Annotated in this window: 53 protein-coding genes and 2 tRNA genes (2 of these 55 cut by a window edge); 18 read left to right on the top strand and 37 right to left on the bottom strand. The window is 73.5% G+C overall.

Annotated features, from left to right (window positions below):
* On the top strand, positions 1-69 hold the 3' portion of the coding sequence (locus H1D33_RS00605; protein WP_246411769.1) for a helix-turn-helix domain-containing protein. 570 nt of this gene lie to the left of the window's left edge; the window shows 69 of its 639 coding nt (coding positions 571-639); its start codon lies off the left edge, out of view; its stop codon occupies positions 67-69.
* A 24-nt stretch (positions 70-93) separates the two neighbouring features.
* On the opposite strand, the gene clpX is transcribed toward H1D33_RS00605, so the two are convergent.
* The 5 genes from clpX to H1D33_RS00580 form a co-directional block, all read right to left on the bottom strand.
* Positions 94-1,386 carry an ATP-dependent Clp protease ATP-binding subunit ClpX gene (clpX, locus tag H1D33_RS00600; protein WP_089158259.1) on the bottom strand — a complete coding sequence of 431 codons (1,293 nt, stop codon included), beginning with the start codon at positions 1,384-1,386 and terminating at the stop codon, positions 94-96.
* A gap of 226 nt (positions 1,387-1,612) precedes the next feature.
* Entirely contained in the window at positions 1,613-2,275 is a 663-nt protein-coding gene (locus H1D33_RS00595; RefSeq protein WP_091069591.1) for an ATP-dependent Clp protease proteolytic subunit, read from the bottom strand.
* A 14-nt stretch (positions 2,276-2,289) separates the two neighbouring features.
* On the bottom strand, positions 2,290-2,931 hold the full coding sequence (locus H1D33_RS00590; protein ID WP_089158260.1) for an ATP-dependent Clp protease proteolytic subunit: 642 nt from the start codon (positions 2,929-2,931) through the stop codon (positions 2,290-2,292).
* A 174-nt stretch (positions 2,932-3,105) separates the two neighbouring features.
* A complete protein-coding gene (tig, locus tag H1D33_RS00585) occupies positions 3,106-4,452 on the bottom strand; it encodes a trigger factor (RefSeq protein WP_181569876.1) in 1,347 nt (448 codons plus the stop codon).
* Positions 4,453-4,600: 148 nt separating this feature from the next.
* Positions 4,601-4,674, bottom strand: a tRNA-Pro gene (locus H1D33_RS00580).
* A gap of 125 nt (positions 4,675-4,799) precedes the next feature.
* Between H1D33_RS00580 and H1D33_RS00575 the strand changes: the two genes are divergently transcribed.
* Positions 4,800-4,873, top strand: a tRNA-Gly gene (locus H1D33_RS00575).
* 11 nt (positions 4,874-4,884) lie between these two features.
* Here the strand turns inward: H1D33_RS00575 and H1D33_RS00570 are convergent.
* Positions 4,885-5,532: an MOSC domain-containing protein gene (locus tag H1D33_RS00570; RefSeq protein ID WP_181569877.1), complete on the bottom strand. Its 648-nt coding sequence runs from the start codon at positions 5,530-5,532 to the stop codon at positions 4,885-4,887.
* A gap of 123 nt (positions 5,533-5,655) precedes the next feature.
* On the opposite strand from H1D33_RS00570, the gene H1D33_RS00565 reads away from it, so the two are divergent.
* Positions 5,656-8,502 carry an Hsp70 family protein gene (locus H1D33_RS00565; RefSeq protein WP_181569878.1) on the top strand — a complete coding sequence of 949 codons (2,847 nt, stop codon included), beginning with the start codon at positions 5,656-5,658 and terminating at the stop codon, positions 8,500-8,502.
* 103 nt (positions 8,503-8,605) lie between these two features.
* Positions 8,606-10,717 carry a M14 family zinc carboxypeptidase gene (locus H1D33_RS00560; protein WP_181569879.1) on the top strand — a complete coding sequence of 704 codons (2,112 nt, stop codon included), beginning with the start codon at positions 8,606-8,608 and terminating at the stop codon, positions 10,715-10,717.
* A 144-nt stretch (positions 10,718-10,861) separates the two neighbouring features.
* Here the strand turns inward: H1D33_RS00560 and H1D33_RS00555 are convergent, their stop codons facing one another.
* Positions 10,862-11,386 (bottom strand): hypothetical protein, encoded by a 525-nt coding sequence (locus H1D33_RS00555; protein WP_181569880.1) that lies wholly within the window; start codon positions 11,384-11,386, stop codon positions 10,862-10,864.
* Between the two features lie 100 nt (positions 11,387-11,486).
* Between H1D33_RS00555 and H1D33_RS00550 the strand changes: the two genes are divergently transcribed.
* A complete protein-coding gene (locus H1D33_RS00550; RefSeq protein ID WP_307755284.1) occupies positions 11,487-12,707 on the top strand; it encodes a GNAT family N-acetyltransferase in 1,221 nt (406 codons plus the stop codon).
* 172 nt (positions 12,708-12,879) lie between these two features.
* The gene (locus tag H1D33_RS00545; RefSeq protein WP_181569882.1) at positions 12,880-13,278 is read left to right on the top strand and encodes a hypothetical protein; all 399 of its coding nucleotides are present in this window, start codon (positions 12,880-12,882) and stop codon (positions 13,276-13,278) included.
* Positions 13,279-13,657: 379 nt separating this feature from the next.
* Here the strand turns inward: H1D33_RS00545 and H1D33_RS00540 are convergent, their stop codons facing one another.
* The 4 genes from H1D33_RS00540 to H1D33_RS00525 all read right to left on the bottom strand — a co-directional run bounded on the left by H1D33_RS00540 (position 13,658) and on the right by H1D33_RS00525 (position 16,663).
* Entirely contained in the window at positions 13,658-14,128 is a 471-nt protein-coding gene (locus H1D33_RS00540) for a ribose-5-phosphate isomerase (RefSeq protein WP_181569883.1), read from the bottom strand.
* Positions 14,129-14,203: 75 nt separating this feature from the next.
* On the bottom strand, positions 14,204-15,403 hold the full coding sequence (locus H1D33_RS00535) for a DUF1015 family protein (protein WP_181569884.1): 1,200 nt from the start codon (positions 15,401-15,403) through the stop codon (positions 14,204-14,206).
* 127 nt (positions 15,404-15,530) lie between these two features.
* Entirely contained in the window at positions 15,531-15,863 is a 333-nt protein-coding gene (locus H1D33_RS00530) for a hypothetical protein (RefSeq protein WP_181569885.1), read from the bottom strand.
* A 173-nt stretch (positions 15,864-16,036) separates the two neighbouring features.
* On the bottom strand, positions 16,037-16,663 hold the full coding sequence (locus H1D33_RS00525; protein WP_181569886.1) for a mycothiol-dependent nitroreductase Rv2466c family protein: 627 nt from the start codon (positions 16,661-16,663) through the stop codon (positions 16,037-16,039).
* Between the two features lie 231 nt (positions 16,664-16,894).
* Here H1D33_RS00525 and pepN point away from each other — a divergent pair, with 231 nt between their 5' ends.
* Positions 16,895-19,441: an aminopeptidase N gene (pepN, locus tag H1D33_RS00520; protein ID WP_181569887.1), complete on the top strand. Its 2,547-nt coding sequence runs from the start codon at positions 16,895-16,897 to the stop codon at positions 19,439-19,441.
* Between the two features lie 83 nt (positions 19,442-19,524).
* On the top strand, positions 19,525-20,088 hold the full coding sequence (locus tag H1D33_RS00515) for a Uma2 family endonuclease (protein WP_181569888.1): 564 nt from the start codon (positions 19,525-19,527) through the stop codon (positions 20,086-20,088).
* Positions 20,089-20,149: 61 nt separating this feature from the next.
* Here H1D33_RS00515 and H1D33_RS00510 read toward each other — a convergent pair whose 3' ends face one another.
* From H1D33_RS00510 to H1D33_RS00500, 3 genes are all read right to left on the bottom strand, one after another.
* Positions 20,150-20,563 carry a DUF5130 family protein gene (locus H1D33_RS00510; protein WP_181569889.1) on the bottom strand — a complete coding sequence of 138 codons (414 nt, stop codon included), beginning with the start codon at positions 20,561-20,563 and terminating at the stop codon, positions 20,150-20,152.
* Complete coding sequence (ctaJ, locus tag H1D33_RS00505) at positions 20,550-20,831, bottom strand: aa3-type cytochrome oxidase subunit CtaJ (protein ID WP_479686826.1); 282 nt, start codon at positions 20,829-20,831, stop codon at positions 20,550-20,552. Before ctaJ ends, H1D33_RS00510 begins: the two co-directional genes overlap by 14 nt.
* Positions 20,832-20,906: 75 nt before the next feature.
* Positions 20,907-22,370 carry an amidase gene (locus H1D33_RS00500; RefSeq protein WP_181569890.1) on the bottom strand — a complete coding sequence of 488 codons (1,464 nt, stop codon included), beginning with the start codon at positions 22,368-22,370 and terminating at the stop codon, positions 20,907-20,909.
* A gap of 170 nt (positions 22,371-22,540) precedes the next feature.
* On the opposite strand from H1D33_RS00500, the gene H1D33_RS00495 reads away from it, so the two are divergent.
* Positions 22,541-23,482, top strand: coding sequence for a poly(ethylene terephthalate) hydrolase family protein (locus H1D33_RS00495; protein WP_181569891.1), 942 nt, complete (start codon positions 22,541-22,543; stop codon positions 23,480-23,482).
* A gap of 71 nt (positions 23,483-23,553) precedes the next feature.
* Here H1D33_RS00495 and H1D33_RS00490 read toward each other — a convergent pair whose 3' ends face one another.
* Genes H1D33_RS00490 through H1D33_RS00430 form a run of 13 tightly spaced genes read right to left on the bottom strand, consistent with a single transcriptional unit; the run spans position 23,554 to position 34,802 of the window.
* Positions 23,554-23,979 carry a PIN domain-containing protein gene (locus tag H1D33_RS00490; protein ID WP_181569892.1) on the bottom strand — a complete coding sequence of 142 codons (426 nt, stop codon included), beginning with the start codon at positions 23,977-23,979 and terminating at the stop codon, positions 23,554-23,556.
* A complete protein-coding gene (locus H1D33_RS00485; RefSeq protein ID WP_181569893.1) occupies positions 23,976-24,194 on the bottom strand; it encodes a type II toxin-antitoxin system VapB family antitoxin in 219 nt (72 codons plus the stop codon). The genes H1D33_RS00490 and H1D33_RS00485 overlap by 4 nt, the downstream gene beginning before the upstream one ends.
* A 28-nt stretch (positions 24,195-24,222) precedes the next feature.
* On the bottom strand, positions 24,223-25,233 hold the full coding sequence (locus H1D33_RS00480) for an amidohydrolase family protein (protein ID WP_181569894.1): 1,011 nt from the start codon (positions 25,231-25,233) through the stop codon (positions 24,223-24,225).
* Entirely contained in the window at positions 25,233-25,757 is a 525-nt protein-coding gene (locus H1D33_RS00475) for a 3-hydroxyanthranilate 3,4-dioxygenase (protein ID WP_181569895.1), read from the bottom strand. Before H1D33_RS00475 ends, H1D33_RS00480 begins: the two co-directional genes overlap by 1 nt.
* Entirely contained in the window at positions 25,754-26,212 is a 459-nt protein-coding gene (locus tag H1D33_RS00470) for a RidA family protein (protein WP_181569896.1), read from the bottom strand. The genes H1D33_RS00475 and H1D33_RS00470 overlap by 4 nt, the downstream gene beginning before the upstream one ends.
* A 20-nt stretch (positions 26,213-26,232) precedes the next feature.
* A complete protein-coding gene (locus tag H1D33_RS00465; RefSeq protein ID WP_181569897.1) occupies positions 26,233-27,006 on the bottom strand; it encodes a 2-keto-4-pentenoate hydratase in 774 nt (257 codons plus the stop codon).
* Positions 27,003-28,061: a 4-hydroxy-2-oxovalerate aldolase gene (dmpG, locus tag H1D33_RS00460; RefSeq protein WP_181569898.1), complete on the bottom strand. Its 1,059-nt coding sequence runs from the start codon at positions 28,059-28,061 to the stop codon at positions 27,003-27,005. Before dmpG ends, H1D33_RS00465 begins: the two co-directional genes overlap by 4 nt.
* A complete protein-coding gene (locus H1D33_RS00455; RefSeq protein ID WP_181569899.1) occupies positions 28,058-28,987 on the bottom strand; it encodes an acetaldehyde dehydrogenase (acetylating) in 930 nt (309 codons plus the stop codon). Before H1D33_RS00455 ends, dmpG begins: the two co-directional genes overlap by 4 nt.
* Positions 28,984-29,778, bottom strand: coding sequence for a 2-keto-4-pentenoate hydratase (locus tag H1D33_RS00450; protein WP_181569900.1), 795 nt, complete (start codon positions 29,776-29,778; stop codon positions 28,984-28,986). The genes H1D33_RS00455 and H1D33_RS00450 overlap by 4 nt, the downstream gene beginning before the upstream one ends.
* Positions 29,779-29,795: 17 nt before the next feature.
* Positions 29,796-31,277 carry a 2-hydroxymuconic semialdehyde dehydrogenase gene (locus tag H1D33_RS00445; protein ID WP_181572520.1) on the bottom strand — a complete coding sequence of 494 codons (1,482 nt, stop codon included), beginning with the start codon at positions 31,275-31,277 and terminating at the stop codon, positions 29,796-29,798.
* A 20-nt stretch (positions 31,278-31,297) separates the two neighbouring features.
* A complete protein-coding gene (locus H1D33_RS00440) occupies positions 31,298-32,629 on the bottom strand; it encodes an FAD-dependent oxidoreductase (RefSeq protein WP_181569901.1) in 1,332 nt (443 codons plus the stop codon).
* Positions 32,626-33,909, bottom strand: a complete 1,284-nt coding sequence (gene kynU / locus H1D33_RS00435; protein ID WP_181569902.1) for a kynureninase — start codon at positions 33,907-33,909, stop codon at positions 32,626-32,628. The genes H1D33_RS00440 and kynU overlap by 4 nt, the downstream gene beginning before the upstream one ends.
* A gap of 14 nt (positions 33,910-33,923) precedes the next feature.
* Positions 33,924-34,802 (bottom strand): tryptophan 2,3-dioxygenase, encoded by an 879-nt coding sequence (locus tag H1D33_RS00430; RefSeq protein WP_181569903.1) that lies wholly within the window; start codon positions 34,800-34,802, stop codon positions 33,924-33,926.
* A 147-nt stretch (positions 34,803-34,949) separates the two neighbouring features.
* On the opposite strand from H1D33_RS00430, the gene H1D33_RS00425 reads away from it, so the two are divergent.
* From H1D33_RS00425 to H1D33_RS00415, 3 genes are all read left to right on the top strand, one after another.
* Positions 34,950-35,396 (top strand): Lrp/AsnC family transcriptional regulator, encoded by a 447-nt coding sequence (locus tag H1D33_RS00425; RefSeq protein ID WP_181569904.1) that lies wholly within the window; start codon positions 34,950-34,952, stop codon positions 35,394-35,396.
* 109 nt (positions 35,397-35,505) lie between these two features.
* A complete protein-coding gene (locus H1D33_RS00420) occupies positions 35,506-36,018 on the top strand; it encodes a hypothetical protein (protein WP_181569905.1) in 513 nt (170 codons plus the stop codon).
* Between the two features lie 82 nt (positions 36,019-36,100).
* Positions 36,101-36,865 (top strand): class F sortase, encoded by a 765-nt coding sequence (locus H1D33_RS00415; protein ID WP_414685560.1) that lies wholly within the window; start codon positions 36,101-36,103, stop codon positions 36,863-36,865.
* Positions 36,866-36,878: 13 nt separating this feature from the next.
* Here the strand turns inward: H1D33_RS00415 and H1D33_RS00410 are convergent, their stop codons facing one another.
* Complete coding sequence (locus H1D33_RS00410; RefSeq protein ID WP_181569907.1) at positions 36,879-37,418, bottom strand: HNH endonuclease; 540 nt, start codon at positions 37,416-37,418, stop codon at positions 36,879-36,881.
* A gap of 267 nt (positions 37,419-37,685) precedes the next feature.
* Between H1D33_RS00410 and H1D33_RS00405 the strand changes: the two genes are divergently transcribed.
* The 3 genes from H1D33_RS00405 (at position 37,686) to H1D33_RS00395 (ending at position 40,809) form a co-directional block, all read left to right on the top strand.
* A complete protein-coding gene (locus tag H1D33_RS00405) occupies positions 37,686-38,759 on the top strand; it encodes a mechanosensitive ion channel family protein (RefSeq protein ID WP_181569908.1) in 1,074 nt (357 codons plus the stop codon).
* A gap of 232 nt (positions 38,760-38,991) precedes the next feature.
* Positions 38,992-40,359, top strand: coding sequence for an MFS transporter (locus H1D33_RS00400; protein ID WP_181569909.1), 1,368 nt, complete (start codon positions 38,992-38,994; stop codon positions 40,357-40,359).
* A gap of 78 nt (positions 40,360-40,437) precedes the next feature.
* Complete coding sequence (locus tag H1D33_RS00395; RefSeq protein ID WP_181572521.1) at positions 40,438-40,809, top strand: globin; 372 nt, start codon at positions 40,438-40,440, stop codon at positions 40,807-40,809.
* A 15-nt stretch (positions 40,810-40,824) separates the two neighbouring features.
* Here the strand turns inward: H1D33_RS00395 and H1D33_RS00390 are convergent, their stop codons facing one another.
* The 4 genes from H1D33_RS00390 to ettA form a co-directional block, all read right to left on the bottom strand.
* A complete protein-coding gene (locus H1D33_RS00390; RefSeq protein WP_181569910.1) occupies positions 40,825-41,412 on the bottom strand; it encodes a type III secretion system chaperone family protein in 588 nt (195 codons plus the stop codon).
* Between the two features lie 131 nt (positions 41,413-41,543).
* On the bottom strand, positions 41,544-42,212 hold the full coding sequence (locus tag H1D33_RS00385) for a DUF8185 domain-containing protein (RefSeq protein ID WP_181569911.1): 669 nt from the start codon (positions 42,210-42,212) through the stop codon (positions 41,544-41,546).
* Entirely contained in the window at positions 42,209-42,652 is a 444-nt protein-coding gene (locus H1D33_RS00380) for an acyl-CoA thioesterase (protein ID WP_181569912.1), read from the bottom strand. Before H1D33_RS00380 ends, H1D33_RS00385 begins: the two co-directional genes overlap by 4 nt.
* A 13-nt stretch (positions 42,653-42,665) precedes the next feature.
* Positions 42,666-44,342: an energy-dependent translational throttle protein EttA gene (gene ettA, locus H1D33_RS00375; RefSeq protein WP_181569913.1), complete on the bottom strand. Its 1,677-nt coding sequence runs from the start codon at positions 44,340-44,342 to the stop codon at positions 42,666-42,668.
* A 328-nt stretch (positions 44,343-44,670) separates the two neighbouring features.
* On the opposite strand from ettA, the gene H1D33_RS00370 reads away from it, so the two are divergent.
* Both H1D33_RS00370 and otsB read left to right on the top strand, forming a co-directional pair.
* The gene (locus tag H1D33_RS00370) at positions 44,671-46,071 is read left to right on the top strand and encodes an alpha,alpha-trehalose-phosphate synthase (UDP-forming) (RefSeq protein ID WP_091069502.1); all 1,401 of its coding nucleotides are present in this window, start codon (positions 44,671-44,673) and stop codon (positions 46,069-46,071) included.
* On the top strand, positions 46,068-48,668 hold the full coding sequence (gene otsB, locus H1D33_RS00365) for a trehalose-phosphatase (protein WP_181569914.1): 2,601 nt from the start codon (positions 46,068-46,070) through the stop codon (positions 48,666-48,668). Before H1D33_RS00370 ends, otsB begins: the two co-directional genes overlap by 4 nt.
* 155 nt (positions 48,669-48,823) lie before the next feature.
* Here otsB and cobA read toward each other — a convergent pair whose 3' ends face one another.
* The 3 genes from cobA to cobC are packed head-to-tail and all read right to left on the bottom strand — an operon-like array spanning position 48,824 to position 52,271.
* Positions 48,824-50,059: a uroporphyrinogen-III C-methyltransferase gene (gene cobA, locus H1D33_RS00360; protein WP_181569915.1), complete on the bottom strand. Its 1,236-nt coding sequence runs from the start codon at positions 50,057-50,059 to the stop codon at positions 48,824-48,826.
* The gene (locus H1D33_RS00355; protein ID WP_181569916.1) at positions 50,056-51,195 is read right to left on the bottom strand and encodes a nicotinate-nucleotide--dimethylbenzimidazole phosphoribosyltransferase; all 1,140 of its coding nucleotides are present in this window, start codon (positions 51,193-51,195) and stop codon (positions 50,056-50,058) included. The genes cobA and H1D33_RS00355 overlap by 4 nt, the downstream gene beginning before the upstream one ends.
* On the bottom strand, positions 51,195-52,271 hold the full coding sequence (cobC, locus tag H1D33_RS00350; protein ID WP_181569917.1) for an Rv2231c family histidinol phosphate aminotransferase CobC: 1,077 nt from the start codon (positions 52,269-52,271) through the stop codon (positions 51,195-51,197). Before cobC ends, H1D33_RS00355 begins: the two co-directional genes overlap by 1 nt.
* A 123-nt stretch (positions 52,272-52,394) precedes the next feature.
* On the opposite strand from cobC, the gene H1D33_RS00345 reads away from it, so the two are divergent.
* Positions 52,395-54,536, top strand: a complete 2,142-nt coding sequence (locus tag H1D33_RS00345) for a transglycosylase domain-containing protein (RefSeq protein WP_181569918.1) — start codon at positions 52,395-52,397, stop codon at positions 54,534-54,536.
* Between the two features lie 66 nt (positions 54,537-54,602).
* On the opposite strand, the gene H1D33_RS00340 is transcribed toward H1D33_RS00345, so the two are convergent.
* Together H1D33_RS00340 and H1D33_RS00335 are read right to left on the bottom strand one after the other, a co-directional pair.
* Entirely contained in the window at positions 54,603-55,172 is a 570-nt protein-coding gene (locus tag H1D33_RS00340; protein ID WP_181569919.1) for a GNAT family N-acetyltransferase, read from the bottom strand.
* A protein-coding gene (locus H1D33_RS00335) for a cobyrinic acid a,c-diamide synthase CobB (RefSeq protein WP_181569920.1) crosses the window boundary here: on the bottom strand, positions 55,169-56,468 show its 3' portion. It continues 71 nt past the right edge of the window; only the last 1,300 of its 1,371 coding nucleotides appear in the window; the start codon falls outside the window, past its right edge — the gene reads right to left on this strand; its stop codon occupies positions 55,169-55,171. The genes H1D33_RS00340 and H1D33_RS00335 overlap by 4 nt, the downstream gene beginning before the upstream one ends.

Genomic DNA, 56,468 nt, shown 5'->3' with positions numbered 1-56,468 from the left:
ATGGTGACGATCACCCCGTCGGGCGAGTGGGACCGGCGGACCAGGTCACGCGAACCGCGCCCGAGCTGACCCGGGCGCGGTCGCGACGGCGGCTCAGGCCGACTTCTCCTCGCGGTCCCGGCGACGCCGGCCGGTGAACTCGCGGGGCACGATCGTCGGGTTGACGTTCTCCAGGACGACCTCACGGGTGATCAGCACCCGGGCGGCGTCGGGGTTGCTCGGCACCTCGTACATCACGGAGAGGAGCACCTCCTCCATGATGGCCCGCAGGCCACGGGCGCCGGTGCCGCGGAGCATGGCCTGGTCGGCGATGGCCTCCAGCGCCGGCTGCTCGAACTCCAGCTCGACGCCGTCCAGCTCGAACAGGCGCTGGTACTGCCGGACCAGCGCGTTGCGCGGCTCGGTGAGGATCTTCACCAGGGCGCCCCGGTCGAGGCTGCGCACATTGGTGATCACCGGGAGCCGGCCGATGAACTCGGGGATCAGCCCGAACTTCAACATGTCTTCCGGCATGACCTGGCTGAAGATGTCGTCGGTCGACCGCTCCGACACCGACCGGAGCCGGGCGCCGAAGCCGGTGCCGCCGGAACCGGTGCGGGCCTCGATGATCTGGTCGAGGCCGGCGAACGCACCACCGCAGATGAACAGCACGTTCGTGGTGTCGATCTGGATGAACTCCTGGTGCGGGTGCTTCCGGCCGCCCTGCGGCGGCACGTTGGCGACCGTGCCCTCGAGCATCTTCAGCAGCGCCTGCTGCACGCCCTCGCCGGAGACGTCCCGCGTGATCGACGGGTTCTCCGACTTGCGGGCGATCTTGTCGACCTCGTCGATGTAGATGATGCCGGTCTCGGCGCGCTTGATGTCGTAGTCGGCGGCCTGGATCAGCTTGAGGAGGATGTTCTCCACGTCCTCACCGACGTAGCCCGCCTCGGTGAGCGCGGTGGCGTCGGCGATCGCGAACGGGACGTTGAGCATCCGGGCCAGCGTCTGCGCCAGGTGGGTCTTGCCGCACCCGGTCGGGCCGAGCAGCATGATGTTGGACTTGGCCAGCTCGACGCCGTCACTGCCGGAACCCGGCGCGCCGGCGGCCTCCGCCTGGATCCGCTTGTAGTGGTTGTAGACCGCGACGGCGAGCGCCTTCTTGGCCTGCTCCTGACCCACGACGTAGTTGTCGAGGAACTGGCAGATCTCCATCGGCTTGGGAAGCTCTTCCCACTTCACCTCGCCGGACTCGGCAAGTTCCTCCTCGATGATCTCGTTGCAGAGATCGATGCACTCGTCGCAGATGTAGACCCCGGGGCCCGCGATGAGCTTCTTGACCTGCTTCTGTGACTTGCCACAGAACGAGCACTTCAGTAGGTCGCCGCCGTCACCGATCCGTGCCACCTACGTTCTCCCTGCACTCATCGGCCGAAGCGCCGGCCCTGACCTGCGGGCGCGGTGGCGCCCGTCCGTCCCTGTCGTCCTGCTGTGCTGTCGGCTCCACCCGATCCGACCCGGAGCGGTACAGACCCGACGTTACCCGGTGGCCGGGTTTTCTCCGACCCCCAAAACGGGTGTGTCAGAGGTCGGCCGGGAACGAGCCCCGACCGACCTCTGAACCCGCACGTGCTCAGCCCGCGGCGTGAGTCGCCAGCAGACCCTTCTTGCGGCTGGTCAGGATGGTGTCGACCAGCCCGTACTCCTTGGACTCCTCGGCCGTCATGATCTTGTCACGGTCGATGTCCTTACGAACCTGCTCGATCGGCCGGTTGCAGTGGCGGGACAGCATGTCCTCCAACTGCGTCCGCATCCGCAGGATCTCCCGGGCCTGGATCTCGATGTCCGAACCCTGACCGTAGCCGCCCTCGGTGGCCGGCTGGTGGATGATGATCCGGGAGTTCGGCAGCGCCATCCGCTTGCCCGGGGTGCCCGCCGCGAGCAGCACCGCCGCCGCGCTGGCCGCCTGGCCGAGGCAGACGGTCTGGATGTCCGGCCGGACGTACTGCATGGTGTCGTAGATCGCCGTCATCGCGGTGAAGGAACCGCCGGGCGAGTTGATGTACATGATGATGTCGCGGTCCGGGTCGGTGCCCTCCAGCGTCAGCAACTGGGCCATCACGTCGTTGGCCGACGCGTCGTCCACCTGGACGCCGAGGAAGATGATCCGGTCCTCGAAGAGCTTGTTGTACGGGTTGGACTCCTTCATCCCGTACGACGTGCGCTCGACGAACGACGGCAGGACGTAGCGGTTGTGCACGGCCGCGAACTGGGGCGGCAGGCTCAGGTCGGTCATCGTCAGCTCCTCGATCAGCTCAGGGTCCCGGCGCCATCCGGAACCTGGGCGGCCCCGATGATCACCTTGTCGATGAAGCCGTAGTCCATGGCCTCCTGGGCGGTGAACCAGCGGTCGCGGTCCGAGTCCGCCTCGATCTGGGCCTGGGACTGGCCGGTGTGGTGCGCCACCCGCTCCTGGAACATCCGCTTGGTGTAGAGCATCTGCTCGGCCTGGATCGCGATGTCCGACGCGGTGCCGCCGAGACCGCCCGAGGGCTGGTGCATCATGATCCGCGCGTGCGGCAGGGCGTAGCGCTTGCCCTTGGTGCCGGCGCAGAGCAGGAGCTGGCCCATCGAGGCGGCCATGCCCATGGCCACGGTCGACACGTCGTTGTCGATGTACTGCATGGTGTCGTAGATCGCCATGCCGGAGTAGACCGAGCCACCCGGCGAGTTGATCCAGAGGAAGATGTCGCGGTCCGGGTCCTCCGCCGCGAGCAGCAGGAGCTGCGCGCAGATGCGGTTGGCCACCTGGTCGTTCACCTCGCTGCCCAGGAAGATGATCCGTTCCTTGAGCAACCGGTTGTAGACCGAGTCGTCGAGGTTGCCAATGGAGTCGCCACCGCGGGCCTCGATCGCCCGGAGCGACTTCTTGGGGATGTGCATGTCGGTCATGGCAGCCCTTCGCTCTCCGTACCGTCCTGTCCGACACTAACCGCTCGCCGTGCGGGCGCACTCCCGGTCGGGGCACTGTTCGCTCTCAGCGCAGTCACCCGCGCGGCGTACCCCGGAAAGGGTTTCGGCCGCCGCCCGGCGCACAGCGCGGGACGGCGGCCGTCGCCGCAACGATCAGTGCTGGTGGTCGTGCTCGGCCTCGTTCTGGGCCCGCAGCGCGTCGAGGGAGACCTCGTTGCCCGCCGCGTCCTTGATCTTGATCTTCTCCATCACCGCGGCGAGCGCCTTGCCCCGGCGGACGTCGCCGAAGACTGCCGCGGCGGCGCCGGAGCGGGCGAGCTGGTCGTAGTACTGCTGCGGGGCCATGCCGGCGCGCTGCGCCCGGTGCACGATCTCGTGCCCGAACTCGTCGTCGGAGACCTGCACGTCCTCGGCGTCGGCGAGCGTGTCCAGCAGGAGCTGGATCTTGACGCCGTCGGTCGCCGCCTCGGTCAGCTCGGCGTCGATCTGCTCCTCGGTCTTCTCCTCCGCGGCGAGGTATTCCTCCAGGGAGGCGCCGATGCGCTCGAGCTGGTCGACCATCGCGGCCTTGCGGCTCTCGACCTCCTCCTTGACGACGCCCTCCGGCGCCGGCACCTCGGCGGCGGCCACCATCTGCTCGAGGGCCTTGTCGCGGGCGGCGTAGATCTGCTCGACCTGCTTGCCGCGGGTCACCCGCTCGCGCAGGTCGCCGCGCAGCTCCTCGATCGTGTCGAACTCGCTGGCCATCTGCGCGAAGTCGTCGTCCAGCTCGGGCAGCTCCTTCTCCTTGACCGTGCGGACGGTCACCGCCACGTCCGCGTCGCGGCCGGCGTAGTCGCCGCCCACGAGCTGGGTGGTGAAGGTGGTGCTGTCGCCGGCGGCCAGGCCGACCAGCGCCTCGTCCAGACCCGGCAGGAGCTGCTTGCTGCCGACCTCGTGCGAGATGTTGCTCGCCGAGCCGCCGGGGACCTCCTCGCCGTCGACCGTGGCGTTCAGGTCGATCTGGACGAAGTCGCCCTCCTGGGCGGCCCGCTCGACGGTCTTCAGCGTGGCGAACCGCTCGCGGAGGCCGCTGATCTGCTCGTCGATCTCGCTGTCGGCGATCTCGATCTCGTCGACGGTCACCTCGATGGTGGCCGGGTCCGGCAGGGTGATCTCGGGCCGGACGTCGACCTCGGCGGTGAAGTTGAGCGAGTCACCGTCGTTGAACTCGGTGATGTCGACCTCGGGGCGGCCGAGCGTCTTGAGGTCGTGCTCGCGGACCGCGGCGAGGATGTTCTGCGGGATGGCCTCCTGGATCGCCTCGTTGAGGACGGTCCCCCGGCCCACCCGCTGGTCGATCACCGCGCTGGGAACCTTGCCCCGGCGGAAGCCGGGAACCTGGACCTGCTGGCCGATCTCCCGGTACGCCTTCTTGAGGCTCGGCTCGAGCTCGACGAACGGCACCTCGATGGCGAGCCGCACGCGCGTCGGGCTCAGAGTCTCGACGGTGCTCTTCACAGGCGTACTCCTTGACGGATCTGGGTGTCGGTTCTGGGGCGTGATTGCGCGCATCGAGTGTAGGCGAGTCGGCCTGCGGCGTCGGCAGGGCCCGGTCACCGCGCGGAGAAACCGGCGGTTCCCGGGACGATCCGGTCGCGAACGACAGTCGGGGTGGCGGGATTTGAACCCACGGCCCCTCGCTCCCAAAGCGAGTGCGCTACCAAGCTGCGCCACACCCCGTGGCGACGAAGAGTGTATGCCGTCCGGACCCCCGGGTGGGTGACCGGGGCGCGGGTGGGCGCTGCGCGCCCGGTTCCCGGATTGGGTAGGCTGTCGCATGCGCGCCCCGCCGCAGCGGGGTGCTCGCGGGCGTAGCTCAATGGTAGAGCTTCAGTCTTCCAAACTGACTACGCGGGTTCGATTCCCGTCGCCCGCTCCACCACCCGCCGGTCAGGACAGCCGCCGACGGATCCGCTCCCGGTCCTCCGCCGGCAGGGCGTCGGCCACCAGCAGCCGGGGCAGCAGCTCCGGCTCCGAGGTCACCGCGCGAAACAGGAACGCCACCGTCACCTCGTGCCCGGGCCGGTGCACGACCTCCACCGGATCCCCGGCGCGCACCTCGCCCGGCTCCACCACCCGCAGGTAGGCCCCGGGCACGGCGGCGGCGGTGAACCGCCTGATCCAGCCCCGCTCGCCCAGCCAGCCCTGGAACGTGCCGCACGGGATCCGCGCGCAGGAGACCTCCAACACGACGTCCGACCCGATCCGCCACCGCTCGCCGACCAGCGCGCCGCTGACGTCCAGGCCGGCGGTGGTCAGGTTCTCGCCGAAACTGCCGTCGCCCAGCGACCGGCCCAGCTCCGCCTGCCACCGGTCCAGATCCTCCCGGGCGTACGCGTAGACCGCCTGGTCGGCGCCGCCGTGGTGGGCCACGTCGTAGACCCGGTCGCCGGCCAGGCCGACCTCGCCGGTGCCCTTCGGGCCGGGCGCGGTGACCGCGACCGGGCCGTCGACGGGTCGCTTGTCGATGCCGGTCGACCCGATCCCCTTCCAGGGGTTGGGCTGCGGCCGGCCGACGTTCACGGAGAGCACCCTCATGGTCCGCGACGGTAGGCCGGGCGCCGGCGAGCGGCCAGTGAATTCCCGGGCCGGAGTGCGCGGCGGCGCGGGCTGCGTACGATGCGGGCCGGACATGCCCGCGTCGGCCGGAGGTAGCGACGGATGTCAGGCCAGCAGGACGGTTTCGCGCTCGGCGTGGACCTCGGCACCTCCAACACGGTGGCGGTGCTGCGCCGGCCGGACGGGACCACCCGACCGCTGCTCGTGGACGGCCAGCCGATCCTGCCGTCCGGCGTGTACGTCGACGCCGGCGGCCACCTGCACGTCGGGCGGGACGCCCACCGCCTCGCCCAGGCCGACCCGGCCGGCTACGAGCCGAGCCCGAAGCGGCGGGTCGACGAGGAGACCGTCGAGCTGCGCGGTCGCGCGTACCGGCCGGCGGAGCTGCTGGCCGCGACGCTGCGGGCGGTCGCGGACGCGGCGGTGGCCGCGGTCGGGCACCTGCCCCCGGCGGTGGTCACGCACCCGGCGGCCTGGACACCCGAGCGCCGGCGGGTGCTGCACGACGCGGTGGAGCTGGCCGGCTGGCCGGCGGCGGCCGAGCACACGCTCGCCGGGCCGATCGCGCCCGGCACCCGGCTGCTGCGCGAGCCGGTGGCCGCCGCCCGCTACTACACCCAGGTGCTGCGCCGGCCGGTGCCGGTGGGCGGCGCGGTCGCGGTGTTCGACTTCGGCGGCGGGACGCTCGACGTGGCGGTGCTGCGCAACGAGGGCGCCGACCCGTGGGGCGACTCCGGCTTCCAACTCGTCGCCACCGGCGGGCTCGCCGACCTGGGCGGGCTCGACCTGGACGCGGCGCTGCTCGGGCGGCTCGGGGAGCTGGTGCGGCCGACCCACGGTCGGCAGTGGGCCCGGCTCACCGAGCCGGCGACCACCGCCGACCGGCGGGACCGCCAGCAGCTCTGGGACCACGTGCGCGGCGCCAAGGAGATGCTCTCCCGGGCCATGGTCGCGCCGGTGGCGGTGCCGGGGGTGGAGGCGGCCGTCCCGCTGACCCGGGCGGACTTCGAGCGCCTCGCCGCGCCGCTGCTCGCCCGCGCGGTCGCGGAGACCCGGAGCGTCACCGCCGCCGCCGGGCTGCGCCCGGAGCAGCTCGCCGGGCTGTTCCTGGTCGGCGGCTCGACCCGGGTGCCGCTGGTGGCCCGGCTGCTGCACGCCGAGCTGGGCGTCGCGCCGACCGTGCTGGAGCAGCCGGAGCTGCCGGTGGCCGAGGGGGCGCTGACCGACCTGCCGCTGCCCCGGCGGGCCGGCCGGCCCGCCGGACCCGTCCCACCGGCACCCGTGCCGCCGCCGGCCGCACCCCCGCAGGCCGCACCGGCGCAGGTGACGCCGGCGAACGGGCACGCGGACACCGTCCCGGGCGCGGTGGAGCGGGAGACGACGGTCGCGCACGCGACACCGGCCCCGACCCGGGAGGACCGGGCCGGCGGGTACGCGGCTCCCGGCGGCCCGCACGGCACGCTCGTCGCCGACCCGCCCGGGTACGCCCCGGCCGGCAACCGGCAGCCGGCGGGGTACCCGGCTGTCGGCGTACCCCCGGGGTCGCCGGCCGGTCCCGGACCCTGGTCCGGCGCTCCGGCCGGCGGCGCGACGCGCGGCGGCGGCCGGCGGGGCCGCTGGCTCGCCGCGGGCGCCGGCCTGGTGGTCGTGGCGGTGGCCGCCGCGACGTTGCTGTGGGTGTTCCGGGACCGGCACCCGGCGCTCGACTTCCACACCCCGGAGCTGGTCGGGACCGTGACCGTGGGCGACGAACGGCCCGGCGCGATGTTCACCGCGACGCTCGGCGACCGCGCCTACCTGGCCTGGTCGCGGCCGGACGACCGGCTCACCGTGCGGGCGGTGGACGCCGCCACCGGCCGGAAGCTCTGGGAGGAGCCGACCGGGGTGAGCGCCGAGCGGTGGGTCGGCATCCGGGCGCTGCCCGACGGCGTCATGGTGCTCGCCGACGCCTCCGGGTCGAGCACGTCCCGGCCGCTGGCGGTGCTCGACGGCGACTCCGGCAAGCAGCGGTGGACCGTCGAACTGGCCGGGGACGACGAGATCTTCCTCGGCGCCGGCACGCTGGTCCGGTTGGACCGCGCCGGCGACAAGCTGGTCGGGTTACGGCTGGACGACGGCCGGGAGCGGTGGACGCGGGGCAACCCGCGCACCGAGTACGGCGACGCCCGCACGGTGGTGGTGCCGGTCGCCACCGGGGAGGCGCTGGACGGCGCGTCCCGTCCGGACGGCTCGCCGCTCGCGCCGTGGTCGGGCGAGGCCGACCGGCTGGTGCAGGTGGGCGCGGACCGCTCGGTGCGGGTGCTGGCCATGGAGAGCGGGAAGATCCTGCGCGACCGCGGCAACGTGGCCGACCTCGACGACCCGCTGGCCGCCCGCGACGACCGGCTGTACGTGGCGGAGGGCGACCGGGGCCTGCGCCTGCTCTCCTACGACCTGGGCAGCCTCGGCACGCCCGACGTGCTCTACGAGGCCGACGCCCGGGACAGCCGGGCGAAGGCGCTGGTCACCTGCGGCAAGCACCGCGCCTGCCTGCTGGAGGTACCCGGCGCAGGCGCCGACGGCACGCAGGTGGTGGCCGTGACCGAGGGCGAGGGCAGCCGGCACTGGGCGGCCCCGCAGGCGGCGCGGCTGGTCCCGCTCGGCGAGCACCTGCTGGCCGAGCGGACCCTGCCCCGGAACTCGGTGACGGTGTTCGCGCCGGACGGGAAGCCGGTGCTGCGCGAGCGTGACGGGGTCGCGGTCCGGCTGAACGCCGGCAACCTGCTGCTGTTCGACAAGGAGCCGAGCGCCTACGAGGACGACCGCGTGCTGGCCGGGTTCGCGGTGGACGGCAAGCCCGTCGAGATGGGACAGGTGAAGCAGATCCGCAGCGAGTCCTGCTCCTGGAACACCGAGATGCTGGTGTGCGGCGCGGACAAGGAGTTCCGGCTGTACCGGTTCGCCGGCTGAGCGTTCGCGCCGGTTCGCCGGCCAGACCGAAAGTGAGCTTGACAGCGGTCGATGCCTCGACTGGTCTGGACGTCAGTGAGATCGACGTCCGTCAGGAGGCACCTTGTTCGTCCGACGACGGTGGACCGCGCTCGCCACCACCAGCATCCTGATCACCGCCGGCCTGTTCCATCCCGACCCCGGCGTGGCCGCGCCGGCCGCTCCCACCATCACCCTGGCGCCCGCCGAGACCGCCCTGGTCCGGGTGCGACTCGCCGACGAGGCCCAGCTCGCCCGCCTGGTCGCCGGCGGCGCGGACCTGGCCAACCGGCCCCGGTCCCGCGACGGCCACCCGGTCGCCGACCTCGTCCTCACCGGCCGGCAGCTCGCCGACCTCACCCGGCAGGGCGCGACCGCGGTGCAGATCGTGCAACGCGCCGACGACGGCGCCCGGCGGCTCGCCGAGAGCGCCCGCGCCGCGCAGGCCCGCACCCGGGCCGGGCTCCGCGCCGCCGACGGGGCCGACACCCTCCAGTTCCTGCAGGCCTACTGGTGGACCACCGGCGGGAAGACGTTCCTGCAGGCCCAGGTGGCCACCACCGCCACGGACGACCCGGACGTAGAGATCACGGTGAGCTGGCGCACCTCCGACGGGGCCACCGGCTCCTTCCCGCTCTACCGGTTCGAGGACTCGGGCGAGTACCAGTACCACTACGCGCTGCCGCAGCCGGTGCCCGGCCGTCCGTTGCAACTCACCGCCACCTCCAGCCTCGGCGGGACGAGCCGGCCGGTCACCCCCACGCTCTGGCCGAACGCGGCACCGCCGCCGCAGCCGGCCGGCTACCAGAAGGACTTCATCGACGCCTACCTGACGCCCGTCGACATCAAGGCCCGCATCGCCCGGCTCGGCCGCCAGTACCGCGACCTGGTCGACGTCATCGACCTGCCGAACCGCACCCAGGGCTACCGCCGCACCGCCGCCGCGTACCTGGGCGACCCGGCCGTCGCCGCCGTGGTGGTGGAGTCGGTCCGCTTCGGCGACCAGGGCATGAACGGCGTCCAGGCGCGCACCGTCGACCCGGGCCGGCCGAACCGGCCGTTGACCGTGCGCTACCGCGACCGGGTGCTCACCGTGTCGCTGGCCACCGACGGCGCCGGCAAGGTGACCAGCACCACCGACGACGTCGCCGCCGCGATCAACGCCCGGCAGGGCACGCGCCTGCGGGCCACCGTCGAGGACGGCTCGGCCGGGCTGCCCATGCCGGTCGCCGGACCGGTACGCCTCGACGACGGGTTGCAGGGCGCCGAGGTGCCGGCCCGCCCGTGGACCGTGCAGGCGCTGCGCATCGGCAAGCATCGCGACGGCTCCCGGATCGGGGTGCTCGCATACTCCCAGGAGCACGCCCGGGAGTGGGCGACGCCGCTGGTCACGCTGGAGTTCGCGGAGCGGCTGCTGGCCAACGCGCGCACCGACGCGGCGACCCGCGACCTGCTGGAGCAGGTGGACGTGTTCGTGATCCCGACGGTGAACCCGGACGGCGCGAACTACTCGTTCCACGACTACAACTTCCAGCGCAAGAACCTGGTCAACCACTGCGCCGGCACGGCCCGCGACCCGAGGTACCGCACCAGTTGGGGCGTGGACGTCAACCGCAACTACACCGTCGGGTCGCTGTTCGACGGCTACGTGGGCGCCAGCGCCAACTGCCTGTCCGGCAACTACGCCGGCACGGCGGAGCTGTCCGAGGCGGAGAGCCGCAACGTGATCGACCTGGCCAAGGCGCACCCGAACATCAAGTTCGCGATGAACGTGCACTCCTACGGCGGCTACTTCATGTGGCCGCCCGGGGCGTACCGGGCCGACGGGCGGGTGACGCTGCCGCGCCCGTCGATCGACGAGTCGACGCTGTTCCTGGCCAGCGCCCGCCGGATCGTCGGGGCCATCGCCGCCGAGCGCGGCACCGTCACCTGGCCGTCGCAGACCGGCCCGGTCGCCGACGTGCTCTACTCGGCGGCCGGCAACTCGGCCGACCAGCTCTACTACGAGCTGGGCATCTTCGCCTGGGACTTCGAGGTGGGCAACGACAGGTGGAACGAGGCCACCGGGCAGTGGGAGGGCGTCGGCTTCCAACCGCCCTTCGACGAGGCGCACGGCGAGTCCCAGGAGTACGCCGGCGGCCTGATCGAGCTGGTCCGGGTGGCTCGCGACCACGCGGCCGCCTCGACCACGCCCTGACCGCTCATTCCGACGGGCGACGGATGAACCGGACGGGGCCGGGTAATGCCAGCGCCGTCCTGGAGGAGTGACGACCGGCGTCGCGGCGTACCGCGACCGAATGTGCGGGCGGGCGGCGTGGTGCCGCCCGCCCGCGCCGGTCCCTCAGTTGCCGGTGACCCAGTTCCAGGCGGAGACCACCCACTCGGTCTGCTGGAGGTAGGCCACCCCCACCCCGGCCAGGAAGAGCGCGGTCAGCATGTGCGCGCCCCGGGCGCTGCGACGCACCCGGCCGAGCTGCCGCTCCAGGACCAGCCGGCCGACCAGCCGGGTCAGCGCGAACAGGCCGACTGCGGTGAGCAGGCTGAGCACGAACGTGACCAGCGGCGCCACCAGGTTGCCCCGGCCGGAGATCGCCCAGATGCCCCAGCACACGAACGCGAACAGGGCACCGGCCGCGCTCCACTCCCCGCCCCGCCGCGCCTGCGCCAGGTGCCAGCTCATCGACCGGCGCGGCGCCGGCTCACCGGCCCAGTCGCCGTGCTCCACGGTGGGGAACTGCTCGGTGCGGGGCGTGCGGCGCTGGCCGACCGCCGCCACCCCGCGCCGGAACGCGTCCCGCTGCCCGGGCACCTGCTGGGGCGGCACCTCCACGGTGCGCTCCGCCCACGGCTGTGTCTGGTCCGCCATCTTCCGTCCTCCCCCTCGACCGACGTCGGCCTCCGGTTCCGAGGGTAGCCACCCGGCAAATAGGGTGCCGACCCCCAGGGTGATGGGGTACACACGGGCGATGACCGACGCGGTGGTGCCCCGGGCCGAGGACTTCGACGAGATCGCCGCACTGCTGGCGCTGGCCTTCCACGGCGATCCCGATCCCGATGTGCACGAGGTCGAACGCCCGATCTTCGAGCCGGACCGGTCGCTGCTGGTCCGCGACGGCCGGACCGCGGTGGCGCACGCCGCCGCGTTCGGCCGCGACCTGACCGTCCCCGGGGCGCAGGTGCCCGCCGCGCACGTCAGCATGGTGGCGGTGGCGCCCACTCACCGCCGCCGGGGCCTGCTCAGCGGGCTGATGCGCCGGCAGCTACGGGAGATCCACGACGCCCGCCGGGAGCCGGTCGCGGTGCTCTGGGCCAGCGAGGGTCGCATCTACCCGCGGTTCGGCTACGGCTCCGCGGCCCAGCGGCTGGTGCTGTCCGCCGACACCACCGGGCTGCGGCTGCCCGCCCCGACGCCCGCCGAGGGCACGCTGCGCCTGGACCGGCCGGCCGCGCACGCCGGCGAGCTGGCCCGGGTGTACGAGCAGGCGCGCGCCGACCGTCCCGGCTGGTCCCGGCGGGACGAGCGCTGGTGGGCGTACGTGCTGGCGGACGTGAAGAGCCGCCGGGGCGGCGCCACCGAGCGGCGGGTGCTGCTGCACGACGGGCCGGACGGGCTCGACGGGTACGCGCTCTACCGCACCCGGGAGGACTGGCCCGGCGACATCCCCCGGGGCGAGGTGCAGGTCGGCGAGGTGGTGGCGCACACGCCGGAGGCGTACCTGGCGCTGTGGCGGCTGCTGCTCTCGGTCGACCTGACCCGCCGGCTGACCTTCCCGGTCGCCGCGCTCGACGAGCCGCTGCTGCGCCTGGTGGACGAGCCCCGACAGCTCGCCCCGGTGCTCGCCGACGGGCTCTGGGTGCGGGTGGTGGACGTGCCGGCCGCGCTGGCCGCCCGCCGCTACGCCGCCGACGTCGACGTGGTGGTCGAGGTCGCCGACGACCTGCTGCCGGAGAACACCGGCCGGTGGCGGCTGGTCGGCGGCCCGACCGGCGCCGAGTGCACGGCCACCACCGCGCCCGCGGAGCTGGCCTGCGACGTCCGCGCGCTCGGCGAGCTCTACCTGGGCGGCGCCACCCCGGCCGCGCTGGCCGCCACCGGCCGCGTCCGCGAGGTGACCCCCGACACCCTCACCCGCCTGACCCCCGCCCTGACCTGGCACCGCTCCCCCACCCCCATGGAGAACTTCTGACCCCACCCGCCCCGCACGCCCCGCACGCCCCGCCCGCCTCGTCGATCTTGGAGTTGTGGCACCTGCGTTAACGGGATCATTCCGACATCGCAGGCGCCACAACTCCAAGATCGGCGGGACGAACGGCTCCGGAGGGGCGGGTGGGGAGGCGGGTGGGCGGTACGGTCGGGGGGTGGGTGAGGCGGAGCGACGGCGACGGCGACTGCGGCATCACGGCGAGGCGCACGAGCCGGCCGACGCCGCGGAGACGAGCGCGAGCACGGCCGGCGTGCACGACGACGTCGCGCCCCGGCCGTCGCACGGTTCCCGGCGCGCCGAGTCGGATACGCCGGACGACGGCTCCCGGCCGCCACGCGGCAGCCGGCGCGGCGCCCCGTCCGCCGACGAGGGCGAACGCGGTCTGCGGGGCCTCGTCGGCTCCGGGTCCTCGCAGGTGAGCGTGGCCGCCGCGATGCGGGCCCGGGACGCCGCCCGGCCGACCGCCGACGACCTCGCCCAGGCCGAGGAGCGGGTGGTGCTGATCCGCCGCAACTGGGTGCCCCGCGAGGAACTGCCCCGCGCCGGACGCTGACCCCAGGGGGTCACGGGGGGCCGACGGGCTGCGCCGCGCTGCCGAACAGGTTGCGCCGAGGCAGGCCGCCCTGGTCACGCCACGCCAGCCGGGCCGAGCCGAGCCACGCCAGCCGAGCCACGCCAGCCGGGCCGAGCCACGCCAGCCGAGCCACGCCGAGCCGAGCCACGCCAGCCGAGCCACGCCGAGCCGAGCCACGCCAGCCGAGCCACGCCGAGCCGAGCCGAGCCAAGCCGAGCCAAGCCACGCCGGGCCACGCCGGGCCGAGCCACGCCGGGCCGGGCCACGCCGAGCCGGGCCGGGCCACGCCGAGCCGGACCCGACCCCGCCGGGCGGGCGGGGCAGCCGGCCCGGGCGCGGCGGGTCGGCGTCGGACGGGTCAGGCGGGCAGTTCCGGCAGCTTGCGGCTCTGCTCGTAGTCGGCGACCTGGGCGATCCGCCGGCTGTGCCGGGGGTTGCCGGAGAAGGCCGTGGTCAGGAACGCCTCGACCAGGGCGGTGGCCTCGTCCAGCGTGTGCTGCCGGGCGCCGATCGCGACGATGTTGGCGTCGTTGTGCTCCCGGGAGAGCTGCGCGGTGTCGACGTTCCAGGCGAGCGCCGCCCGGACGCCGGCCACCTTGTTCGCGGCGATCTGCTCGCCGTTGCCGGAGCCGCCGATCACCACGCCGAGGCTGCCCGGGTCACCGACCACCCGGTCGCCGGTGTGCAGGCAGAACGCCGGGTAGTCGTCGTCCGGGTCGAAGGCGTGCGGACCCACGTCCACCACCTCGTAGCCCTGCTTGGCCAGGTGGTTGGCCAGGTGCACCTTCAGCTCGAAGCCGGCGTGGTCGGATCCCAGGTAGACGCGCATACCGCGCAGTCTGACAGGCCCGCCTCCGGAATCGGCGCCGGGGCGTCGACCCGGAGGCGGTACGTCACACGCCGGTCAGCGGGGCAGCTCCGCCACCACCAGGCCGGCCCGCGCCTTCGGGGTGAACCAGGTGCTCTTGCGCGGCATCTTCTCCCGGGCCAGGTTGACCGCGACGAAGTCGTCCACGGTCACCGGCGCCACCAGCACGGCCAGCTCGGCCCGGCCGGCGTCGACCTCACCGGTCAGCCAGCTCGCCGGGTAGTCGCCCCCGACGTAGTTGATCCGCTTGTCGCCCGGGTCGAGGCCCAGCACGTCACGCAGCAGCAGCCGCTCGACCAGCGCGTGGTCCAGGTTCTCCAGCCGGCCGGCGCCGACGTGCGGCAGCGTCACCGCGTACCCCCGGCCGGCGAGGTGGAGGTGGACGGTGCCGCCGGTGGTCGGGACGCCGACCGGGCCGGCGGTCTCGGTGACCTCGGCACCGGCGGCGCGGAGCCGGTCGAGCAGCTCGTCCGGCGTGGTGGTCAGCTCGCTGACCAGCCGGTTGTAGGGCTGGATGGCGACCGACGCCGGCGTGGTGATCACCGAGAGGAAGCGCGGGAAGCCGCCGGTCTGCGCGGCCAGGCTGCGGTGGTTGCCGTCCGCGACCACCAGGTCGCCGCCGCCGGCCAGCGCGGTCAGCTCGTCCTGCGCCGGGCCGGGGCCGAGCAGCCAGATCGCGTGCGTCCGGCCGGACTGGTCGACGTCGGTGGCGGCGGGCGCGCCGGCCGACTCGGTGGCCGCCGCGAGCGCGGCGTGCAGCTCGTCGCCGCGCCCGGTCTGGAGCAGGAGTACGGGCGAGAGCAGGTGACCGAGCGCCTCGGCCAGCGCGACGCGCTCGCGCACCTTCGCGATGAACACGTCCTCGTTGCGGATCACCAGGCCGGGCTCGTCGGCGCGGGTGGAGATCTGGTCGGTGTCGACCATGGCCCACAGCCCGTACGCGTTCTCCTCGCCGGGCGCGCTGATCCGGTAGAGCACCACCACCTGCTCGGCGGGGGTGTAGCTGCCGTCCGCCTTGGCCTCGGTGAGACGGGCCACCGCGTCCGGGAGGGAGTCGAGGAACGACTTCCCGACGCTGTCCGGTGCCCGGTGGGGCATCTCGATGCCCAGGGCGCTGTGCGGATTGGCCGCCACGATGGCGGTGATCTCCGCGTCGTCGGCGAACTCGTCGTAGTTCTGCGCGCCGGTGCCGCCAGTGGTGATCCAGGCCCGGGCGATCGGATGCACGACCGTCATGCCCGCTGACGCTACCCGCGCCCGCCCCACCCCCGTCACCGGACTCGCCCCCTTCCACCAGGTGAAAGGAGGGGGCCCCGGTTAACGCTTCCGGTAGAGGCGGGGGCCCCGGTTAACAGCCGGGCGCTCAGGCGACGGGATCGCGGTGGCGACCAGGACCGGCCGGGCGGCGGGGCGGTGCGGACGGGCGGGCGCCGGCGTTGAGGCGTACCGTCGTCGCCCCCGCCGCGGCGCCGCCGGACCGGGTCGGCGGGCGACCGGCGCGGCCCGTCTCGGGCGGGGTCATCCGCGAGGTGGCCACGACCCGGGCCACCCCGACCACGATCGGCGGTGCCACCAGGTCGGCCAGCTCGGCCGGCTCGGCGGGCCAGTCGCCCTCGGCCACCGACCAGTACGTCGCACCGGAGTCCTCGGTCACCGGTGGCGGCGCGTCGTCGGACAGGCGGCGGTGCTTACCCATTGAGAATGCCTCCAGGGAGCTGCCGTGGTGCGGCCGCGCACGGGGCCGCCGGCTGGGACATCCGGTGAAACGAGCCCCGCACCGGCCCGGTGACGGGCGGCGCGGGGCTCGGCGTTGTTAAGCGGGGCCCCCGCCTCTACCAAATGCGTTAAGCGGGGGCCCCTCCTTACACCTCAGTCGAAGATGGGGGGCTGGGTGCGGGTGCGCTTCAGCTCGTAGAAGCCGGGGGTGGCGCTGACCAGCAGCACGCCGTCCCACAGCCGGCCGGCCGCCTCGCCCTTCGGCGCCGGCGTGATCACCGGGCCGAAGAACGCGACCTGGCCGGTCCCGTCCGGGCCGGGCGCGTGGACCACCGGCGTGCCCACCTCGGTGCCGACCGGCCGCATGCCGGCCTCGTGGCTGGCCCGCAGCGCGTCGTCGTACTGGGTGGACTCGGCGGCGTCGGCGAGCCCCGGGTCCAGCCCGACGTCGGTGAGCGCGCCGACCAGCATGTCCCGGCCCAGCTCCTCCTTGCCCAGGTGGATCCGGGTGCCCATCGCGGTGTAGAGCTTCGCCAGCGTCTCGGCGCCGTGCGCCTGCTCGACGGCGATGCACACCCGCACCGGACCCCAGCCCTTGGTCATCAGCTCCCGGTACTCCTCCGGCAGCTCCCGCCCCTCGTTGAGCACGGACAGGCTCATCACGTGGAACCGGATGTCCACGTCCCGGACCTGCTCGACCTCCAGCAGCCAGCGGGAGGTGATCCACGCCCACGGGCACAGCGGGTCGAACCACATGTCCGCGGTGACACGTTCGGTCACGGTGTCGTCCCTTCACGTCTTTCCCCGCGCCGGAACCCCGGCGCCTTCATCCTCAGATCCTCACCCCGCGCACCGTCGACCGGTAGCGGAATGAGAGCGTGACCTCGCCCACCGAAGGCGGTGCGTGCATGGAAGACTCGGTCCTGCGCCGGCCGTCACGAGCGGTCCGGGCCGGAACCGGTGCCGCGGGGCGCGGCGAGACGAGTGGGATGGAGACGAACAGTGCCGGGAGTGCGCAACCTGACCCAGGTCGAGGCGACCGAGCGGGCCCGCCTGCTCGAGGTGACCGGGTACGACATCAGCCTTGACCTGTCGACCGCCGTGCAAGCGACCGGTCGCACGTTCCGCTCGGTGACCGAGGTCCGGTTCCGCTGCACCGAGCCGGGGGCGACCACCTTCATCGAGACGGCCGCCGACTCGGTGCGCTCGGCCACCCTCAACGGCGACCCGGTCGACCTGTCCGACTGGTCCGCCGAGAAGGGCCTCACGCTGACCGGCCTGGCCGCCGAGAACGTGCTCGTGGTCGACGCCGACTTCGCGTACTCGAACAGCGGGCAGGGCCTGCACCGCACCGTCGACCCGGTCGACGGCGAGACCTACCTCTACAGCCAGTTCGAGACGGCCGACGCGCAGAAGGTCTTCGCCTGCTTCGACCAGCCCGACCTGAAGAGCGTCTACACCTGGCACGCCACCGTCCCGGACCACTGGAAGGTCGTGTCGAACATGCCGGTGGCCCGCGAGGAGGCCGCCGGCGAGGGCATGAAGACGCTGCACTTCACCGTGTCCGAGCGGATGAGCACCTACATCACCGCGCTCTGCGCCGGGCCGTACCACGAGGTGCGGCACACCCACGACGGCATCGACATGGGCTACTTCTGCCGGGCCAGCATGGCCCCGCACATGGACGCCGACGACCTGCACCTGATCACCACGCAGGGCTTCGACTTCTTCCAGGAGAAGTTCGGCGTGCGCTACCCGCTGCCCAAGTACGACCAGCTCTGGGTGCCGGACTTCAACGCCGGCGCGATGGAGAACTTCGGCTGCGTCACGCACGCCGAGTCGCACTACATCTTCCGCTCGCAGGTCACCGACTTCGAGTACGAGCAGCGCGCCAACACGATCCTGCACGAGCTGGCGCACATGTGGTTCGGTGACCTGGTCACCATGCGCTGGTGGAACGACCTGTGGCTGAACGAGTCGTTCGCCGAGTGGGCCAGCCACTGGTGCAACACCCACGCCACCCGCTTCACCGACGCCTGGACCACGTTCCTGTCCATCCGGAAGAACTGGGGCTACCGGCAGGACCAGCTCTCCTCCACCCACCCGGTCTACTGCGAGATGCCGGACCTGGAGGCCGTCGAGGTCAACTTCGACGGCATCACGTACGCCAAGGGCGCCAGCGTGCTCAAGCAGCTCGTCGCGTACGTGGGCGAGGAGCCGTTCCTGGCCGGTCTGCGTGCCTACTTCGGCAAGCACGCGTGGGGCAACGCCACCTTCGACGACCTGCTGTCCGAGCTGGAGGCGGCGTCCGGCCGGGAGCTGCGCAAGTTCGCCGCCCAGTGGCTGGAGACCGCGCAGGTCAACACGCTGCGCCCGGAGGTGACCGTCGGGGCCGACGGCACGTACGAGCGGGTGGTGGTCCGGCAGGAGGCGCCGGCCGGGCACCCGACGCTGCGCACGCACCGGATCGGGGTGGGCCTCTACGACCTGGCCGACGGCCGGCTGGCCCGCCGCGAGCTGGTCGAGGTGGACGTGACCGGCGAGCTGACCGAGCTGTCCGCGCTGCACGGCAAGCCGGCCGCCGACGTGCTGCTGCTCAACGACGAGGACCTCACCTACACCAAGCTGCGGCTGGACGAGCGGTCCATGTCGACGGTGGTGCAGCACATCTCCGGGTTCGACTCGTCGCTGGCCCGGGCGCTGTGCTGGACGGCCGCCTGGGACATGACCCGGGACGCCGAGCTGGCCGCCCGCGACTACGTGGCGCTGGTGCTGGCCGGGCTGACCGCCGAGACGGACATCAACCTGGTGACCGCCACGCTGCGTCAGGCGACCACCGCGCTCACCTTCTACGCCGACCCGGCGTGGGCGCCGACCGGCTGGGCGGACCTGGCCCGCACCGCGCGGACCGCGCTCGCCGCGGCGGAGCCGGGCAGCGGTTTCCAGCTCGCCTGGGCCCGCGCGTACGCCTCCTCGGCCCGCTCCAGCGAGGACCTGGCGACGCTGCGCGGCTGGCTGGACGGCAGCGGGGTGCCGGACGGGCTGACCGTCGACACCGAGCTGCGCTGGACCGTGCTCCAGTCGCTGGTCGCGAACGGCGCGGCCGGGACCGCCGAGGTGGACGCCGAGCTGGCCGGCGACCGCACCGCCAGCGGCGAGCGGGAGGCCGCCTACGCGTACGCCCTGGTGCCGACCGAGGCGAACAAGGCGTCGGTGTGGGCGCAGCTCACCGGCCCGGACCCGCTGCCGAACTGGCGCAACCGGGCGCTGCTGCAGGGTCTCACCCACCCGGCGCAGGCGGAGCTGACCGCCCCCTACCGGGAGCGCTACTTCGCCACCGTGGACCAGGTCTGGGCGCAGCGCGACAGCGAGCCGGCGCAGGAGTTCGTGCAGCTCGCCTACCCGTCGTACCTGGTCGACGAGGACACGGTGGCGGCCACCGACGCGTGGCTGGCCCGCGACGGCCAGCCGGCGTCGCTGCGCCGCCTGGTGGCGGAGGGCCGCGACGGCGTGGTCCGCGCGCTGAAGGCCCGCGAGCGGGACACCCGCAGCGCCTGAGCAGGGGCACGACGGCCGGGGCCGGCGTGGGCGCAGCCCGCGCCGGCCCCGGCCGTTTATCGTGTACGGAGGAGGTGGACGTGATGGCACAGCCGACCCACGAGTGGCATCCGCGTCAGCGGCCGTGGCAGGAGGAGGACCTGTCCGACCTCCCGGAAGACGGGAACCGCTACGAGATCATCGACGGGAGCCTGCACGTGACCCCGCCGGCCCTGCCGGAGCACCACGAACTCGCGGACGACATCCGGATGGCCCTGCGCCAAGTCGCCCCAGAGGGGTGGCGGGTGATTCGCGAGATCGGAGTACGAGTGCCCGAGGGCAACTTGATCCCGGACATCACCGTTCTCAAGTCGGATGCACCTCGGAAACAGATGTGGGCAGAACCGGCCAACGTTGCCCTGGTCATCGAGGTGGAGTCGCCCAACAGCCGGCGACATGACCGGTTCACCAAGCCCGCGCTCTATGCCGAGGCCGGCATCCTGCACTACTGGCGGGTCGAGCAGGGGGACTTCGGCCCGGTCGTCTACCGCTATCAATTGGTCAAGGGCGTGCACTACGACCTGGTCGGGACTCTCGGCCCCGACGATCCGGTGCACATCGACGAGCCTTGGCCGATGCGGCTCGACCCCTCCGCCTGGCCCCGCTGACACGACGAGAAAGCCCGGCCCACGCGGTACGCGGGCCGGGCTTCGTCGTGGCTGCGGGCGGTCAGCCCTTGCCGGCGTGGCTGGCGAGCTGGTCGAGGCCCTGGATGACGCCGCCGGCCAGGTCGCCGCCGCCGAAGGAGGCCACCATGGAGAGCGCGGCCAGCTTGGTGTACGTGTCGGGGATGCGCTTGCGCGCGTACTTGCCGGTGACGATCTCCAGCTGACGCTGGTTGGGCGACACCGCGATCAGCACCGAGCGGTCCGGGTCGGCGAGCTGCCGGTGCAGCCGCTCGGCGTGTTCCCGGATCGGCTCGTCGAGGCCGCCGACGTAGACCGAGAAGACCAGGCCGGTCCCCTGGTCGGCGAGGCGCAGCGCCTCGTCGATGCGGAGCAGTTGCCGGGTCGAGAACGGCCCGTCCAGCACGTCGGGCGGGGTGCCCGTCCCGGTCGTGGGCCGCGCTTCACCAACGGTCACTTGCGCCTCCGGTTCCACTGGCCGGTGCCTCCCGGCCGGCCTGCTCCTGCTTGCGGCTGGTCAGCGCCGGCGCCTGCGCCCCGGCGGTCAGCGCGGTGCCGGCCGAGTCGGCCAGCTGCTCCGGACGGCCCAGGAACCAGACCGGAGTGAAGTCGAAGGGCCGCCCCGGCCGGTAGCGCTTGGCGCCGCCACCGCTGCCACGGCTGCCGGCGGCCGCCAGACCGGCGATCACCAGCACCGCGGCGGCCGGGATGCCGACGAAGAACACCAACGTCTCGGTAACAGACAATCCCAACGCCCCCAGGCGGAAAGAGACCAGGAATGTTCCGGGTCGGGTGGACGGTCACGACGGGCCGCGCCCGACCTCGCTTGTGATGTTCACGTTAGCGGAGTCGACGGCCCGCCAGATTGCGGGGTGCTGATCCCATCCGCCACACCAGTGCTCCAGTTGCGCGGCAGTGGCGGTCAATGTCGCGTCGTCGCCGTACCGGCCGGTGAGCAGCACCCCGACCGGCAGGCCCTCGGCGGTCCGGCCGACCGGCAGCGAAACGGACGGATCGCCGGTGACGTTGAAGACCGCGCAGTAGGGCGAGAAGCGCCGCTGCCTGTCGAAGTCCTCCGCCGGGTCGAGCGCGGCGAACGCGCCGACCGGCGCCTGCGGTGCGGACAGCGTGGGGCAGAGCAGCAGGTCACAGCCGGCGGTACGGCGTACGCCGTGGCGTACCTGCACCTGCAGCTCGCCGAGCGCGGCCATCAGCCGGGACGCGCCGACCGCCTCGCCGCGTTCGCGCAGGAACCGGGTCAGCGGCAGCAGCTCGCCCTCCCGGCCGGCCGGCACCGGGGCGAGCGCGAGCGCGTACCAGACGGTCTCGAACATCGGCCAGGCCTCCGGGCCGAGTGGCGCGGGAACCTCGACCACCTCGTGCCCGGCGTCGGCGAGCAGCGCGGCGGCCCGGTCGACGGCGGCCACGCAGTCGGGGTGGACCGGCTCGTCGGCGAGCATCCCGGCGGTGAAGCGGCCGATCCGCAGCCGGCCGGGGTCGGCGGCGCGGGCCGCGCCGAGGTAGCCGCCGGCGGGCGCGGCCGGCGGCAGGTAGGGCTCGCCGGGCACCGGCCGGGCCAGCACGTCGAGCAGCGCGGCCACGTCGGCGACGGTGCGGCCGATCGGCCCGTTGGTGGGCAGCCCGAACGCGCCGAAGCCGAGCGGCCCGCCGGAGACCAGCCCCCGGCTCGGTTTGTGCCCGACCAGGCCGCAGAGCGCGGCCGGGATGCGCAGTGAGCCGCCGCCGTCGGAGCCCTGCGCCACCGGCGCCAGGCCGGCGGCGACCGCGGCGGCCGCGCCGCCGCTGGAGCCACCCGCGGTGTACGCCAGGTCCCACGGGTTGCGGGCCGGCGGCGCGACCCGCCCCTCGGAGTAGAGCGAGCAGCCCAGCTCGGAGGTGGTGGTCTTGCCGAGGCTGACCAGGCCGGCGTCGCCCAGGAAGCGGACCACGTCGGCGTCGACCGGCGGCACGAAGTCGGCGAAGGCGGCCGAGCCGAACGTGGTGCGCACGCCGGCGGTCAGCGTGAGGTCCTTGATCGCGGTGGGCACCCCGTGCAGCGGCCCGCGCGTGTCGGCCGGGGCGGCGTCGGCGGCGCGGGCGGCGGCCCGGGCGCGCTCGGCGGTGACGGTGACGAACGCGCCGACCGTGTCGCCGAGCGCGTCGACCCGGCGCAGGTGGTGCTCGACCAGCTCCACGCTGGACAGCTCGCCCCGGCGGATCGCGGCGGCCTGCTCCAGCGCGGTCAGGTCGTGCGGCTCGGCCATGCCACCATCCTGCCCGTTCGGCGGCGGGACGGCCGGGCGACACGGCCGGGGCCCATACCCGGCTGGCATGACCGGATCGGGATTGCCGGGCCGGGGCGCGGACGCGGACGATGGCCGTATCGATCGACCTAAGTCGATGTCGCCGCAACCACCACCCCAGGGAGCGCGCCGTGCAACCCGTACCCGACCCGCAGAGCACCCCACCCCCGACCCGCCGTCTTCCGCGGATCCTCCGCCCGCTGCTCGCCCTGGCGCTGACCGCCGCCGGTCTCGCCGCCCTGCCCGCGGCACCGGCCGGGGCCCGCGACGGCGCCCCGGCCACGACGCTGGCCGCCAACCCCTACGAGCGGGGCCCCGCGCCCACGACCGCCAGCATCGAGGCCACCCGCGGGCCGTTCGCCATCGCGCAGACCACCGTCGCCGCGTCGAGCGTGAGCGGTTTCCGGGGCGGCACGATCTACTACCCGACCAGCACCGCCGAGGGCACCTTCGGCGCGGTCGCCGTCTCCCCCGGCTTCACCGCCAGCCAGTCCTCCGTCGCCTGGCTCGGACCACGCCTGGCCTCCCAGGGCTTCGTGGTCATCACCATCGACACGCTGTCCGTCTACGACCAGCCGGCCAGCCGCGGCACCCAACTCCTGGCCGCCGTGGACTACCTGGCCACCACCAGCACGGTGCGCGCCCGGGTGGACCGGAACCGGCTCGCCGTGATGGGACACTCGATGGGCGGCGGCGGCAGCCTCTCGGCGGCGAACGCCCGGCCCTCGCTCCAGGCGGCGATCCCGCTGACCGGCTGGCACACCGTGAAGAACTGGTCGTCGGTACGCGTGCCGACGCTCGTCATCGGCGCCGAGAACGACACGGTCGCGCCGGTGTCGTCGCACTCCGAGCCGTTCTACACCAGCCTGCCGGCCACCCTGGACAAGGCGTACCTGGAGTTGAACGCGGCGAGCCACTCCGCGCCGACCTCGCCGAACGTGACGGTCGCGAAGTACAGCATCTCCTGGCTCAAGCGGTTCGTCGACGACGACACCCGCTACGAGCAGTTCCTCTGCCCGGCGCCCCGGGGCAGCGCCATCGAGGAGTACCGGGACACCTGCCCGCACTCCTGACCCGGCCCTACGCATGGTCGGGTGCGTCCGTCGTCGCCCCGGCGACAACGGACGCACCCGGAGCGATGCGTTCAGGAGAGGGTGCCGGGCGGGGCCACCCACTCCGATCGCGGGCCGCCGACGTCGGCCAGCAGATCGAAGTCGCGGTCGTAGTGAAGGACGGTCGCGGAGTGTTCGGCCGCGACCGCCGCGACCGTGAGGTCGACCGGGCTCGCGGCCCGGTGATACCCCCGCGCGGTGAGTGCCAGTTGCAGGTCCCGGGCGCGAGTGGAGACGGCCGTGGTCACCGGAAGCTCGACCATGAGCTGGGCGCGACGGGCGCGGATGGCCATCGCGTCACGAAAGTCCCGCGCGCTGCGACCGTCCTCCAGGTCGAGCGGGAGACATGTCGCCGCCAGTCCTTCCTCCAGGACGGCGCTCACCCTCTTGGCCACGACGGGCAGCCGAAGCCGAGCCCATGCCGAGGTGTCGATGAGATAGAGGCCGGCAGTCGTCACGCCGCGTTCTTCTCGCTGTCGGGCATCTTGTCGTCGTCGACGATGCCCGTCCAGTCGCGGTCGATCGACAGCAGTTCCCGGATCGCCTCCATCCGCTCGCCGCGCTCGGCGACCAGCCGCAACGCCGCGTGGATCGTGTCCTTCTTGCTCTTGGTGCCGAGTTCACGCCGGGCGCGCTCGAGCAGTTCGTCGTCCAGGTCGATGACAGTCTTCACGAAGCGATTGTATACGCCCCGAGGTTCTTTATATATCGACTCGGCCGAGGAAGCGCAGGGCGTTGCCGCCGAGCAGCGCGGCCCGCTGCGCGTCGGTGAGGAAGTCGGAGCGGTGCACCACCTGCCCGACCGGCCGCTCCCCCAGCGGATACGGGTAGTCGCTGCCGAGCAGCACCCGATCGGCGCCCATGGTGTCCACCAGCAGCCGCAAGGCGGCCGGTTCGAACACCACCGAGTCGACGCTGAACCGGTCGACGTAGGAGCTGGGCGGCGCGCCGGACGCACCGCGTACCAGGTCGCCGCGGCGGTGCCAGGCGTTGTCGGCGCGGCCCAGCCAGAACGGGAAGCTGCCGCCACCGTGGGCGAAGCAGATCCGCAGCGTCTCCGGCACCCGGTCGAAGACGCCGCCGAGGATCAGCGCCAGCACCGACAGGTGCGTCTCGGCCGGCATCCCGGTCAGCCAGCGGGCCATCCACCGGTTCAGCCGGGGCCCGCCGGGCATGTCCCACGGGTGCACGAAGACCGGCGCGCCGACCTCGGCGCAGTGGGTCAGGAACGCCACGATGCCGGCGTCGTCGAGGTCCCGGTCGCCGACGTGGTTGCCGATCTCCACCCCGGCGTGCCCGGCGGCGAGGCAGCGGTCCAGCTCGGCGCAGGCCAGGTCGGCGTCCTGCAACGGCACCTGGCAGAACGGCACCAGCCGGTCACCGCCGGCGGCGGTGACCTCCAGGGTCAGGTCGTTGAAGATCCGGGCCACCTTGACCGCCTGGTCGGCCGGGCGGTCGTAGCCGAAGAAGACCGGGGTGGGCGACACCACCTGCACGTCGACGCCGTCGGCGGCCATGTCGGCGAGCCGGGTGGGCGCGTCCCAGCACGGCGCCCCGACCGGCCGGAACTCCGTCTCCCCCACCATGATCATGGCGGCGCGCTCGGAGTCCACCCGCAGCCACGGCCAGCCGGACCCGCCGCAGGCCGCGGCGAGGTCCGGCCACCCCTTCGGTACGACGTGCGTGTGCACGTCCACCACCGGCAGCGGCATCAGCCCTTGCCCGGGTGCAGCGCGCCGCAGTTGTCGCAGGTGCGGGCCTTCTCGTCGGCGTAGAACGCGGCGAAGACCGGGGGCAGGTCGGCGGCGATGTCACGCACCTGCAACTCGACCTCGTGCACCTTGTGGCTGCACTCGGCGCAGTACCACTGGAACTTCTCCAGCGTGCCCTCATCGCGGACCCGCTCGATCACCATGCCGATCGAGCCGGCCTCCGGACGCTGCGGCGAGTGCGGGGTGTTGCGCGGCAGCATCCACATCTGCCCCTCGCGCACGTGCACCGTACGCGGACCCTCGGGCGTCATCAGGTTGACGTGCATGTTGCCCTTGACCTGGTAGAAGAACTCCTCGTACGGGTCGACGTGGAAGTCGGTGCGCTGGTTCGGCCCGCCCACCACCATGACGATGAAGTCGTCGCTGCCGGGCAGCATCTCCTTGTTGCCCACCGGCGGCTTGAGCAGGTGCTGGTTCTCCCCGATCCAGCCGGTGAAGCTGAACGGCTCGGCGATCTCACTCATGACGGACCTCCCGACGGCAGTAGGGCGACGGCCTGCATCTCGATCAGCAGGTGCGGGTGCGGAAGCTGGTGCACGGCCACCGTGGTCCGGGTCGGACCGGTGGCGTCGAAGAACTCCGCCCACACCTCGTTGTAGCCACCGAAGTCGTTCATGTTGACCAGGTAGCTGGTGACCTGCACCAGGTCGGCCAGGTCGGCGCCGACCGAGCGCAGCAGGTCCCGGATGTTCCCGATCACCGCCCGGGTCTGCTCCCGGACGTCCAGGTCGGTGGTGCCGAACTCGTCCACCGACACACCGGCGAACGTGTTGTCCGGCCGGCGTGCCGACGTACCGGAGACGAAGACGAACCCGCCGGCCACCTTGACGTGCGGGAACGCCCCGCGCGGCACGGCCTTCCCGGCGACGACCCGGCCGGTCGCTGGGCCGCTTTTCGTTCGCGACTGCGGGGCTCGCAAAACCGGCTCACTCCTCGCGCTCACGGGATTGCCTTCAGCGAGGCGGAACCCAGCTTCTCCACGGTGGCGCGCACGTGCGCGCCCGGGCGCAGCGGCACCGCGGCGGTGGCCGCGCCGGCCAGGAAGACCCAGCCCCTGCGCAGCCGGACGCCGTGCCGGCCGGCCAGCCGCAGGCCCTCGTCGAGCGCGCGGCGCGGGTCGCCGAGGATCGCCGCGGTCGAGCCGACCTGCGCCACCCGCCCGTCGATCTCCAGCAGCACGCCCAGATTGTCCAACCCGTCCGGCACCGGCGACCAGGGCCCGATCGCGAACGCGGCGGCCGAGGTGTTGTCCGCGACCACGTCCGGCAGGGAGAAGGTGAAGTTCGCGTACCGGGAGTCGATCAGCTCGATCGCCGGGGCGACCGCGCGGACCGCGCGGGTGAACGAGCCGACCGGCTCGCCCGGGTCGGGCAGCCGGTCCAGCAGGAACGCCACCTCCGGCTCGACCCGGGGGTGGATGAAGTCGGCGGTGTCGACCGTCCCGCCGTCGGGCACCCGCATCACGTCGGTGAGCCGGCCCCAGATCACCTCGTCCACGCCGACCTGGGCCATCTTGGCCTTGCTGGTCAGCCCCATCTTCAACCCGACCAGCCGCTCGCCGCGGTCGAGGCGGCGCCGCACCAGCGCCTCCTGCACCGCGTACGCGGTGTCCACGTCGAGGCCGGTCTCGGCGGCGAGCTGCGGAATCGCGGTGGCGGAGTCCGCCGCCGCGCCCAGCTTCTCCGCGATCCCCGCGACGTCCGGACCGATCATGAGGTCTGCTCCTTGCCGGCCAGGTCCAGTGCCACGTCCACGATCATGTCCTCCTGACCACCGACCATCCGGCGGCGGCCCAGCTCGACCAGGATGGAACGGACGTCCACCCCGTACTTCGCCGAGGCCCGCTCGGCGTGGCGCAGGAAGCTGGAGTAGACGCCCGCGTACCCCAGGGAGAGCGTCTCCCGGTCGACCTGCACCGGCCGGTCCTGCAACGGGCGGACCAGGTCGTCGGCGGCGTCCATCAGCGCGAACACGTCGCAGCCGTGCTTCCAGCCGTGCAGCTCGGCGACCGCGACGAAGACCTCCAGCGGGGCGTTGCCGGCGCCCGCGCCCATTCCGGCCAGCGACGCGTCCACCCGCACGGTGCGCCCGGACGGCGAGCCGAGCGGGCCGTCGCCGAGGATCCGGCCGTGCTCGACCGCCAGCACGCTGTTCGCCACACCCAGCGACAGGTTGTGGTGCGCGTGGATGCCGATCTGCGTCTCCGGCGCCAGCACCTGCCGGTACGCGTCGACGCGCTGCGCCACGTCGGACATCAGCAGCCGTCCGCCGGAGTCGGTGACGTAGACGCAGTGCGCGCCGTACGACTCCATCAGCCGGGCCTGGGCGGCCAGCCCGGCCGGGTCGTTGAGGTGCGACATCATCAGGAACCCGGAGACGTCCATGTCGTTCTCCCGGGCCCAGGCGATGTGCTGGGCGGAGATGTCCGCCTCGGTGCAGTGGGTGGCGATCCGCACGCTGGTCACGCCGAGCGCCTTCGCCGCCTTCAGGTCGGCGATCGTGCCGATGCCGGGTAGCAGCAGCGTGGTGAGCCGGGCGTTCGTCAGCACCTCGGCGGCGGCCGAGATCCACTCCGCGTCCGAGGCCGCGCCGTGGCCGTAGTTGACGCTGGAGCCGGCCAGCCCGTCACCGTGCGCCACCTCGATGGCCGCCACCCCGGCCGCGTCCAACGCGGCGGCGACGGTCCGGACCTGGTCGACGGTGTAGCGGTGGGCGATGGCGTGCATGCCGTCGCGCAGCGTCACGTCCTGGATGTAGAGGTCGGTCATCGCGCGGCCACCTCCCGCAGGGCCACCAGCCGCTCGGCGGTGCGCAGCGCGGCCGACGTCATGATGTCCAGGTTCCCGGCGTACGCGGGCAGGTAGTGCCCGGCGCCGGAGACCTCCAGGAAGACCGACACCTGAAGGCCGGTGACGTGCCGGCCGAGCACCGGCGCGTACGTGTCCACCGGGTCGAACTGCACCTCCTGCTTGAGCCGGTAGCCGGGCACGTACTCCTGCACGGCCCGCACCATGTCGGCCACCGAGTCGGCGATCTCCACCCGGTCCGCGTCGGCGTCCGGGCAGAGGCAGTAGACGGTGTCCCGCATGAGCAGCGGCGGGTCGGCCGGGTTCAGCACGATGATGGCCTTGCCGCGTTCGGCGCCGCCGACCACCTCGATGGCCCGCGCGGTGGTCTCGGTGAACTCGTCGATGTTGGCCCGGGTGCCCGGTCCCGCCGACTTCGAGGCGATCGAGGCGACGATCTCCCCGTACGCGACCGGGGTGACCCGGCCGACCGCGTGCACGATCGGCACGGTGGCCTGCCCGCCGCAGGTGACCATGTTGACGTTCGGCTCGTGCAGGTGCTCGTCCAGGTTGACCGGCGGCACCACGTACGGGCCGATCGCGGCCGGGGTCAGGTCGACCACGGTCCGGCCGTGCGCGCGCAGCACCTCGTCGTGGTGGCGGTGCGCGCCGGCCGAGGTGGCGTCGAAGACCAGCTCGACGTCGGCGAACTCGTCCATCGCGACCAGGCCGTCGACGCCCTCGGCGGTGGTGGCCACGCCGAGCCGGCGGGCTCGGGCCAGGCCGTCGGAGGCCGAGTCGATGCCGGCCATCGCCACCATCCGCAGTTCGGTGCTCAGGCGCAGCACCTTGATCATCAGGTCGGTGCCGATGTTGCCCGACCCGAGCACCGCCACCCCGACAGTCATGAGGTCTCCTTCGAGAAGCAGGTCCGCACCGAGCCGAGCCCGGAGATCCGCGCCTCGTACGCGGCGCCCGGCGTGACCGGCACCATCGGGCCGAGCGCGCCGGACAGCACCACGTCACCGGCCTTCAGCGGGTCACCGGCGCGGGCCATGGTGCCGGCCAGCCAGCGCAGCGCGTGCAGCGGGTTGCCGAGGCAGGCCGCGCCCGCGCCCACCGAGACCGGCTCCCCGGCGTGCTCCAGCACCATCCCGCACAGCCGCAGGTCCACGTCGGCGAGCCGGCGCGGCGCGGTGCCGAGCACGAACAACCCGCTGGACGCGTTGTCCGCCACGGTGTCCACGATGGAGATGTCCCAGTCGGCGATCCGCGAGTCGACGATCTCGATGGCCGGCAGCACGTGGTCCACCGCCCGGATCAGGTCGACCGTGGTGACCCGCTCATCCGGCAGGTCCGCGCCGAGCACGAAGGCGATCTCCGCCTCCACCCGGGGCTGGAGCAGCCGGCCGATCGACACCTCCTCGCCGTCGCCGACGGCCATGTCGTCGAAGAGCACCCCGAAGTCGGGCTGGAAGACGCCGAAGCTCTCCTGCACGGTCCGGGAGGTCAGGCCGATCTTCGCGCCGACCCGGCGGTGCCCCTTGCCCAGGCGCTGCCGGGTGTAGACCTGCTGCGCCTGGTACGCGGCCTCGACGTCGCCCTCCGGCAGCAGCCGGCCGCGCAGCGGCGGGCAGGGTTTCCCCTCCTGCCGGGCCACCGCCAGCTCCCGGTTGGCGGCCTCGATGTCCACGGTCATGTCGGCTCCTCGCCCGTTCATGTCAGGTCCACGCAGACGTTCGTCAACTCCGAGTAGAAGGCCAGCGAGTGCACGCCGCCCTCGCGGCCCACCCCGGACGCCTTCACCCCGCCGAACGGGGTGCGCAGGTCACGCAGGAACCAGGTGTTGACCCAGACGATGCCGGCGTCCAGTCGCACCCCGGCCCGGTGCGCCCGGCCCACGTCCCGGGTCCACACGGTCGCCGCCAGGCCGTAGTCGGTGCCGTTGGCCAGCGCGTACGCCTCGTCCTCGTCGTCGAACGGCGCCACGTGCACCACCGGGCCGAAGATCTCCTCGCGGTTGGTGCGGGCGTCCGCCCCGAGCCCGGTGAGCACCGTCGGCTGCACGTACGCGCCGCCGTCGCGGGCGTCGCCGAAGCGCGGCGTGCCGCCCCCGGCGCGCACCTCGGCGCCCTCGGTGCGGGCCAGCGCGTAGTGGCCGAGCACCTTGTCCCGGTGCGCGTGCGAGATCAGCGGCATGTTCGCCGTCGCCTCGTCCGCCGGCCAGCCGTACGCCAGCTCGTCGGCGCGCTTCGCCAGCCGCGCGGTGAACTCCTCGAACACCGGCCGCTGCACGTAGATCCGCTCGGTGCAGAGGCAGACCTGGCCGCCGTTGGTGAAGCTGGACCGCACCGAGCCGGCGACCGCCGCGTCCAGGTCGGCGTCGGCGAAGACCAGGCCGGCGTTCTTGCCGCCCAGCTCGAAGCTGACCGCCTTCACCCCGTCGGCGGCGGCGCGCATGATGGCGCTGCCGGTGGCCGACTCGCCGGTGAACGTGATCGCGTCCACGCCCGGGTGCCGGGTCAGGTGCTCGCCGGCCGAGCCGGGCCCGAACCCGTGCACCAGGTTGAACACGCCGTCCGGCACACCGGCCGCGGCCATCACCTCGGCCAGCAGCGTGGCCGACGCCGGGGTCTCCTCGCTGGGCTTGACCACCACCGCGTTGCCGCAGGCCAGGGCCGGGGCGACCTTCCAGGTGAGCAGCAGCAGCGGCAGGTTCCACGGCACGATGACCGCGACCACGCCGACCGGCTTGCGGACCGCGTAGTTGAGCGCCCGGCCGCCGGTCGGGGTGACCGTGGTGAACGACTCGGTCGGCGCGGTCGCCACGATCTCGGCGAACGCCCGGAAGTTGGCCGCGCCGCGCGGGATGTCCAGCGTGCGGGCCTGCGAGATGGCCTTGCCGGTGTCGGCGACCTCGGCCGCGACCAGGTCGTCGAAGCGGCGTTCCAGCTCGTCGGCGACCCGGCGCAGCACCTCGGCGCGCTCCCGCTCCCCCATCCGGCCCCACGGGCCGCGCAGCGCGGCCCGGCCGGCGGCCACCGCGTCGTCGACCACCGTGGACGACGCCTCGACCACCTCGAACACGGGTTCGCCGGTGACCGGGCTGCGCTTGGTGAACCGGGGGCCGGCGTCGACGAACGCGCCGCCGACGAAGTTGCGCAGCAGGCCGGGCCCGTCCGGCGCGTGCCCGGTCATCAGCCGCGGGTCCCAGAGCGTCATCGCCGCCTCCCCAGCGCCGCGCCGACGCCGGCGGCCAGCAGCGCCGCCGCCCCGGCCGCGACCGCACCGACCGTCGCGTACTGGCGTCGCACCCGGCGGCGCACCTCGGCGTACGGGGTGGTGGAGAACGACACCAGCTCGTACTGGGAGACGTAGCGGCCGGGCAGCGCCCGTTCCAGCGCGTGCTCGACCTTCTTGCGGGTGCGGAACACCGGGGAGGCGACCTTGTCCCGCATCTCCACGAAGTTGGCCAGCGCCATCCGGGCGATCGCCTCGGCGTCGTCCTGGCGGCGGCGCTGGAACAGCGGCAGCGCGGCGGCCCACTCGTCGTCGCACTCGTCCAGGCACCGGTCCAACGCGACGACGTCCTCGAACGCGCAGTTCGCGCCCTGGCCGTAGAACGGCACGATGGCGTGCGCGGCGTCGCCGACCAGGCCGACCGTGCCGGCCACCTGCCACGGGGTGCAGCGCACCGTGCCGAGCACGCCGACCGGGTTGTGCTGGTAGTCGTCGACCAGGTTCGGCGCCAGCGGGACCAGGTCCGGGTAGTGGGTGGCGAAGAACCGTTCGATCGCGGCCGGGCTGCTCAGCGACGCGAAGCTGCTGGTGCCGTGGGTGGGCCAGAACAGCGTGCAGGTGAACGAGCGGTCCGGGTTCGGCAGCGCGATCATCATCGAGGTGCCACGCGGCCAGATGTGCAGCGCGCCCGGGTCCAAGGCGAACTCCCCGCCGATCGGCGGGATGGTCAGCTCCTTGTAGCCGTAGTCGAGGAAGTCGAGGCTCTCGGTCAGGCCCCCGTACGCCAGCAGTTGCCCGCGCACCGCGGAGCCGGCGCCGTCGGCACCGAGGACGACCGGCGCGGTGGCGGTGACCTTGCCCCGCGGCGTCTCGAACGTCATCTCGCCGCCGACCGGGTCGAGGCCGACCAGCCGATGGTCGAACGCGACCCGCACGCCGGGCAGCGCGGCGGCGGCGTCGAGCAGCGCGTTGTTCAGCGCGCCCCGGCTGATCGAGTTGATCGCCCGGTCCCCGGAGACGCTGTACGACTGGAACTGCGGCTCGCCCTCGACCGGGTGGATCATCCGCCCGCGCATCGGCAGCGCGTCCGCCATCACCTGCCCGTCCAGGCCGATGCGGCGCAGCGCGTCGAGGCCGCGCTCGGAGAGCGCCAGGTTGATCGAGCGGCCCCGCTCGACCGTGCCGGTGCGCGGGTCCGGCCGGCGTTCGTAGAGGGCGACCGGGTAGCCGCGCCGGGCCAGGAAGCAGGCCAGCAGGCAGCCGGCCAACCCGGCCCCGACCACCGCGATCTCGTCGCGTTCCGTGCTCATCGGCCCTCCTCCGGCGACACCGTCGCGGCCAGCGCCTCGGCGACCCGCCAGCAGTCGTGGTACGTCGAGTAGAGCGGCACCGGAGCGAACCGGACGATGTCCGGCTCCCGGGCGTCGGCGATCACACCGTGCTCGTGCCGCAGCCGCTTGGTCAGCTCGCTCGCGCTCCCGGTGCCGATCCTCACCGAGAGCTGGCAGCCGCGCCGGGCCGGGTCGCGGGGCGTGACCACGGTCAGCGGCCGGCCGGGCGTCACCTCGTCGAGCAGCCGCTCCAGCCAGCCGGTGAGCCGCAGGCTGCGCTCCCGCAGCGCCGGCATGCCGACGGCGTCGAACAGCTCCAGCGAGGTGCGCACCGGACCCATCGCGAAGATCGGCGGGTTGGAGATCTGCCAGGCCTCCACGGTGGCCGGTGGCCGGGACGTCGGCGTCATCTCGAACCGGGTGGCCGCTTCGGTGCTCCACCAGCCCTCGAACCGCGGCAGCGCGGGGTCGCCGAGGTGGCGTTCGTGGACGAAGACGCCGCCGAGCGCGCCCGGCCCGGAGTTGAGGTACTTGTAGGAGCACCAGGCCGCGAAGTCCACGTCCCAGTCGTGCAGCGCCAGCGGCACGTTGCCGGCCGCGTGCGCGAGGTCCCAGCCGACGACCGCGCCGGCGGCCCGCCCGGCGGCGGTGATCGCCGGGATGTCCATCAGCTCGCCGGTCAGGTAGTTGACGCCGCCGAGCAGCAGCAGCGCGACGGTGTCCCCCTCGGCCGCCAGGAAGTCGGTGACGTCGGACGTGCGCAGGGTGTCCTCGCCCGGGCGGGGCGTGAGCCGCACCACCGCGGCGTCCGGGTCGAGGCCGTGGAAACGGGCCTGGCTGCGCACCGCGTAGCTGTCCGACGGGAACGCGCTGTCCTCGATGACGATCCGGGTGCGCTCGCCCGCCGGGCGGTAGAAGCTGACCATCAGCAGGTGCAGGTTGACCGTCAGCGAGTTCATCACCACGGTCTCGGTGGGCAGCGCGCCGACCAGCCGGGCGGCCGGCGCGGTCAGCAGCTCGTGGTAGGACAGCCAGGGCCGTGCCGCCTCCAGGTGCCCCTCCACGCCCAACCGGCGCCAGGCGTCCAGGTCGGCGGCGAGTTCGTCGGCGGTGGCCCGGGGTTGCAGGCCCAGCGAGTTGCCGGCCAGGTAGGCCGCGTCGGGGTGCCGCCCGCCCTCGGCCGGCGGCACGTGGAACAGGTGCCGGTGGCCGGGGTCGGCGGCGTCGAGCCGGTGGGCTTCGCTCTCGGGGGTGTGCATCGGTTCTTCTCCGGTCACATCGCGGTACGGGCCGACCACAGCTCCGGGAAGACCACCCGGGCCATGCTGCGCTGCAACCATGCCAGCCCGGCCGAACCGCCGCTGCCCACCTTCGCGCCCATGGTGCGCTGCACCGCCTTGACGTGGTTCCAGCGCCAGTCGCCGAACTGCTCGGCCACCTCGGTCAACGCGTCGCCGAGCAGCCGCAGGTGGTTGTCCGGCCCGCCGTCGCCGTAGACGCGCACCCAGGCCGCCTCGACGCTCGGGTGCGACTCGTGCTCGACCGTCACGTCCCGCTCCAGCAGCTCGGCCGGCAGGGCGAAGCCACGGCGGGCGAGCAGCGCGACCACGTCGTCCCAGAGGCTCGGCGTGGCCAGCGCGGCGGTCAGCTCGGCGTGCACGTCGGTCTGCCGGCGGAACGGGCGGATCAGCGCCGGGTCCCGCAGGCCGAGCAGGAACTCCAGTTGCCGGTACATCGCCGACTGGAAACCGGAGCCCTCGCCGAGGCGGTCGCGGAAGCGGTTGAAGTCGGCCGGGGTCATCCACCGCAGCCCCTGCCAGGCCGCGTTGAGCCCCTCCAGGTGCAGCGCGGCGCGGCGCAGCGGCGGCAGCGCCTCCCAGACCCGGTTGGCCCGTACCTCGCGCTGGGCGTGCCGCAGCTCGTGGCAGGTCAGCTTGAAGTACAGCTCCATGATCTGGCTGACCATCAGGAAGGACATCTCGCCCGGGTCCTCGCTGAGCGGCTGCTGGAGCCGGTGCAGCGTGCTGGCGTGGACATAGGCGTCGTAGGGCACGCGCTCGGCGAACTCCAGCGTCGGCTCGCCGCCGTTGCGCGCCGCCCGGGCGGCCCGCTGCTGCGGGCTGGCCGGGCGCACCGCCGTCGTGTGTTCCACCGTCTTCTCCGTCCGTGCGCGGGGTAGACGCCATGATCCCGCCGCCGGACGGGCGGACGGAATGCCTGTTCAACGGCGGTAGGGTGGGCTGACCTCACGAACTGAAAGCATCTCGGGTCATCGACTTCACGGAAGAAAGGTCACCGCGTGGACGACATGGACTGGGCGCTGCTGCGCGAGCTCCAGGCCGACGCCCGGCTCTCCTACAGCGAGCTGTCCCGCCGGGTGCACCTGTCGCCGCCGGCGGTCGCGGAACGGGTCCGCCGGCTGGAGGAGTCCGGGGTGATCACCGGCTACCACGCGCACGTGGACCTGAGCCGGGCCGGGCGGACCGTGCTCGCGCTGATCCGGATGTCCTGCTACGGCGCCCGCTGCATCCTCAACGACCCGGACGTGGCGCGCTGGCCGCAGATCATGGAGATCCACCGCATCACCGGCGACGCGTGCAGCATGCTCAAGGTCGCCGCCGGGTCGATGGGCGAGTTCGAGGCGGTGATCGACCGCCTGGCCCCCTACGGCCAGCCCGCCAGCACCATGGTCCTGTCGACGCCGCTCGCCTGGCACCCGGTGGAGAAAGGAGGGGCCCCCGCTTAACGCCTCCGGTAGAGGAGGGGGCCCCTGTTAACAGCCCCGCTGACCGGGAAGGCAGCCCCCGCTGCCCGTCAGCGGGTCCGGTGCGACGCCGCACCGGGAGGGGAGAACCATGCGAGGGCTTCTGTCACATCGTGCGCTGTCGTCCGTCCTGGGCCTGCTCGGTCTGGTCGCGGCGTTCGTCCTGACCACGGCCGTACCGGCCCGGGCCGGGGAGAGCGTGTTCATCGAGGTGACGCCGAACAGCGTCCAAGCCGGCTCCCGGGTGAACCTGCGGGCCGGCTGCGACACCAACAACAACCGGCAGGCGCAGGTCACCTCGGACGCGTTCGGCCGGGTGACGTTGCGCTCGAACAACGGCTTCCTGACCGGCGCGGTCACCGTGCCCGGCAACAAGCCGCCGGGCGACTACCCGGTGAACCTGGACTGCGCCAACGGCAACACCGCCTCGACCATGCTCACCGTGCTGAACATGTCGCAGCCGAGCAAGGGCCCGGCGACCGGCGGCGGGGGCACCGCGACCGGTGGTCGGGGCGCCGGCTCGCTGCTGCTCGTCGGCGGCCTGGTGGCGGTGGCCGTGGTGGCCGGCGTGAGCGCCCGCCGCAAGACCGGTAGCCGCGTCTGACTCCGGTGCCGTCATGGCCCACTCACCGCGCCGCCACGGCGCCGGCCGGCGACGCCGCCGGCCACCGGAGGAGACCGGGCGGATCCGGGCCGCGCTGCGGCCGGTCTCGGCCGCCGCGCGCCGGTTCGGCCACGCCGCCGGGCACGCCTTCTCGGCCAGCGTCACCACCGCCGACCCGCAGGCCCGCCCGGTCGCGGCCCGCGCCGCGCCGGCCACCACCCGCCGGTACGCCCCGAGCCGCGGCCCCGGTGTCCCGGTGCTGGTGGTGGCGGCCCTGATGGCGATGATCGTGGCCATGCTCGGGGTGGAGCGGGTGACGGGCGCCAGCGTGCTGCCGGACCGAATCGTCGCGGGCCTGCGCCCGCCGCCGAAGAAGTTCCCGGTGCTGCCGGCCAGCCCGCCGACCGACCTGACCATCGGCAAGCTCGACCTGCGGGCGCCGGTGCACCGGGTGGGCATCGCGCCCGACGGCAGCATCGCGGTGCCGGACGTGGGCCGGGCCGGCGAGGTCGGCTGGTACGACCAGGGCCCCACCCCCGGCCAGTACGGCCCGGCGGTGCTGGTCGGGCACGTCGACACCACCTCCGGGCCGGCCGTCTTCCACGGGCTGCGGGAACTCGACGACGGCGACCGGATCGAGGTGACCCGGCAGGACCGCTCGGTGGCGGTCTTCGAGGTGACGTCGATCGAGCGCTACGGCAAGGAGAAGCTGCCGGTGCAGGAGGTCTACGGGGACTTCAGCCGTCCCGCCCTGCGGCTGATCACCTGCGGCGGGCGGTGGGTGGGCGGCGAGACCGGCTACGCCGACAACCTGGTCGTCTACGCCTCGCTGGTCCAGGCGCGCTGAGCGCCCGGCCGGCTCAGGCCGCCTCGGGCTCGGCCTCGCGCAGGTCGAGCCAGTCCGCCCAGCGCGGGTCGGGGGCCCGGTGGCCGAGCACCCGCCAGGCGTTGCCCTTCGGCGCCACCGGCGGGTGGTGCAGCCGCCAGCCCAGCTCGGCCGGGGTCTTGTCGCCCTTGGTGTGGTTGCACCGGGCGCAGGCGGCGACCACGTTCTCCCACGCGTGCCGGCCGCCCCGGCTGCGCGGGAAGACGTGGTCGATGGTCTCCGCCGGCCCCCGGCAGTAGGCGCACCGCCACCCGTCCCGGGCGAAGATCGCCCGGCGGGAGAGCCCGACGTGGGTGCGGTAGGGCACCCGGACGTAGCGGGTCAGCCGCACCACCGAGGGGATCGGGAGCGCGTTGCGCGCGCTGTGCAGGATGCCCTCGCCGTCGGCGACGCAGACCGCCTTGGCGGAGAGCACGAGGATGGCGGCCCGACGCACCGACACGACGCACAGGGGTTCGTAGGTGGCATTGAGAACGAGCGCACCGGAGCCCGCCGTGGGTCGTATGTCAGGCATCGCGCTCACCCTCCCGGTCCAGCCGCTCCCGCCGCCGCAGGTGCCGGGACCGCCGGCGCGCAGCGCGCGACGGCCCTGGCGCCGGCCGGGATCACCGACGTCCGTTGGGCCAATAGTCCCTGATCGCGCCCAGGAATGCACGCACTAATCCGGGGTACCCCCTTCGGGACTGACCCCGGCGTGCCAGGATGACCGGTTCCGCCCGGGATGATCGTCGGCCCGGAGCCACCGCCCGGGCGGCGGGTCCGTGCGGACCGTCCGCCGCCGGTGCGGTACGAAAGCACGGTGAACGTCTCCGACCTGATCACCGCGCTGCTGTCCGCGTTCTCCGACCGGCGCCCGGACTGCCAGGGCAGCACCTCCTGCGAGTTCCTCTACCGGCTCACCGGGTCCGCCTGGTTCGCCGAGAGCAGCTACTGGGTGTTGCTCAAGCCGCTGCGGGTGGCCCTGATCCTGCTGATCGCCGTGGCCGCCCGCTGGGCCCTGCACCGGACCATCAACCGGCTGGTGCGCACCACCACCCAGGGCACGGTGCCGACCATGCTGCGTCCGCTGCGCGAACGGATCCCCAGCGCCACCCTGGACCCGGAGCAGTTCGTGCCGGAGCGGCGGCGGCAGCGGGCCGAGGCGATCGGGTCGGTGCTGCGCAGCCTGGTCACCGCGTTCGTCTTCGGCATCGCGCTGCTGATGATGCTCAAGGAGTTCAGCTTCGACCTGGCGCCGCTGCTGGCCAGCGCGGGGATCGCCGGCGTGGCGCTCGGCTTCGGCGCGCAGAGCCTGGTCAAGGACCTGATCGCCGGCCTGTTCATGCTGATCGAGGACCAGTACGGCGTGGGCGACACGGTCGACCTGGGCGAGGCGACCGGCGTGGTGGAGGCGGTGGGCCTGCGGGTGACCACGGTGCGCGACGGCCGGGGCGTGCTCTGGTACATCCGCAACGGCGAGATCGTCCGGGTCGGCAACAAGAGCCAGGGTTGGGCGCTGGTCGTGGTGGACCTGCCGATCGGCTTCGCCGGCACCGAGGAGGCCACCGCGGTGCTGCGGACGGCGGCGGCGTCGGTCACGCTGGACCCGGAGCTGGCCTCGATGATCGTGGAGCAGCCGGAGGTGCTCGGCGTCGAGCAGGTGACGGTCGACGGCTCGGTGATCCGTACCGTCGTCAAGACCACCGCCGACGGACAGTTCGCGGTCGGCCGCGAGCTGCGCCGCCGGCTGGCGGAGGCGTTGGAGAACTCCGGGATCACCGCCCAGATCGCCGCCGCCCGGCTCTATCCCGGGCTGCCGCCGCAGCCGCCACGGCCGTCCCGGGCCGAGGGCACGGGCACCGGCGGGGCGACCTGAGGCCGGGCGCGGGCGGACGATTTCGGGGGTCGCGCGTCGCGCGGCCCCTCGGGTATCGTCCGTTCGTTCAGTCGGAGATGCGACGATCTATCCGTTCGCCCTAGTCAGTTGTCAGACGATCGGGCAGAATCCGGGAAACACCCTCCACCGGGGAGGGTGTTCGTGTCCTCGCCGATCGGTTGATCTGACGACGGTTCCCGGTCGGGCCATCACAAGTGGCCGGCCCGGAACGATGGAGGCGACGGTGTCCGACCAGCGGCCCGCCCAGGAGAGCCCGGCCACCTTCCGTGACGTCTTCGGTCAGCCGGAGTTCCGCGCCCTCTTCGCGGCCAACGTCCTGTCGTGGGTCGGCGACTACCTCGCCAAGGCCGCGGTCACCGTGCTCGTGCTGCGCGAGACCCAGTCGGTGGCGCTCTCCGCCGCCGCGTTCGCGGCCAGCTACCTTCCCTGGCTGATCGGCGGCCCGCTGCTCTCGGCGCTCGCCGAACGGCACCGCTACCGCCGGGTGATGGTGCTCTGCGACCTGATCCGGATGGCGCTGATGGTGCTGGTCGCCATGCCCTTCATGCCGGCCTGGTCGATCCTCGCCCTCGTCTTCCTGGCGACGCTGGCCAACCCGCCGAGCCAGGCGGCGCGCTCGGCGCTGCTGCCGCACATCCTCACCGGCGACCGGGTGGTGATGGGCCTCACCGTCACCACCAGCGCGGGCCAGGCCGCCCAGGTGGTCGGCTACCTGGCCGGCGCGGCGATCGCGGTGCTGAACCCGAGCACCGCCCTGCTGATCAACGCGGGCACGTTCGCCGCGTCGGCCGCACTGGTCCGCTTCGGCCTGCGGGACCGCCCTCCGGCCATGACCGAGGCGCACCGCAGTCACCTGCTGCGGGAGACCGCCCAGGGGTTCCGGATCGTCTTCGAGCGGCCGGTGCTGCGGGCCATCGCGGTGCTGGTGTTCAGCGCCATGCTCTTCTCGATCGTCCCCGAGGGGCTCGCCGCCGGCTGGGCCGCCGACCGGACCGGCGGCGGGGTGGACGCCGGCGCGGCCCAGGCGGGCATCATGGCCGCCAATCCGGTGGGATACGTCCTCGGCGGGCTGGTCATCGCCCGGCTGACCGGCCCGGCCCGTCGGCTGACGCTGATGCCGGTGCTGGCGGTCCTGGCGCCGGCGGTGCTCGTACCCTCGATCTTCGACCCGCCGCCGGCCGTGGTGGCCCTGCTGGCCGGCGCGTGCGGCTTCGCGGTCGGCGGGCTCGTCCCGGTCGCCAACGGCCTCTTCGTGCAGGCGCTGCCGGACGGCTACCGGGCCCGGGCGTTCGGGGTGATGGCGAGCGGCACCCAGATCATCCAGGGGGCCTCGGTGCTGGCCACCGGCGCGCTGGCCGAGCGGTTCGGCATCCCGACGGTGGTCGGGCTCTGGAGCGCGGCCGGGGTGCTCCTGATGCTCGGCACGGCGATCACCTGGCCCCGCCCGGCGACGATCGAGGCGGCCGTCGAGAGCGCCCGGGCCGAGTCGGCGACCCTGGGCGCGCACCCGCCGCAGCGGGGGCCGGCGGCGGGCGACCGGGGGCGGGAGCACGGCCGGCACCGGCACGCGGTGACGTGACGCGCGCCGCCCGGAGGACGGGCGCGGGTGCCGGGTGGCACCTGGCAGGATGGAAACGTGACTTCCCCAGGCGAGTCGATGACGCTGTTCGAGGCGATCGGCGGTGAGCCCGCCTTCCGCAAGCTGGTCGACGTGTTCTACGCCGGCGTCGCCGACGACCCGCTGCTGCGGCCGATGTACCCGGAGGAGGACCTCGGTCCGGCGGCGGACCGGCTGACCCTCTTCCTGATCCAGTACTGGGGCGGCCCGCGGACCTACTCGGAGCAGCGCGGGCACCCGCGGCTGCGGATGCGGCACGCCCCGTTCCGGATCGGCGCCGCCGAACGCGACGCCTGGCTGCGGCACATGCGGCAGGCGGTCGACGCGCTGGACCTGCCGCCGCAGCTCGCCGTCGCGCTCTGGGACTACCTGGAGCGGGCCGCCTACTTCATGGTGAACGCGGAGGACTGACCCACCGGCGGACGCTCAGAGCAGGGCGCCCTCGTCGTGCAGCCAGTCGACGAACGTGGTGGCCACCGCCGCGCCGCAGTCGAGCATCTCGACCAGGAGCGCGTCGTGGGTGCCGGCGCCGAGCGGGACCTGCAACTCGGCGTAGATCGGCAGTTGGCCGCGCTCGGTCGGGTCGCCGATGTAGGCCTTGCAGAACCGACGGGTGTGGTTCCACTCGTTGACCACCCGGTAGGCCCGGTCGGCCCAGTCCGGCGGCACGGTCGCGTGTGGACGGGCCCGCATCACCAGGATCTCGTCCTCCGGGCCCTCCAGCGCGACCAGCACCGCGTGTCGCTCCCACATGGCCAGCAGGTTGCCGTCACCGTCGGCCAGGTAACGCACGTCGAGCAGGTCGAGCGCGTCGCAGACCCGGCCGAGGGTGACCGGGGCGACCGTGGCCGGCATGTCCGCGATGACGGACCGCTCGGGCGTCACCGCCGCGTCGTCACCCGGCTGGCGCGGGGTCGGTGGCCCGACCCGGACGGCGTCGTCCACTGTGGTCCCGCTTCGAGTCTCCGGATCGCCGCCACCGGCGGGACCGGGGCGCCATGACCACCACGGCATCGCTCGCGCACCTCACTCCCCAGCGGATCCAGCCGCCTACGGTGCGTTGGATCCGAGGATGGACGGTACCCGGACAGCCGGCAGGAGGCATCCCCCCAACGACCGCCCCGGCCCGGAAGAATGATGCCGGGTCATCCGTTCGGATGAACTCGGATAGGCGTGAGTGCAAGGTCCGCGACGGTCCGCGACCATGCCGCCCCGTACGGCCCGATCAGGCCGACCCAACGGCCGGCCACCCGCACCTGAACGTCGCCGGCGCCGAGGAAGCCCATCCGCACCACGCCCTGCACCAACCGCTGCGACACCTCCACCGGCGCCGCCGGCGCGTCGTCGGGGGTGACCACCACCGCGACGTGGTCCAGCAACGCGTCCCGCAGCACCCGCTGGCCGACCGCCCGGCCCGCCACCCCGTGGGTGGCCGCCTCGCGCAGCGTGCCGGCCGCCGCGTCCGCGATCCGGCGCAGCTCCGCGCCGGGCAGCACCTCGACCGGTCGGCTGGCCGGCGGCGGCAGCGGCCAGCGCCAGCCGTCGTCGCGCCGCCGGGGCAGCGCCGCGCCCTCGGCGGAGAGTTCGGCCAGCAGGTCGCCCGCGGCGACCGTGACGTCGCCGGGCGCCGTGCCGGGCACGGTGCGCACCACCAGCACGTCCCACGGCAGGCGGGCCCAGAGGGCGGTCCGGCCGGCGCCGGGCACCGGCCGGAGCCGGACCAGCACCGCCGGGTCGAGCCGCACCAGGCGGGCCAGGAAGGCGCCGGCGTCGGCCACCCCGGTCAGCCCGTGCCCGGCCGCCGGCCCGGTCATCCGGTGAGCCCGGGCGCGTAGCGGAGCAGGAACGCCCGCTCGTCGGCCGAGATCCGGCGCGGCCGCTGGACGGACAGGTCGAACGGGACCAGCACCGAGCGGGCGGTGCCGGCCAGCACGTCGCCGTCGTACAGCTCGTAGGCGACCGAGAAGGACGCGGCCCGGATCTGGTCGACCCACAGCTCGATCCGCACCGTCGGGGCCGCCTCCGCGCTGGACCGGCCGAGCGCGTAGTCGACCGGGCGCAGGTAGTCGACCTCGTGCCGGCGGATGACCACCCCGTCGGCGAACGAGTCGACCCCCCACGCCCGGCCGCCGGCGAACATCATCGCCACCCGGGCCTCCTCGTAGAGCGTGAGGAAGCGGGCGTTGTTGACGTGGCCGTACGCGTCCAGGTCGGACCAGCGCAGCGCACAGTGGTAGACGAACCGGTCAGACAAGGGTCAGCACCGGTCAGTCACGGGTGAGCTTGCGGTAGGTCACCCGGTGCGGGCGGGCCGCCTCGGCGCCGAGCCGGTCGATCTTGTTCTTCTCGTACGCCTCGAAGTTGCCCTCGAACCAGAACCACCGCGACGGGTCCTCGTCGGTGCCCTCCCAGGCGAGGATGTGCGTGGCGACCCGGTCCAGGAACATCCGGTCGTGGGAGATGACCACGGCGCAGCCGGGGAACTCCAGCAGCGCGTTCTCCAGGCTGGAGAGCGTCTCCACGTCCAGGTCGTTGGTCGGCTCGTCGAGCAGGATGACATTGCCGCCGATCTTGAGCGTCAGCGCCAGGTTGAGCCGGTTCCGCTCGCCGCCGGAGAGCACCTTGGTCGGCTTCTGCTGGTCCGGCCCCTTGAAGCCGAACGCGGCGATGTACGCCCGGGACGGCATCTCGACCTTGCCCACCATGAGGTGGTCCAGCCCGTCCGAGACGACCTCCCAGACGGTCTTGTCGCCGTCCAGGCCCTGCCGGTTCTGGTCGACGTACGACAGCGAGACGGTCGGGCCGACCTTGACCTCACCGCCGGTCGGCTGCTCCAGCCCGACGATGGTCTTGAACAGCGTGGTCTTGCCGACACCGTTCGGGCCGATGATGCCGACGATGCCGTTGCGCGGCAGCGAGAACGACAGGTTGTCGATCAGCACCCGGTCGCCGAAGCCCTTGGTCAGGTTGTGCGCCTCGATGACGGTGCTGCCCAGGCGGGGGCCCGGCGGGATCTGGATCTCCTCGAAGTCCAGCTTGCGGGTCTTCTCCGCCTCGGCGGCCATCTCGTCGTAGCGGTCGAGGCGGGCCTTGGACTTGGTCTGCCGCGCCTTGGCGTTCGACCGGACCCACTCCAGCTCCTCGGAGAGGCGCTTCTTCATCTTGGCGTCGCGGCGTCCCTCGACGGAGAGCCGGGCGGCCTTCTTCTCCAGGTAGGTGGAGTAGTTGCCCTCGTAACCGATGGCCCGGCCGCGGTCCAGCTCCAGGATCCAGCCGGCCACGTTGTCGAGGAAGTACCGGTCGTGGGTGATGGCCAGGACGGTGCCGGCGTACTTGGCCAGGTGCTGCTCCAGCCACTGCACGCTCTCCGCGTCCAGGTGGTTGGTGGGCTCGTCGAGCAGCAGCAGGTCGGGCGCCTCCAGCAGCAGCTTGCACAGCGCGACCCGGCGGCGCTCACCACCGGAGAGCTGGGTGACGTCGGCGTCCGGCGGCGGGCAGCGCAGCGCGTCCATGGCCAGTTCGAGCTTGGAGTCGATGTCCCACGCGTCGGCGTTGTCCAACTCCTCCTGGAGCCGGCCCATCTCCTCCATCAGCTCGTCGGAGTAGTCGGTCGCCATCTGCTCGGCGATCTTGTTGAACCGCTCCAGCTTCGACTTGGTCTCGGCGACCGCCTCCTCGACGTTGCCCAGGACGGTCTTGGCGTCGTTCAGCGGCGGTTCCTGCGCCAGCATGCCGACGGTGAAGCCGGGCATGAGCCGGGCCTCGCCGTTGCTCGGCCGGTCCAGCCCTGCCATGATCTTGAGCAGGCTGGACTTGCCGGCGCCGTTGGGGCCGACCACACCGATCTTGGCACCGGGCAGGAAGCTCAACGTCACGTTGTCCAGCACGACCTTGTCGCCGTGCGCCTTACGTGCCTTCTCCAGGACGTAGATGTAGTGAGCCACGGTGCGGGCTACCTCCGTCGGTTGCGATCGCGGGCTTGCGGGTGCGGGGCGCGGGCTTCGACTCCGCCCGCCGCCGCGGGCCGGGAGCCGGCCGCGCGCACGCCGTCGTCAATCCTGACAGGTACGGGCGGCCCCGCCCACATCACCCCACCCCAGCACCGGTACGGCGGGTCGGGCGTGCCCCCCGGGCCGCCGGTGTCGACAAGATCACGGGAGGGTTCGGCGCTTTCCGGGCGGGTAGAGGAGTCCGGCACGGGGGATCAGACGCCGCAGCTACGCTCAGTACGCTCATCGCGGTGGACCCGTCAGTACCCGGAGGTGGCCGATCGTGACCGTCCGCAGCTCCTTTGTCGTAGTGGCCAACCGCCTGCCCGTCGACGAGGTGAGCACACCCGAGGGGCGGCAGTGGCGGCGCAGCCCGGGCGGCCTGGTGACCGCGCTGCACCCGGTGCTCGCCGAACACCAGGGCACCTGGGTCGGCTGGGCCGGTGGCACCGGCGCCGCGCCCGAGCCGTTCGACCTGGAGGGGATCCGGCTGCACCCGGTGCCGTTGAGCGCCGAGGAGCTGGAGCGCTACTACGAGGGCCAGTCCAACGCGACGATCTGGCCGCTCTACCACGACGCGGTGGAGACACCCGCCTACAAGCGGCGCTGGCGCGAGGCGTACCGCCTGGTCAACGCCCGGTTCGCGGAGGCCGCGGCGGACGTGGCGGCCGAGGGCGCCACGGTCTGGGTGCAGGACTACCAGCTCCAGCTCGTGCCGGCGATGCTGCGCGAGCTGCGCCCCGACCTGAAGATCGGGTTCTTCCTGCACATCCCGTTCCCGCCGATCGAACTGTTCATGCAGATGCCGTTCCGGGCCGAGATCCTGCGCGGCCTGCTCGGCGCGGACCTGGTCGGTTTCCAGCAGCGGCTGGCGGCGCAGAACTTCGTCCGGCTGGCCCGGCACCTGCTCGGCCTGCGCTACGAGGGGCAGATGATCCAGGTCGACGGCCGGCAGGTGAAGGCGGGCGCGTTCCCCATCTCGATCGAGACCCGGGAGATGGAGCGGCTGGCCGAGGACCCGGCGATCCAGGCCCGCGCCAAGCAGATCCGCGAGGAGCTGGGCAACCCGAAGACGATCATCCTGGGCGTCGACCGGCTCGACTACACCAAGGGCATCGAACTCCGGCTCAAGGCCTTCCGCGAACTCCTCGCTGACGGAAAGTTGACAGTTCCGGACGCGGTTATGGTGCAGGTCGCCACGCCCAGCCGCGAGCGCGTGGAGCACTACCAGGCACTTCGGGTGAAGGTGGAACGCGAGGTTGGCCGGATCAATGGTGAATTCGGCCGGGTCGGCGTGCCGGCGGTGCATTATCTGCATCAGTCGTACAGTCGCTCCGAACTGGCCGCGATGTACGTCGCGGCCGACGTGATGATGGTGACCCCGCTGCGAGACGGAATGAATCTGGTGGCCAAGGAGTACGTCGCATCGCGCGCCGACCAGGGCGGCGCGCTCGTGCTCAGTGAGTTCGCCGGCGCCGCCACCGAGCTGCGCCAGGCGTTCCTGTGTAATCCGCACGACCCGGACGCGGTGAAGGACGCGTTGCTCCGGGCCGTGCACGTCGAAAAGCCCGAAGCCCGCCGCCGGATGCGCGTCATGCAGCGCCATCTGCGCAGCCACGACGTCGGCCACTGGGCCAAGTCGTTCCTCAGCGAGCTGGGTGTCCCCGATACGGAGGCTGCGTGACCTCGCCCGCCGCCGCCACCACGACCGGTGGCGTGCTCGACCCGGAACTGCGCGCCGCGATCGGCCGCATCGCCCGGATCCCCCAACTCCTCGTCGCCTGCGACTACGACGGCACACTCGCGCCGATCGTCGAGGACCCGACGAAGGCCGTACCGCTGCCCGAGTCGGTGGCCGCGATCCGCGCGCTGGCCTCGCTGCCGCAGACCAGCGTCGCGGTGGTCTCCGGCCGCGCGCTGCGCGACCTGGCCACCCTCTCCCGGCTGCCGAGCGAGGTGCACCTGGTCGGCAGCCACGGCTCGGAGTTCGACATCGGCTTCGTCGAGCGGCTGAGCCCGGAGCTGATCGCGGTCCGGCACCGGCTCCGCCAGGAGCTGCGCGACATCGCCGCCGCGCACCCCGGCGTCCGGCTGGAACGCAAGCCGGCCAGCGTCGCCGTGCACACCCGCGGGGTCGACCCGCGGATCGCCGCCGCGGCCGTCGAGGCGGTCCGCAACGGGCCCGCCACCTGGGACGACGTCACCGTCACCCAGGGTAAGGAGGTCATCGAGCTGTCCGTGGTGGCCACCCACAAGGGCACCGCGGTCGATCAGCTCCGCACCCAGCTCGCGGCCGGCGCGGTGCTGTTCATCGGCGACGACGTCACCGACGAGAACGCATTCGGCAACCTCCAGGGGCCGGACGTCGGCATCAAGATCGGTCCCGGCGAGACGCAGGCCGACTACCGGGTGGCCGAGCCGATCGAGGCGGCGCGCGCGCTGGGCCTGCTGCTGGAGACCCGGCGGCACTGGCTCTTCGGCGAGCGGGCGGTGCCGATCGAGCGGCACTCGATGCTCGCCAACGGGCGCACGGTCGCGCTGGTCACCCCGGAAGCCAAGATCACCTGGCTGTGCCACCCCAAGCCGGACTCGGCGGCGATCTTCGCCGACCTGGTCGGCGGCAGCCCGGCCGGGCACTTCACGGTCGGCCCGGAGCGCGGCGGCATCCCGCTCGGCCAGCGCTACCGCAGCAACACCATGACGGTGGAGACCCGCTGGTCCGGCCTGACCGTCACCGACTGGCTGGACCTGCCCGCCCGGCAGACCACGCCGGACGACCCGGCCGTGGTCAGCGGCGACTCCACCCTGGTCCGGGTGCTCAGCGGCACCGGTCGGGCCCGCGTCGAGTTCGCGCCGCGCCCCGAGTTCGGCCAGGTCGCGGTGCAGCTCCAGCCGCTCGACGACGGGCTGCTGGTGCTCGGCTCCAACGAGCCGGTCGCGCTGCACTCACCCGGCGTCGAGTGGGAGGTCACCAACGACGCCGGGTACGAGACCGCGAAGGCCGTGGTGGACCTGTCCGCCCTCGGCGGGCAGGTGGTGCTGGAGCTGCGCTTCGGCACGCAGAGCCTGGAGCCGCACCGGGTGCCGGTGCACGAGCGGCAGGCCGCCGCCGAGCAGCCCTGGAAGGACTGGGTCGCCTCGCTGCGGCTGCCCACCACCGCCAAGGACCTGGTCGCCCGCAGCGCGCTGACCCTGCGCGGGCTCACCCACGAGCCGACCGGCTCGATCCTCGCCGCGGCGACCACCTCGCTCCCCGAGGAGCTGGGCGGCGTCCGCAACTGGGACTACCGCTACTGCTGGCTGCGGGACGCGGCGATGACCGCGCGGTCACTCGTCGACCTGGGCTCCACCGAGGAGGCCGAGGGGCTGCTGCGCTGGATCGACGGCGTGGTGGAGCGCACCGGCGGGCACCCGGAACGGCTGCACCCGCTCTACACCGTCGACGGGTACGAGTTGGGCGCCGAGGCGGTCATCGACACGCTGCCCGGCTACGCCGGCTCCCGGCCGGTGCGGGTCGGCAACCTCGCCAACCACCAGCTCCAGCTCGACGTCTTCGGCCCGGTCGCCGACCTGATCGCCGCGGTGGCCGACGCGCGGGGCTCGGTCCGCGACGACGAGTGGCGGGTGCTGGAGAACATGGTCGAGGCGGTCCGCCGCCGCTGGCACGAGCCCGACCACGGCATCTGGGAGGCCCGCCTCCCACCCCGGCACCACGTCTTCTCCAAGGTCATGCTCTGGATGACCGTCGACCGGGCGCTGCACGTGGTGCGCCAGCACGGCGGCGAGGACCGGCCGGAGTGGGTCGACCTGCGCGACCGGATCGGGGCCAACGTGCTGGAGCACGGCTGGCACCCGGACGCCGAGGCCTACAGCGTCGCGTACGGGCACGACGAGATGGACGCGTCGTCGCTCTGGATCGGCCTGTCCGGGCTGCTTCCCGGCGACGACCCGCGCTTCCTCTCCACCGTGCTGAAGATCGAGGCGGACCTGCGCAGCGGCCCGGTGGTCTACCGCTACCACTGGGACGACGGCCTGCCCGGCCGGGAGGGCGGCTTCCACATCTGCACGGCGTGGCTGATCGAGGCGTACCTGCGCACCGGCCGCCGCACCGACGCCGAGGAGCTGTTCACCCAGATGGTCGACACGGCCGGCCCCACCGGCCTGCTCCCCGAGCAGTACGACCCGCTCGCCGAGCGGGGCCTGGGCAACCACCCCCAGGCGTACAGCCACCTGGGCCTGATCCGCTGCGCCCTGCTCCTGGACAACATGCTCAAGCAGTAACCCCAACGCGGCCCGGGACCCCCGGTCCCGGGCGCCCTGCCCCCACCCCACCCCCACCCCGTCGATCTTGCACTTTCTGCCTCGACAAAAGGGTCGGAGTGGGGCATAGTGCGGGCACAAAGTGCAAGATCGCCGAAGCTCCGGCGGGCGAGGGCTCAGGTCAGGGCGTCGACCACGTCGCCGATCACCACGATCGCGGGGGGACGCAGGGCGGCGGAATCCACGTCGGCGGCGACCGTGGCGAGCGTGGTGCGCAGGGTGCGCTGGGCCGCCGTGGTGCCCTCCTGGATCACCGCGGCCGGGGTGTGCGGGGGCTTGCCGTGCGCGATCAGCGTGGCGGCGATCGCGGCCAGGTTCTTCAGGCCCATCAGGACCACGAGCGTGCCGCGCAGCCCGGCCAGCGCGTCCCAGCGCACCAGCGAGGCCGGCGCGTCCGGCGCGACGTGCCCGGAGACCACGGTGAACTCGTGCGCCACCGACCGGTGCGTCACCGGCACCCCGGCCACCCCGGGCACCGCGATCGCGCTGGTCACCCCCGGCACCACGGTCACCGGCACCCCCGCCTCGGCGCAGGCAAGCAGCTCCTCCCCGCCCCGCCCGAAGACGTACGGGTCGCCGCCCTTGAGCCGCACCACGACCCTGCCCGCCCGGGCCCGGTCCACCAGGATCCGGTTGATCTCCTCCTGCGCGCGCGACGGCCCGTACGGGATCTTCGACGCGTCCACCAGCTCGACGTCCGGGCGAAGTTCGTCCAGGAGCAGCCCGGGCACGAGCCGGTCGGCCACCACCACCTCGGCCTCGGTGAGCAGCCGCCAGCCCTTCACGGTGATCAGCTCAGGATCACCGGGCCCCGCACCCACCAGCGCGACCCGCCCGCCGGGCGAGGTGTTAAGCGGGGCCCCCTCCACTGCCGAATCCGTTAAGCGGGGGCCCCGCCTTGCGCTCAGGAGGGTGCGGACGGCGTCGCGGACGGCCATCGCGCGGTGCGGGTCGCCACCGCCCAGCACCGCCACCGTCACCGGGCCGTGGCGGGTCACCGCGGGCGTCCACGCGCTGGCCGCCGCCCGGTCGTCGGCGCGGACGCAGAAGATCCGCCGTTCCAGCGCGGCGGCGCTGACCGCCGCGGCGGCCGCCCGGTCGTCCACGGCCACCTGGACCAGCCAGGCGCCGTCCAGGTCGTCGGCGGCGAACCGGCGCGGCTCCCACCGCAACCGCCCGGCGTCCACGTGCGCGCGCAGCGCCGGGGTCAGCTCCGGCGACACCAGCAGCACGTCCGCGCCGGCGTCGAGCAGCGCCGGCACCCGCCGGGTCGCCACCGCTCCCCCGCCCACCACGACCACGCGCCGGCCGGCCAGCCGCAACCCCAGCGGGTACGGGCTCGGCTCGCTCACTTCTCGGCCACCCCGGCCGAGTCGAACGTGGCCACCTCGTGCAGCACCCGGACCGCGCCGGTGACCACCGGCAGGGCCAGCAGCGCCCCGGTGCCCTCGCCGAGCCGCAGTCCCAGGTCGATCAGCGGGTCCAGCCCGAGGTGCCGCAGCGCCGCCGTGGCGCCCGGCTCGGCGCTGCGGTGCCCGGCGACCATGGCGTCCACCGCGTCCGGCGCGAACGCGGCGGCGGCCAGCGCGGCGCTGACCGCGATCACGCCGTCGAGCAGCACCGGCACCCGGCGCGCGGCGGCGCCGAGGATCAGCCCGGCCAGCGCGGCGTGCTCCAGCCCACCGACCGCCGCGAGCACGCCCAGCGGGTCCGCCGGGTCGGGCGCGTGCCGGGCCAGCGCGGCCCGCACCACCTCGACCTTGCGGGCGTACGTGCCGTCGTCCACGCCGGTGCCCCGGCCGGTCGCCTCCGCCGCGTCCACCCCGGTGAACGCGGCGACGAGTGCCGCCGCCGGGGTGGTGTTGCCGATGCCCATGTCACCGGTGAGCAGGATGCCGGCCCCGTCGGCGATCAGCTCGTCGGCGACCCGGATGCCGGTCTCCACCGCCGCCCGCGCCTCGTCCCTCGTGAGCGCGGCGGTGACCGTCATGTCCCGGGTGCCGGCGCGTACGTTCGCCATCACCAGGCGCGGGCCGTCCGGGTCGGCGGGCGTCGCGACCACGTCGGCGGAGAGCACGGGCGGGCCGACCGGGTCGGCGGCGCGGGCCGCCGGGTCGGCCGGGGTGACCGACAGCGGGGTGGCGACGCCGACGTCGACCACGGTGACCGAGGCGCCGGCCTGGCGGGCGAACGTGTTGACCACCGCGCCGCCGGCCAGGAAGTTGCCGATCATCTGGGCGGTGACCTCCTGCGGCCACGGGGTGACGCCCTGGGCGTGCACGCCGTGGTCGCCCGCGAAGATCGCCACCGCGGCCCGGTCGGGCAGCGGCGGCGGGCAGGTCCCGGCCAGCCCGGCCAGGCGTACCGAGAGCGGCTCCAGGGCGCCGAGCGAGCCGGCCGGCTTGGTGAGCCGGCCCTGCAACTCGCGGGCCGCCGCCATGGCGGCCTCGTCCAGCGGCCGGATCGCCGCGACGGTGGGCTCCAGCATCATTCCTCCAGGATCCGTGCCAGCGTCTCGACGAACGCGTCGGTGGTGGCCCGGTCGCGGACCGCGATCCGGAGCCAGTCCGGGCCGAGCCCGGGGAACGTGTCGCCCCTGCGTACCGCCCAGCCCTGCTCGCGCAGCCGCTGTCGCAGCTCGGCCGCGCCGGGCCGGTGGAGCAGGACGAAGGCGCTGGCCGGCCGGCCCGCCACGCGTACCCCCGGCAGGCCGGACAGGCGGGTGACCAGGTGGTCGCGGTCGGCGGCGAGGTCGGCGGCGATGGCGCGCTCGGCCGCGACCGCCTCCGGCGCGGCGCAGGCGGTGGCGGCGGCGAGCGCCGGGGTGGAGACGGCCCAGAGCGGCTGGGCGGCGGCGAGGCGGGCGAGCAGCCCGGCGTCGCCGAGCAGGTAGCCGATCCGCAGGCCGGCCAGCCCCCAGGTCTTGGTGAGGCTGCGGACCACCAGGAGGCCGGGCAGGTCGCGGCGGCCGGCGAGGGATTCGGGCTCGCCGTCGACGCCGGGGGCGATCGTGGTGTCGGCGAACGCCTCGTCGACCACCAGCACCCGGCCGGGGCGGGCCAGCGCGGCGACGGTGTCCGCCGGGTGCAGCACCGAGGTCGGGTTGGTGGGGTTGCCGATCATCACCAGGTCGGCGTCGGCGGGGATCCGGGCCGGGTCGAGCCGGAAGCCGTCGGCGGGGTCGAGCAGCACCCGGTCCACCCGGTGCCCGGCCGCGCGCAGGGCGGCCTCCGGCTCGGTGAACTGGGGGTGCACCACCACCGGGTGGCGGGCGTCGCGCAGCGCGCGGGCGATCAGCACGAAGCCCTCGGCGGCGCCGGCGGTGAGGAGTACCTCGTCCGGGGGTCGCCCGTGCCGGTGACCGACGGCGGCGCGGGCGGGCGCCGGATCCGGGTACGCGGCCAGGTCGCCCAGCGCGGCGGTGATCGGATCGGCCAGCCAGTCGGGCATCGCGGCGCGGCGCACGTTGACCGCCAGGTCGACCAGGCCGGGCGTGGCCTCGGCGTCGCCGTGGTGCCCGAGGTCGGGTTCGGCGGTCACGGCGGCGGTCGGTGCGGCGGGCATGACCGCGATCCTGCCGGGAAGCCGCCGTCCGGGACAGCGCATCCCGGCGTGGGGCGCGTCACGACCCCCGCCCGTTTATGAATTCTTCTCATTTCCGAATCGGAAATGTCATAGCTTGACCCCGTGAGCAATCGACCCCTCGCCTCCGCCGGTCGCGCCGTGCCCCTTCTCCGCGCCGGGCTGATCGCCGGCATCGTCGTCGCCGCCGCGCTCTATCCGATGGTCGCCGTCACCGGTCTCGGCGCGAAGGCCACCGCGCACGCCGTGGAGCAGAAGACGAACATCCTCAAGACCGCGCTGCCGGCCGAGACCTCGTACGTCTACGCGCCCGACGGCAGGACCGTGCTGACCATGTTCTACGAGGAGTACCGGCAGTACACCAAGATCGAGAACATGTCGCCGAACATCCAGCAGGCGATCGTCGCCGCCGAGGACAACCGCTTCTACCAGCACCACGGCGTCGACCCGAAGGGCGTGGCCCGGGCGTTCGTCTCCAACGCCCGCTCCGGCGGCGTCTCCCAGGGCGCCTCCACGCTCACCATGCAGTACGTGCGGATGGCGCTGCGGGACAGCGCCAGCACGCCCAAGGAGGTCCAGGAGGCCACCCAGCAGACCAGCCTGCGCAAGGTCAAGGAAATGCGGATGGCGCTCGACATCGAGAAGCACCTGACCAAGGAGCAGATCCTCGAGCGCTACCTCAACTCGGCCTACTTCGGCCACCGGGCGTACGGGATCTACGCCGCGTCGCAGATCTTCTTCTCCAAGACCCCGGCCACGCTCACCCCGGTCGAGGCGGCCACGCTCGCCGGCCTGGTGAAGTCGCCCTCCGAGTACGACCCGATCACCTCCGACCAGAAGGACGCCACCGGCCGGCGCAACTACGTGCTCGACAACATGGCCCGCCTCGGCTTCCTGTCGCCGGACGCCGCCGCCACGGCCAAGGGACAGCCGATCAAGCTCAAGCTCACCGACCCGCCGAACGACTGCGCCGCGATCGACGGCGCGCACCGGAGCTGGGGCTTCTACTGCGACTACCTGAAGAACTGGTGGAGCGCGCAGCCCGCGTTCGGCGAGAACCGGCTGGAACGGATGGACAAGCTCCGCCGCGGCGGCTACCGGATCGTGCTCGCGCTCGACCCGAAGACCCAGGCGGCGGCCGAGAAGAACGTCGGCGCGAAGGACAACACCGGCAGCCCGTTCGCCAACGGCATCGTGGTCGCCGAGCCCGGCACCGGGCGGATCAAGGCGATGGCGGTGAACCGGAACTACTCGCTGGACCTGGCCGAGAACCCGAACAGCTCCAACCCGGAGGCCGGGCCCAAGGTGAAGGCGAACTACCCGAACACGGTGGCGCCGCTGCTCGGCGGCGGGACGCTCCCCGGCTACCAGGCCGGATCGACGTTCAAGATGTTCCCGATGCTCGCCGCGCTCAACGCCGGGATGCCGCTGTCCACCGCGTACGACTCGCCGTACACCTACAAGTCGGCGGTCTACGACGGGTGGGCGCCGTCGAACGCCAGCGGCGCGATGACCGGCCGGCAGACCATGTGGTCCGGCTTCGGCAAGTCGGTGAACACCTACTTCGTGCAACTCGAGGAGAAGATCGGCGCGGACACCGGGGTGCGCCTGGCCGAGCAGTTGGGGCTGCGCTGGCGCACCGACGTGGACAAGGACCAGGCGTCGCCGGGCAAGGCGAAGAAGTGGGGCGCGTTCACGCTCGGCGTCTCCGACGCCACCCCGCTGGAGATGGCGAACGCGTACGCGACCGTCGCCGCCGACGGACGCTACTGCGAGGCGATCCCGGTCAACGCGATCATGAACCGGGACGGCACGCCGGCCACCTGGTCCACCCCGGGCGGGGTGCAGCGGGAGGTGGCCAAGCCGCGCTGCCGCCAGGTGGTCAACGCGGACGCCGCCCGGGCCGCCACCGACGCCGCGCGCTGCCCGACCGGCGACACCCCGGCCAAGGGCACCTGCGGCGGCTGGTCGACGGCCGACAGCGTGCGCAGGACGGTCGGCCGGCCGGTCGCCGGCAAGACCGGCACCACGGACAGCACCCGGTCGGCGTGGTTCGTCGGCTACACGCCGGAACTCGCCGCGGCCAGCTTCATCGCCGACCCGGACAACCCGTTCAACGCGGTGGGTGACGGGCAGTCGCAGATCCCGGTCAACGCGGTGGCGCAGACGCTGCGCGACGCGCTGAAGGGTCAGCCCACCCGCCAGTTCACCGCACCGTCGGACCAGATCGTCGGCGCCGGGCCATGATCCGCCCGGGGGTGCGCCCGGGCCAGTCGATCAGGGAGTTCGCGTCCGCGAACTCCCTGATCGACGTCAGCGCAGGTCGGCCGCCACGAACGACCACAGCTCCAGGTCGACCCGGGCGCCCCGGACGAAACCGGCGTTGCGCAACAGGCCCTCGTAGCTGAAGCCGGCCTTCTCGGCGACCCGGCGGGAGGCGACGTTGCCCGGCGCCACCCGCAGCTCCACCCGCTGGAAACCGTGCTCCAGGATCAGCGCGATGGCCACCGCGTCCACCGCCTCCGCGGCCAGGCCGTAACCGCGGGCCTGCGGCGCGAGCGCGTACGACACCTCGGTGAGGCGGGCGCCCCAGTCGGTGCGCCGGGTCCACAGGCAGCCGACCACCCGCTGGTCCTCCCGCCGCACCACCGCCCAGTGGTCACCGTCGCCGCTGTCCCGCCGCTGCCGGGCCAGCTCGGTGCACCAGGCCCGCCCGTCGATCTGCCCGGCCGCCTCGGCCAACGGCAACCAGCGCTGCGTCTGCCGGTCGGCGAACACCTCGTCCACCGCGTCCGCGTCCGCCGCGACGAGCCGCCGCACCTCCGTACGCGGGGTGGAGACGGTCAGCGCCGGGAACCGGCGGACCGCCACCTGACCGATCACGCGGACGCCGTCGCGGGCGTCCGGGCGGCGGCCACCAGCCGGTCGGCGACACCGGACAGCGCGGCCCAGTGCGGCACGAGCTGCGAGGCGTGCACGCCGTGGTGGACGAAGCCCTCCGGCGTGCCGCCGCCCCACTGCCAGGCCGGCCGGTCGCCGGCGCGCGGGGTGAGCACCGCCGCGTGCTGCTTGTGCCCGGTCACCGTGACGCCGGCCGGGACCACCACGCTGTCGGTGACCGAGGTGGCCTCCCGGTAGCCCACCACCAGGCCGTCGCGGACCGTCCCGACCGCGTCGAGCACCCCGCACATCGGCAGGCCGTCCAGCTCGCGGGCCAGCCAGAGCAGGCCGGCGCCCTCGGCCACCACCGGGCGGCCGGTGCGGGCCAGCTCGGCCACCGCGATGCAGAGCCGGCGGTTGGCGGAGAGCTGATCCGCGTACGTCTCCGGGAGCCCGCCGCCGACGACCAGCGCGCGGACCCCGGCGGGCAGCGTCTCGTCGCGCAGCGGATCGAGCGTGACCACCTCGGCGCCGGCGGCACGCAGCAGCTCGGCGGTCTCCGGATGGCTGTAGCTGCCGGCCGGACCGCCGGCGAGCGCGACCACCGGTCGCTGGCCGGACCCGGGCGGCCCGTCCGCCGGCTCGGCCGACCACGGCTCGACGGTCAGCGCGGGCGCGGACCGGGCCAGCGTCAGCAGCCGGTCCAGGTCGACGGTGGCGGCCACCGCCTCACCGAGCCGGCGCACGCCCCGCTCGGCCTCGGCGTCGCCGCGCACCACCGGCGCGGCGCCGTGCCGGCGGGCGGGCAGCACCGGCGGCAGCTCGTGCCGGCGCAGCGCGCCGTAGACCGGCACCCCGACGTCGTCCAGCGCCTCACGCAACAGCGTCTCGTGCCGGGGCGAGGCCACCCGGTTGAGGATCACGCCGGCCAGCCAGAGCTGCTCGTCGTACGCCCGGAAGCCGTGCACCAGCGCGGCCACCGACTGGCCCATCGCGGCCACGTCCACCACCAGCACGACCGGGCTGCGCAGCGCGGTGGCGACGGCGGCGGTGGACTCGCTCTCCGGCCGGCCGGCGGCCGAGTCGTAGAGCCCCATGGTGCCCTGCACCAGCGCGAAGCCGGCCCCGGCCGCGCCGTGCGCGAAGAGCGGGGCGATCCGCTCCGGGCCGACCAGGCGTGGATCCAGCGTGCGCCCCGGCCGACCGGCGGCCAACCCGAGGTACGCGGCGTCCACCTGGTCCGGCCCGACCTTGAACCCGGCCACCGGCAGCTCCCGGTCGGCCAGGGCCGCGAGCAGG

This window comes from Micromonospora ferruginea, assembly GCF_013694245.2.
Classification (GTDB): domain Bacteria; phylum Actinomycetota; class Actinomycetes; order Mycobacteriales; family Micromonosporaceae; genus Micromonospora; species Micromonospora robiginosa.
This window is presented reverse-complemented; position numbering and strand designations above follow the sequence as displayed.

What these genes read in the sequence shown, in the direction of transcription:
- H1D33_RS00445 (WP_181572520.1), bottom strand. Translation starts at nt 31,277, where the DNA reads ATGACCGGGCACGCGCCGGACGGGCCCGGCCTGCTGCGCAACTTCGTC.
- H1D33_RS00455 (WP_181569899.1), bottom strand. Translation starts at nt 28,987, where the DNA reads ATGACTGTCGGGGTGGCGGTGCTCGGGTCGGGCAACATCGGCACCGAC.
- H1D33_RS00595 (WP_091069591.1), bottom strand. Translation starts at nt 2,275, where the DNA reads ATGACCGACCTGAGCCTGCCGCCCCAGTTCGCGGCCGTGCACAACCGC.
- cobC (WP_181569917.1), bottom strand. Translation starts at nt 52,271, where the DNA reads ATGCCCGCCGCACCGACCGCCGCCGTGACCGCCGAACCCGACCTCGGG.
- H1D33_RS00400 (WP_181569909.1), top strand. Translation starts at nt 38,992, where the DNA reads ATGGAGGCGACGGTGTCCGACCAGCGGCCCGCCCAGGAGAGCCCGGCC.
- H1D33_RS00500 (WP_181569890.1), bottom strand. Translation starts at nt 22,370, where the DNA reads ATGGCCGAGCCGCACGACCTGACCGCGCTGGAGCAGGCCGCCGCGATC.
- H1D33_RS00480 (WP_181569894.1), bottom strand. Translation starts at nt 25,233, where the DNA reads ATGCCGCTGCCGGTGGTGGACGTGCACACGCACGTCGTACCGAAGGGG.
- H1D33_RS00570 (WP_181569877.1), bottom strand. Translation starts at nt 5,532, where the DNA reads ATGAGGGTGCTCTCCGTGAACGTCGGCCGGCCGCAGCCCAACCCCTGG.
- H1D33_RS00590 (WP_089158260.1), bottom strand. Translation starts at nt 2,931, where the DNA reads ATGACCGACATGCACATCCCCAAGAAGTCGCTCCGGGCGATCGAGGCC.
- H1D33_RS00440 (WP_181569901.1), bottom strand. Translation starts at nt 32,629, where the DNA reads ATGAGCACGGAACGCGACGAGATCGCGGTGGTCGGGGCCGGGTTGGCC.
- dmpG (WP_181569898.1), bottom strand. Translation starts at nt 28,061, where the DNA reads ATGACCGACCTCTACATCCAGGACGTGACGCTGCGCGACGGCATGCAC.
- H1D33_RS00535 (WP_181569884.1), bottom strand. Translation starts at nt 15,403, where the DNA reads ATGACGGTCGTGCATCCGATCGCCCGGGCCTGGATCACCACTGGCGGC.
- H1D33_RS00410 (WP_181569907.1), bottom strand. Translation starts at nt 37,418, where the DNA reads ATGCCTGACATACGACCCACGGCGGGCTCCGGTGCGCTCGTTCTCAAT.
- H1D33_RS00395 (WP_181572521.1), top strand. Translation starts at nt 40,438, where the DNA reads ATGACGCTGTTCGAGGCGATCGGCGGTGAGCCCGCCTTCCGCAAGCTG.
- H1D33_RS00420 (WP_181569905.1), top strand. Translation starts at nt 35,506, where the DNA reads ATGCGAGGGCTTCTGTCACATCGTGCGCTGTCGTCCGTCCTGGGCCTG.
- H1D33_RS00555 (WP_181569880.1), bottom strand. Translation starts at nt 11,386, where the DNA reads ATGGCGGACCAGACACAGCCGTGGGCGGAGCGCACCGTGGAGGTGCCG.
- H1D33_RS00550 (WP_307755284.1), top strand. Translation starts at nt 11,487, where the DNA reads ATGACCGACGCGGTGGTGCCCCGGGCCGAGGACTTCGACGAGATCGCC.
- H1D33_RS00540 (WP_181569883.1), bottom strand. Translation starts at nt 14,128, where the DNA reads ATGCGCGTCTACCTGGGATCCGACCACGCCGGCTTCGAGCTGAAGGTG.
- H1D33_RS00465 (WP_181569897.1), bottom strand. Translation starts at nt 27,006, where the DNA reads ATGATCGGTCCGGACGTCGCGGGGATCGCGGAGAAGCTGGGCGCGGCG.
- H1D33_RS00515 (WP_181569888.1), top strand. Translation starts at nt 19,525, where the DNA reads ATGGCACAGCCGACCCACGAGTGGCATCCGCGTCAGCGGCCGTGGCAG.
- H1D33_RS00450 (WP_181569900.1), bottom strand. Translation starts at nt 29,778, where the DNA reads ATGACCGTGGACATCGAGGCCGCCAACCGGGAGCTGGCGGTGGCCCGG.
- H1D33_RS00475 (WP_181569895.1), bottom strand. Translation starts at nt 25,757, where the DNA reads ATGAGTGAGATCGCCGAGCCGTTCAGCTTCACCGGCTGGATCGGGGAG.
- kynU (WP_181569902.1), bottom strand. Translation starts at nt 33,909, where the DNA reads ATGCACACCCCCGAGAGCGAAGCCCACCGGCTCGACGCCGCCGACCCC.
- H1D33_RS00390 (WP_181569910.1), bottom strand. Translation starts at nt 41,412, where the DNA reads ATGCCGTGGTGGTCATGGCGCCCCGGTCCCGCCGGTGGCGGCGATCCG.
- H1D33_RS00565 (WP_181569878.1), top strand. Translation starts at nt 5,656, where the DNA reads ATGTCAGGCCAGCAGGACGGTTTCGCGCTCGGCGTGGACCTCGGCACC.
- H1D33_RS00355 (WP_181569916.1), bottom strand. Translation starts at nt 51,195, where the DNA reads ATGCTGGAGCCCACCGTCGCGGCGATCCGGCCGCTGGACGAGGCCGCC.
- H1D33_RS00385 (WP_181569911.1), bottom strand. Translation starts at nt 42,212, where the DNA reads ATGACCGGGCCGGCGGCCGGGCACGGGCTGACCGGGGTGGCCGACGCC.
- H1D33_RS00530 (WP_181569885.1), bottom strand. Translation starts at nt 15,863, where the DNA reads ATGGGTAAGCACCGCCGCCTGTCCGACGACGCGCCGCCACCGGTGACC.